This window comes from Sphingobium chungbukense (assembly GCF_001005725.1).
Lineage (GTDB): Bacteria > Pseudomonadota > Alphaproteobacteria > Sphingomonadales > Sphingomonadaceae > Sphingobium > Sphingobium chungbukense.
Window position 1 is genome coordinate 1 of sequence record NZ_LBIC01000012.1, and the last position, 55987, is coordinate 55987.

Sequence of the window (55987 nt, forward strand, 5' to 3'; positions counted from 1 at the left end):
AGACCTGGCCTCATGGCGCGGTGCGCGACCTCATTGAAGCCGGATTGAGCGCACTTGCTGACTGGGCAGATGCTATGGGATTAGTGGCTCCCGCCCTGGTTCTTGGGGAGGACTAGGCGGTCGCGAGATGATGTCCGTGCGGCTGCCCGCTGACGGAGGCCTGCTCGTGACGGCATGAAAGCGAATGCGGACAGCCGTTGCGTACGGGCCAAAGTTGAGCGGCAAGCAGCTTGATGTCGGTCCAGGCGGCGGATAACTGCGGGCCCCCTTGCGCCAGTCGGCTGCGTTGCCGTGGTGCGGTCATGATCAAGGTCAAGGAAATAGCGCTGGGTCATGGCCAGGCCGGCGGCCCGCGCGCTCGCCAAGTCGTATCGCGCGGCATTGTCGAGACGATCCGTAATGTCCCGCCGCAGCATGGACAGACGGTGGGGTCGAAATCGCGGCACCTGGGATGCGGCAAGGCGATGTCGTGGTCGGCCGCCGGCTGTGTTGCCACCAGCAGGGACCGGATCGTCGCAAGTCGGACGCGACGGCAGCCATTGGCGAGAAAACCGTAATGACGGATGCGATGGAAGCGGTCGGGCAGAGTGTGGAGCAGGAAGCGGCGCATAAATTCGTTGGCGGTCAGGGCCATAAGCTTTTGGGCATTGCCATGCCGATAGTCACGCCACCGGAAGGTGACGGTGGCATCGGCCATGCTGACGAGGCGGCTGTTGGTTATGGCGACGCGGTGGGTGTAGCGGCCCAAATAGGCAAGGACGTGCGCAGGAGATCCGAAGGGTGGCTTGGCGTAGACCACCCAGGACATCTTGCGCAGATGCCTGAGCGTGGCGGCGAAGGCGCGGCTGTCACTGAGATTGCCAAGCGCGCCGAAAAACTGCAGGCGCCCGGCCTCATGCGCTGCCTGTAGCCGCTCAATAAACAGTCGACGGAACAGACGCGAGAGCACGGGGATCGGCAGGAAGAAGCGCGGTCGACAGGCGATCCAATGGGAGCCGTCGGCCGACAGTGCGCCGCCCGGAACGAGGCAGTGGATATGCGGATGATGCGTGAGCGTCTGCCCCCAGGTGTGAAGAATGGCGATAAAACCGAGCTCACCGCCGAGATGCCTGGCGTCAGCGCCGATGGTCTTGAGTGTCTCGGCCACGGCGTCGAACAGGATGGCGTAGACCAGAGCCTTGTTCTGATAGGCGATCGCCGCAACCTCGGTCGGCACGGTGAATACGACGTGGAAATAGGGAACGGGCAGAAGGTCGGCTTCGCGCGCGGTCAGCCATCGCTCGCGCGCGATCCCCTGGCATTTTGGGCAGTGGCGATTGCGGCAGCTATTGTACGAGACCTGGCTATAGCCGCAGTTGTCGCAGGCCTCGACATGGCCACCCAGCGCCGGCGTGCGGCACAACTCGATCGCCGCCATGACGCGATGTTCGACGCGGCCAAGATGCCCGTCATGGGCAAGGCGGTAAGCAGGGCCATGGCGGCGGAATATATCCGCCACCTCCAACGCCGGTCGCATGGCGGCGCCCTCAGCTGGGTGGCACCACGTCCAGGTTGAGACGGTCGAGCGGGCTTTGCGTCGTGGCGATCGTGGTCGTCGCGACATGGGTGTAGCGCGCCGTCGTCGACAGCTGGTTGTGCCCGAGCAAGACCTGGATGATCCGGATATCCACCCCGCTCTCCAGCAGGTGCGTCGCGAAACTGTGCCTCAGCGTGTGGACGCTGACCCGCTTGGTCAATCCGGCCGCTTTGGTGGCTGACCGGCAGGCGGCGTGGAGACAGGTCGTGGTGATCGGCGTATCGGGGCTGCGTCCGGGGAACAGGAAATCCTGCGGGTGGGCAAGCCGCCAGTAAGTCCGCAGGATCGTGAGTAGCTGCGTTGAAAGCATGACCGTCCGATCTTTGGCGCCCTTGCCATGGCGAACCTGGATCACCATGCGGTCGCTGTCGATGTCCGCGACCTTCAGGCTCGCCGCTTCGGAGGCCCGCAATCCCGCAGCATAGGCGGTGGTCAGTGCGGCGCGCGCCTTCAGCGACGGCACCGCCTCCAGGAAGCGTACGACCTCGTCGGCACTGAGGATCGTCGGCAGCTTGCGAGGCGTGCGCGCGTAGACGATCCGTTCCGGTATCTCCGCCCGATCCAACGTGACGCCGTAAAAGAAACGCAGCGCACATACGATCTGGTTCAAGGAGCCCCAGGAGATACCCTGCGACACCAGATAGACCTGGAAGGCGCGGACATCCTCCAGCCCCAGGCGATCCGGCGACCGCCCGAAGTAGCGACTGAACTTGGTCACCGCGTGCAAATAGGACCGCTGAGTGGCGGGGGACAGGTTGCGCAAGCTCATGTCGTCGATCATACGACGGCGCAGCGGGCTGACCGTTACTGTGACGTCTGTCATGGGATGAACTCCTGGTGAGGGGTTGGTCTTCAGCAACCAAATCCTCCCACCAGGGGGTCATTCCCGCCAGCCTCCACGCGCCAGTCGAGCGTCAGCGAGTTCGTTCAATCCCTAAATGTCACTACAGCCCAGAGCGATTTCCAAGCGATCGGGATCGATTGCTGGTTGGGAATCGCGGCAAATAAAAGGCGGCGATCTGATTCAATCAGGTCGAAAACCGCTCTAGCTCCATTCGGTCTTGGTGTCGGCGCCCGGGGAGCGGGTGCGGAAACCCGGCCTCTTCGTCTCCACCGAAGGACGAAAGACGGCAGGCACCTGATAGCCTGGCTCAACGGGCCGCTCTGTGGGAGCTGGGTTCTTCACCGTTTCCGGATTGATCGGCGCATCGAGTTGAACACCGAACGCATGCCCCTTGCGCCAGGCAATGCGTCCTTCGGCGGGTGCGCAGTCCGGCAGGATGATGATGACATTGTCCCCCACCGTCAGGTCCAGTTCGCACCGTCCACCCACGCCGCGTTCGGAAACATCGCGGATCAATATGTCTATCTCGCCATAATGCGGGTGACGCATCCGCGCCTTCAACAGCCGACGCTGACGATCATGGAGCCGCTTCGACAGGAAATCGGGGTCGTTATCGGACATGAATGTCCTGCAAACTCTTCATCTGACGGCGCGGTAAGGCACCTATGGCGACCATGGTTCACAACAACTTACCTTTTTTGCCGGGACAGGGGAAGCCGGATGCGCTTAACCTCGTTTTATCAGGCAATTTATTGAGGAGGAAAGGCCGGCGATCCTCATCGGACCACCGGCCTTTCGGGTCAGGCGGTTGGGGCTGGCTGAAAGCCGGCTGCGGGGGGTTAGTCGGCCGCCTGATCCGAAGAGGAAGAACTGCTTGTCCCGGAAGCATGACCGTTGCCCGAAAGCTGGCCATTGAGACCCAGCGAAGCGGCACCCCCGGCCGAATTGGCAAGGCCGCTGGCGGTTCCCCCCGCGCTGCCCGATGCATTGCCCGCTGCAGAGCGCGCCCGGCCTGCGGCATCGGCAGCGCGTTCATGAGTGGCCCTGGTCGCTGCACCGGCCCGATCGCGGACATTGCCGGCGGCCGTCGTCGCACGATCCCGCACGGCGCCGGTAGTATCGGTCAGCTGTTCGCGCGCGCCGCCCACGGCATTCCGGACGTCGCCGGTGCCCAGCGTATCGGCGGTGAGACTACCACCGGCGGAGCCGCTCGCGGAGCCGGAGGCGTTGCCGCCATGGCTCTTGCCGTGCCGACTGACCGAACCGGCCGCCGATCCACTGGCATTGCCATGGCCCGAACCGCCAGCGCCGACATGACCGTTTTCAAGGTCGATGCTGCGATCGAGGCCGACGCCACCAGAACCGCCGAGCGTGCCGCCCAGCGAACCGCCGACCCCACCCAGCGTGCCGCCGAGGCCGCCGCCAAGCATGCCGCCGCCACCGCCCAGCAGTTGTGCGGAGGCAGGAGCCGCTGTCAGAGTGGCGAGAGCGGCAGTGGCAAGAAGGAATTGCATTTTCATCGATCGTCTCCTTGTTCGTTGTCGATCCGATGCTGGGACAACGGGAGAGCCGATCGATTTAATCCCGAGAGACCGGAAAAATATTATAAACTTCTGAAAATCAATCTATATTTCTGCACAAGCCGCAAATGATGCCCTTGCCCAACGCCTTGCCGCCAGGCTTCGCTTCGGCTGCCAGGGCGCCAAGGTCGCCCCTCGCAAAGAGACGGCCGGCGACCAGCGGTGCGGCAAAGCTGGTTCCCCGCACAGGCCCCTTGCCCCCGTCAGCTCGCGCTGCATTCATGTCCGCCCCCGGCGCCGCGAAATCGACGTGCCGTGCCCGCCCGGCTTCCGGCAACAGCCGTCCACGCCCGTCTATGCCCGTCACGGCAATGACGTCCGGATAGGAGGCGGGATAGGAAGGGGGGGCCGCGGGTCCGTCATTGCCGACCGCCGCCACCACCCTCACGCCCTTGTCACGCGCCAAGCGGATCGCGCCTGCCAGCAAGGGATTGTCCGGCCCCACCAGGCTCACCGTCACCACGCTCGCGCCGCGCGCGGCCATCCAACCCAGGGCCCGGACAATGGCAAAGGCCCCGCCGCCGGCCGGGTCGTCGCCATAGACATCGGCCGCCAGCAAAGGCACGCCGGGGGCTGCGCCACGCACGATTCCGGTGCCGCTGATGAGGGATGCGACCGCCGTTCCATGCGCGCTGGCACGCGGGGCGCCGCGGGCGAAGCCTTGCTGCTCGACGGGACCGCTCAGTGCCGGGTGCCTGGCCACCCCGCCGTCGATCAGGCCCGCGCTTCTGCCGTGCACCGGGCCATTTTCGGCGAGTGCCGCCGTTGATGTCGCGATCGACTGGGCCCATGCCGGGCCGCTTGGAACATAAATATTGTCCGCGCTCGCTTCGGCTTCGGGGGCGATGGATCGCACTTGCTTCAAGGCGCATGACAGGCTTTGTCCCTTCGGTATCGTGAGCCGCGCGACGTTCAGATCCAGTCCTTCGACGGTCGCATTGTCCACGCCATATCCGGCGGCCCGCAATGCCTCCATGCTCCGCGCCTTGGCGCCGGTCAGCAGGATAAGGCCGCGCCGCGCCGGTTCATGGCGGTCGTCCAATTCGATCGAATCCCCATGTTGCCGCAGCAGGTTTCCGATCCGCGCGGCCCGAGCCGCAACCAGCCGGTCGGTCAGCCTTACCGGAGACAGCCGGTCCAGTCCCCCTTGGTCCAGCGTGCCTTCCACCCTGTCCAATATGCCGGGCACGACGCCGCCAACCTGTCCCAGGGAGGTGCCGGGTGACGGCAATAACTGTGCCTGCGCGCCTGGCGCGCTCAGCAGCAGACCGGCAACGATCCAGGGGCGTGCGAATCTCATCTCGATCTCTTTACCATCGGCGTCTTTTCCGGTCCTTTCGCGTTCAAAATGATTCATCGTGAGAAAATTTCCGATACAAATGTCCATCAGGGATGAAACGGTCGACCGCCGTCGTTTCATCCCTGGGACAAGACATGGAGACCGGATGTCGTTCGAAAGCGATCTGTTGGCGATTCTGCCCCGGCTGCGACGCTTTGCCGCCAGCCTGTCGCGGGACCGTGCCGATGGCGACGACCTGTGCCAGGCGGCGTTGGAAAAGGCGCTGCGGGCACGCGATCAATGGCAGCCGGGAACGAGACTGGATAGCTGGATGTATCGGATCATGCGCAATCTCTGGATCGACGAGGGCCGTTCGCGGCAACGCGCCGCCCGGACCTTTGCGCCGGAGGAAGCCGGCGAGCATGTAGGCCATGCCGGCGACCGCGATATGGAGGCGCATGTCATGCTCTCCGATGTCGATCGCGCGATGCATGCCCTGCCGGATGAGCAGCGCGAAGCCATCGCGCTCGTGCTGGTAGAGGGGCTGTCGTACAAGGAAGCGGCCGAAGTGCTGGGCGTTCCGATGGGGACGCTGACCTCGCGGCTGGTACGCGGGCGCGGCGCCCTGATCGAATTGCTGGGGGAAGCGGCATGACGGATATCGATGAAGCCTTGCTGATCGCCTTGGTTGATGGCGAACTGGACGAAGTGACGCGTCGGCGCGTCGAGCGCGCTGTGGCGGACGATCCGGCACTGGCCGAGCGGGTGGAGATGCATCGCCGTCTGCGCGAGCGATTGTCTGATCATTACGCGCCGATCGAGATGGAACCGGTGCCTGCCGGAATGCGGGCGTTGCTGAACGAAAGTGGGAAGATCGTCCCGCTTGCCCGGCCGGCGGCGTCGCGCTGGCGTTCTTGGAGCATGGGCGGAGCGATCGCGGCAAGCCTGGTGTTCGGGCTGGTGTCGGGGCTGGGCATCGGTCATTTGTCGAACCGTCCTGACGGACCGGTCGCGATCGAAAACGGGGCGATGATGGCCCAGGGCGCGCTCGCTTCTGCGCTCGATACCCAATTGGCTTCCGCGCAAGCGGACGCGCCGATCCGTATCGGTCTTAGCTTCCGGCGCAAGGGCGGTGGCTGGTGCCGCAGCTTCCAGGGGCAGGCGGTTTCCGGCGTGGCCTGCCGGGAAGGAGAAGGCTGGCAGGTGCAGCAGCTGGTGCCGGGGGCGGGGCAGGGAACCGCCTATCGTCAGGCTTCGTCCGGCGATGCACAGGTCATGGCGACGATCGATGCCCTGATTATGGGCGATCCCGCCGACGCAGCGCAGGAAAGTGCGGCCAAGAGCGGAGGGTGGCGCTAAATAAGGAAAGGGCGGCCCCATCGGGCCGCCCTCTTTTCGTCCGGCGATCGTCGAGCCCGATCTTGAGGCCCGATCTTCAGGCCGCTGCGCTCTCCGGCTCGATCGCAAAGAGGGTCACGCCCTTATATTTGGTGTCGCTCTGATCGTAGAGGCCATGCATCGCCTCGAACGTTTCATCGATCAGGCTGATATCGTTGAGGCCCGCCAGCTTGAAGGTGCCGAGTTTCAATTCGCGCGGCGGCCGTCCGTCGCGCTCGATCGTCACGGCGTCGATGAACATCTCGTCATGCCGGGTGTAGAGGATATGCGGAGCCAGCTTCACGACCATCTTGTTATAGGTCGCCATCAGGCATTTCTGGAGCGCGATCGCTTCGAAAAAGGTGGTCGGATTGCTCATAACCTGATTTTCATTACTCATTCGGAGCGTGGGTTCAATTGCTTTGTGCGTCGCACCATGAATGTGTGGTGCAACTTGGCCTGTTTTCGGGACGAAGGGCATCAGATGCCTCGCGGTCGCGATAGCAGATGCAGCCTTTCCCGCCAGGTCCAGCGGATGACCAGAGACAACGCCACGGCTCCCAGCCCGCTCGCCAGTCCCAGCCAGATACCAAGGCCCTGTAATTTCAGTGGAAAGGCCAGGATGACGCCAACGCCGATGCCGATCACCCAATAGCCGACCAGCGCGAAGATCATCGGCACGCGGGTATCCTGAATGCCGCGCAGGACGCCAGCGCCGACCGCCTGCGCGGCATCGACCAGCTGGAACAACGCCGCCACACCCAGGAATCCCACCGCCAGCGATGCGGTGCGCCCATTGGCCGGATCATCAAGGTCGAGGAAGGCGGAAATCAGCGTCCTTGGCATGGCGATCAAAATCGATGCCGCCATCAGGGCAAAGCCCGTGCCGATCGCCAGCGCCAACCACCCCGCGCGGCCGATGGCTTCGCGATCCTTCTTCCCATAGGCCAGGCCGACGCGGACTGTGGCTGCCTGGCCTATTCCCATGGGGACCATGAACACCAGCGCCGCGATCTGGATCGCCACCGCATGGGCCGCCAGCGAATCGCGGTCGATCAGCCCCATCAGAAAGGCCGAGGCATTGAACACCGTCGTTTCCAACCCCAGCGTGATCGCGATCGGCAGGCCCAGCGCCCAGACCGCCCGATACCGTTCGCGATCCCGCGTCCAGAAGCGTCCCAGCAGCCGGTAGCGGCGAAAATGCCGGTCGATCAGGATGACGCCCAGCAATCCCAGGAACAGGAAGGAGGAGGAGAGGGTGCTGGCGATGCCCGCGCCCAGCAGGCCGAGCGCCGGAAAGCCCAGATGGCCGAATATCAGTGTCCAGCCCGCCAGCACGTTGAACGGAATGGCACAGACCATGACGATCAGTCCCCAGACGGGCCGTTCCAGCGCCGAGATGAAGTTTCGCAGCGTCGTGAAGCCCAGAAAGGGCAGCAGAGCCCATTGCAGCCCGCGCATCAGTTCGCCGGCCTGCCGTGCGAGGTCCGCCTCCTGGCCCATCGCCAGCAATATCGCCTCGCTCTCCCACAGCAGGGCCCAGGCCGGCAGCACGAACAGCGCCGCCGCACGCAGCGTCTGGTGTACGGTCCGCCGGACGTCGCGCACCGAATGGCGACGGCGCCCGCGCTCCGTGGCGATCAGTGGCGCCGCCGCCGTGACCAATCCCATGCCGAAGATCAGGAGCGCGTTGAACAGGTTGATCGCCAGCGCGCCTGAGGCGACCGCATTGGCTCCCAGCCGCCCGAGCAGCAGCAGGTCGGTCGCCGCGATCCCGGCCCAGGCGATATTGCCCGCGATCATCGGCAGGGCAAGCGCGGTCAGCGCTCCCGCTTCAAGGCGCCAGGGCGATGCCATCAATGTTTCTTGAAAAGGTGCAGCACCGCCACGACGATGCCACCGACGACCAGCCCGACCAGCGCTCCGCCAATGGCATTCACCAGCCAGTCGGCAAAGGGACCGACAGCCGGAGCCGCATGGGCCGCACCTTCCGCGACATGATGGATCGTGCCGGGGATCGCATCCCAATGGAACTCGTGCAGGCCATGGACGATCAGCCCGCCGCCGACCCACAGCATCGCCGCGGTGCCGACCGCGCCCAATATCGTCATCAGCACGGGCATCGCCTTCACCATCGCGCGGCCCAGCGCTTTCACGCCTGCCGAATGGCGCTTGGCGAGATGCAGGCCGATATCGTCCATCTTCACGATGAAGCCCACCACGCCATAGACGCCCGCCGTGATCAGGATGGCGACGACCACCAGGATGATCGCCTGTTCCCAGATCGGTTCGCTGGCCACCGTGCCCAGTGCGATCGCCATGATCTCGCCCGACAGGATGAAGTCGGTGCGGATCGCGCCCGATACCTTCTGATCTTCCAGGTCCCGCGAGCTGTGCGTGGTCAGCGCATCTTCCGCCACGTCATGGCCGCCCTGCACCGCCTCCAGCAGTTTCTCGACCGCTTCGAAGCAGAGGAAGGCACCGCCCAGCATCAGCAGCGGCGGCAGCAGCCATGGCGCGAAGGCGCTGAGCACCAGCGCCGCGGGCAACAGGAACAGCAGCTTGTTGCGCAGAGATCCCTTGGCGATCTTCCAGATGATCGGCAGTTCGCGGTCGGGCGTCAGGCCCATGACATAGCGCGGCGTGACGGCCGTATCGTCGATCACCACGCCCGCAGCCTTCGTCCCCGCCTTACCTGCGGCGGCGGCGACATCGTCCAGTGAACTGGCGGCAAGCTTTGCAATTCCCGCTACGTCATCCAGTAGCGCGATCAGACCCGAAGGCATTGAATCCGTTCCCCTGTTGGCACCGAAATGGTGCCGGAAGCCGTCTCATAGAGAGGGGGGCGGGGAGGGGCAATGCTCCAGCCCCGATCCATCGGAAGCGCAAAGCCCGGATATGGCTCAATGCAATCCGCGGTAATTGCCCGGCGGATCGCTGGCGGGGAAGCTCTCATCGACTTGCTCGTCGACAAGGTCCCAATCCTTGGCGCTGATATGCTGCTCGGCCGGTCCCGCATCCCGCACCGGACCCGAGGAAAGAACGGGTGCCCAATCCTCTTCCCCGCGCTTGGCCTGCCATTCCTTCCAGCCTTTCCACGCAGCCGCGCCCAATCCCGTCAGGAAGGCGAGTTTCAGTAGCCCCTTCATTTCGGTTTCTCCTCTGATCGATGTAGATGAACCCAATCCGCGCGATTGCCGCCGACGCTGTCGGGCGGCAGGGCGATTTCTCCTTCTTCGTCGGTTCCCGCGGGCGGTTCGCCCGCCTGCGATCCGGGGGCGACCGCCCATCGCTCGCGCAGGGCGGCGTCGATCATCGCGTCCCATATGCGCGCGTCGCCGACCTCCCGCATGGTGTCGTCCGGGCTTTTCAGCAGGGCAAGCAGGCTGGCGGCATCTTCGACATGATCCTGCCAGCTATCTGAATCGCCGGGGGCCAGGTGACGGGCCAGCCGTTCGATGAGGGGACGCTGTTCCATGCGCCATTGAACGCTGCTCGGGTCGCTCTGTTCCGCAATTCATAACGCCTGCGCAGCGGTATGAACGCCGCGGCATTCTGGTCGTTGGAGATGGAAGAAAGGAGAAGCCATCATGCCCCAAGGCGACAAGAGCGGCTATTCCACCAAGCAGAAGCGCAAGGCCGAACATGTAGAGGAAGGCTATGAGGATCGCGGCGTTTCGCACGAGGAAGCAGAACGGCGGGCCTGGGCGACCGTCAACAAGGAATCGGGCGGCGGCAACAAATCCGGTTCCGGACGCGGCAAGCCCGACACCCATGTCTCCTCGCACAAGGGCGGGCGAAAGGGCGGCGCGGCTTCAGCCCGCCGACCGGCGGCGGATCGGTCGGCTGCGGCGAAGAAGGGATGGGAAACCCGCCGGAAAAAGGCGCATGGCTGACGGGATCAGTGCACGACCCTGATCTCGAACAGCTTTGCCCAGTTCTTGCCGGTCACGAACAGGCGGTCGGCCTTGGCATCATAGGCGATGCCATTGGCCACCGCCTCGCTGTCGCTCGCGCCGCTGGTCTTGATGAGCGGTGCGATATCAAGCCAGTCGATGACGGCGCCCGTGCGCGGATCGATCCGGGCGATATGGCTGTCGTACCAGATATTGGCCCATATCTCGCCCTTCACATATTCCAGTTCGTTGAGCCGCTCGACCGGACGGCCATTCCAGGTCACGGTGATGCGCCTCTGCTCGGTGAGCTTTTCGGGATCGAGGAAACGCAATTGCGCGGAACCGTCGCTCATGATGAGGCTGCGGCCATCCTGCGTCAGGCCCCAGCCTTCCCCCTCATAGCGGAAGTCGGAAACGGGTGAGAAATCGTCGAGTTTCCAGACGAAGCCCTGCCGATGCCGCCATGTGAGGCTGATCAACCGGTCCTTCCAGTTGACGATGCCCTCGCCGAAATAGGGACGGGGGATGATGCGTCGCGCGATCGTCCGGCCGGTCTTGAGATCGACCTTGCGGATGTCCGATTGCCCCTCCAGCCCTGTACTCTCATAGAGCGCGCCGTCGTGGAAGAAGAGGCCCTCGGTAAAGGCGCCCGGATCGTGGGGGTAGCTCTTGACCAGCTTCCACCGCGTCTCGGCTTGCGCGGGACCGGCCAGCAGCAACGCGCCCAGAAGCGCGACGGCGAGGCGCTTCATTCGGCGGCCTGCTCCGCGATCGCGCCGGCAAGCCAGCCGGGGAGGGTGGCGGGGGCCATATCCTCGACCCGGCGCAACTCGATGGACAGGCCGAGATCCGGCAATGCGGCCTTCTGGCGCTTTTCATCGGCCTCGGCCAAGGGCACCGCGACCAGTCGCCGGTTCACCTTGTTGCGATAATGCATGCGGGCGGTGTTTTCCTGCCCGATATAGCAGCCCTTGTCATAATCGACGCCGCACAATTCCGCGGCATTGGTTTCCAGCCACAAAATCTGGTCCTGCCCCAATTCGCCCATGCCCTCGAATACGCCCAGCGCCAGCCGGTGTGCACGGAAACCCGTCGACGCATCGCCATCGTCGGCTGGCGCGATCCACCGATGGCCGAGGGCGTCGAGGCGCGGATCGAGGGGCTTGTCCTCCGCGTCTAGGGCCCAATGCACGGCCAGACCTTCCTCCTTCACTATGGCGACCTTCCGCCGCAACCGGTAGATCGTCAGCCTTTTGGCCAGGGCCTCGGCCTGCGCGCCCTCGCAATCGATCAATATATCTTCGCCATCGGCCCAGAGGATGAAATCGAACAGCGCCTTGCCCTGCGGCGTCAGCAAGGCCGTCCAGCGGGGTTCATCCGCTTTCAACCCCAACACGTCGCGGGTCAGCAAGCCCTGGAGGAAGGGTTTTGCATCGTCGCCGGAAATTCTGAGGATCGCGCGGTCGCTGAGGGTGGTGCCAGTCATCGGCTTTAGGTAGGACACTCCCCAACCATATCCAAGCGGTGAACTGACATGACCTTCGACCTCATCCTCAAGAACGGCACGGTCCACACTCCCGGCGGCGCGGAAAGCGTCGATGTCGGCGTGCGCGGCGGCAGGATCGCCGCCATCGGCACGGTTCTGGGCGATGCGGGGACCGTGATCGACTGCACGGGACTCGACGTCCTGCCGGGCTGTATCGACAGCCAGGTCCATTTCCGCGAACCGGGACTGGAGCATAAGGAAGACCTCGAATCGGGCAGCCGTGCGGCAGTGCTGGGCGGGGTGACGGCGGTGTTCGAAATGCCCAACACCAACCCCAATACCGACACGGCCGAACGCGTTCACGACAAGCTTGCCCGCGCCCATCATCGCATGTGGTGCGACCATGCCTTCTATGTCGGCGCCACCGCCGACAATGCCGAGCAACTCAGGGAGCTGGAACGCATCCCCGGCACCTCGGGCGTCAAGATCTTCATGGGTGCCTCGACCGGAAGCCTGCTGGTGGACGATGACGGAGCGCTGTCCCGCGTCCTTGCAAGCGGCACCCGCCGCGTCGCCATCCATGCGGAGGACGAGGCGCGCATGAACGCCCGCAAGGATCTGCGGGTGGAGGGTGATCCATCCTCCCATCCCGTCTGGCGCGACGATGAAAGCGCCATGATCGCGACGAAGCGCATCATCGACCTTGCCCGCAAGGCTCGCCGCCGTATCCACATCCTGCACGTCACCACGCCCGCCGAACTGCAATATATCGGCCAGCACAAGGACATCGCGACCTGCGAGGTGACGCCGCAGCATTTGACCCTCGCAGCCGAGGACGCCTATCCGCGCCTTGGCACCTATGCGCAGATGAACCCGCCGATCCGCTCTCAGGCGCATCGCGACGGCCTGTGGCATTGGCTGAATCAGGGCGTGCCCGATGTGCTGGGCAGCGATCATGCACCGCATACGATCGAGGAAAAGGCGAAGGCCTATCCCGCATCGCCCAGCGGCATGCCCGGCGTCCAGACGCTGGTGCCGCTGTTGCTCAACCATGTGGCGGAAGGGCGCCTGTCGTTGCGCCGTTTCATCGAACTGACCTCTTCCGGGCCGCAGCGCGTGTTCGGGCTGACGGGCAAGGGCCGCATCGCGCTCGGTTATGACGCCGATTTCACCGTGGTCGACCTCAAGAAGCGCTGGACGGTCGGGCGCGACTGGCTCGCCTCCCGCTGCGACTGGTCGCCCTTCGAGGGGATGGACCTCACCGGCAAGGCGGTCGGCACCATCATTCGCGGCCATCGCGTGATGTGGGAAGACACGCTCGCCAATGAAGCGATCGGCGAACCTGTCCGCTTCGAGGCCACCGAGTTCGTTTAAGCCGTCGCCAGCCGATTGCGGCGGGCGGCGTTCAGGCTGTCCGCCGCGAACAGGATCAGGCCCAGCCAGATCAGCCCGAAGCTCATCAACTGTCCCTGCGACAGCTTTTCCCCAAACAGCAGGATGCCCGACAGGAATTGGAGCGTCGGCGCGACATATTGGATCAGCCCCAGCGTCGTCATCGGCAACCGCTGGGCCGCCGTCGCGAAGAGGATCAGCGGCACGGTCGTGACGGCGCCGCTGAGGATCAGCAGGATCGTCGTTCCATCGTCGCTACCTAATGCCGACCCGCCATGGCCCGACAGCCAGAGGAAATAGGCGAGGGCGAACGGCGCCAGCAGCAGCGTTTCCGCGCCCAGGCCCGTCATCGGCGGCACCGGGGTCAGCTTCCGGATCAGACCATATATCGCGAAGGTCAACGCCAATGCCGCGCTGATCCACAAGGTCGTAAGCGCCGATGCCGCCATGATCGTGACCCCTGCGGCGGCGATCGCGATGGCCGCGACCTGTCCGCGCCGCAGCCTTTCCTTGAGGACGATCACGCCCAGCCCGACATTGACCAGCGGGTTGAGGAAATAGCCCAGGCTCGCCGCGATGACATGGCCGTTGTTCACCGCCCAGATATAGGTCAGCCAGTTCGCGCCGATCAGCATGGCCGAAGCGCTGAGCGGCAGCATCAGACGGGGATTGCGCAACAGGGCGAACAGCGCGGGCAACCCGCTCCTCATGCCGAGCAGGCTCAGGATCAGGATCAGCGACCAAAGCACCCGCTGTGCGACGATTTCGACTGGCGCGACATGGTGCAGCATCCGGAAGAAGATCGGCAACAGTCCCCAAAGGCTATAGGCGCCCAGTGCGGTCAGCAGGCCGGTGCGCATCCAGGCAGCATCCTTGGTCAGAATATCCCTCCTCCCAGGAACAGCCGTAGCGCGCCGAAACCCGCAACGATCAGGCAGAAATTGCGTCCGCCGGTCTTGGCGGAGAAGAGGCCGACAAAGGCCCCAAACAGCGCCACCGGCACCAGCAGCCAGTTCAGCGCGCCCAGCAAGGGGAACACCGCCGGGATCATGCAGATCAGCGTGGCAAGTCCGATCAGGGCCGACAAAATGTTGAACATGCCGCACAAATGGCGTTTTCATGTCGTTGCGGCAAGCGGAGGGGTGATGCCAGTTGACGGAGAATGGCCCCGCCCCAAAAAAGGCGGGGATTCACCAAAATACCTAACGGAAAATTAACCTCTGTTCTTCATCCCTTGTTTACGAAGGAGTGAAGCCATGGCGTCCGTTCGATCTTTCTGCATGCTCGCGTTCGTTCTCGCCCTGCCGCTCGGTGGTTGTGGCAAGGGGGAAAAGGACGCCGACCTGAATGCGCTGGACAATGCGCTGACCGGCAATGTGGCGGAAGGGACAGTGATCGGGGAGCCGGAAGCCAGGCTGCCCCTGTTGAAGGGCGATGCGGCAAAGGCGCTGGCGCAATCGGTGAAGCTCGCCGGCGGCAAGCTGCTCGCCACGCCGGCCGCGAAGCAAAGCGAAGCGCCCGAGCCGGCGGACGGCCTGGCCGCCGTCGCCCGTGAGCAGCACAAGCCGGGCGGCAACGCGTTTTGCCGTGAACAATTGGTCTATGGCGCACAATGGGCCAGCCGTCTGCCCGAACCCTTCACCCTCTATCCGGGCGCGCAGCTCACCGAAGCGGCGGGCGCGGAGAAAAACGGCTGCACCCTGCGCGCCGCGACCTTCGTGACGCCGGTGCCGCGCCAGAGCGTGATGGACTTCTACTATACCCAGGCCCGCCGTGCCGGCTTCGATGCCGAGCATAAGGTCATGGGCGCCGACCATGTGCTGGGCGGCACGCGCAAGGATGACGGGAGTGCCTATCTGCTGCTCTTCTCGGACGCACCGGGTGGCAAGACCAGCGTGGATGTGATCGCCGATAACGGGCGCTGAATTCCCTTTTGTCGCCGAACCGGCGGCATTGGCTGAATTACCACGTTCCTCCTTAGAGCGCGCTGCGCCAAATCGTACGCGAGCCGCACGCTCTAAGCTTTTGTTATCGCATCGCTTTAAGCGCAAAACCGGTTCCCACTTTTGCGCACGATGCTCTAGACATGCGCCACGGCATGTCCCGCGCAACAGGCTGCACGGCTGGATTCCACATATTCCGCCGCATGCCACCAGAAATGCTGATGCGCATGGGCGAGGGGAGGCAGTATCGGCGTCATATCCGCTTGAGGCTTTGCGCTCACGAAGGGCGCCATCAGTTGCTCCGGCGTATGGACGACGCCGTTGGCGATGACCTTCCTCACGTTCGCGACCGCGTTCACATCCTTCAGCGGGTCGCCGTCGACCAGGATCATGTCGGCCAGCATGCCGCGTTCGATCCGCCCGACCGGCTCGCCCAGAAACTCGCCCGACCGGCGCGTCGTCATCATCAGCGCCTCATACGGTGAAATCCCATACCGCACCATGCCCCGCAGGTTGAGATGCAGGCTGATCGCGGTCAGGTCGATCGGCGCGTCAGTGCCCGAAATCGGATGCCAGCCGGCCGCCAGCATCAGTTTGATCTGTTGCACCTGCCGTTCCAGTGAGGCAAGCATCGGCTTGCCACCGTCGCCCGTCATGGCCTTTATCCGCGCCAGCAGCTTTTCATATTCCCAGGCGGGATACAGCGTCCTGATCCGCTCATCCTGCGCGAAACCGCTATCTTCGCCCAGCAAGGCGGTCGCCGCGAACAGCGTCGGTGTCCGTCCGGCCCGGGCCGCCGCGAATAGATCGGCGACGTCATGATAGCCGCCACCCAGCGAGGTGATGGTGCGCGAATAGCCATAGCGGTTGGTGGCGCCGGTATGTTCCATGCAGTCCATGCCGCTATGCAGGGCGGGATAGTGATAATGGGACGAAAGATGCATCCCCATGCGATGGGCCTCGTCCACGACCTGCTTCTGCACGTCATGGCGAAGGCGCACATAGGTCTTCACCATGTCGTAATCGAGCGCGCGTGCCCGTTCCAGTTCCAGCGCCATCTGCCCCGGTTCGGTGACGGGCCGCATGAAATTGTAGAAGATGCGCCCGCCGTCGATCGCCTCTCCAGTGGCATAGTGCCGCGCCGCAATCCGCTTGCCGCTCTGGATCGCTTCCCTGTCCTCGACCATATGATAGGCCGGGCAGCCCGGCGAACGGGTCGCCGTCACGCCCATCGCCAGCCACAGTCGGCCCATGCGGTCGCCATAGCCATAGCCCGCCATCTGGCGGTGTGTGTGCATGTCGATCAGGCCGGGCATGAGCGTCAGGGCGCCATCGTCCACCAGTTTCGCATTGGCGTCCGACGGCGCCCGGCCGTCATGGGGCGTGATCGCGGCAATCTGGTTGCCGTCGATCACCACGTCCACGCCCGTCCGGTAATCGGCGGACATGGCGTCCCAGACTTTGCCAGCCCTGATGATGGTGCGACCCGAAGGCTTGGCATTGGACCAGTTGAGACGGCACGGCACAGTCTGCGCCACACCTCCCGAAATCGATACCAGCCGCAATTTTCCGTTGCTGAGGTAGAGCAGTTTTCGCGAATCCCCGCTCCAACTGGGGGCGTCGGTGACTTCGGTCGTGATCTGGCGCGGCGCTCCGGCAAAGCTGCCGTCTTCCTTCACCGGCACGACCCAGAGCGTGCTGGCGAAGACATAGGCCATCCACTGGCCGTCGGGCGACCAGACCGGCCCGTCATGCCCGCGCACGCCCATCGACTTGCCTTCCGCTACCGCCTGGTAACGTCCCTTGCCCGTTGTCAGATCGACGGTCAGGATCTGGCTCGCGCCCTCGCGGTAGCGGCCCGTCACCGGTTTGAAGGCCGCGTAGGCGATGGTCTTGCCGTCCGGTCCGAAGCTCGGCCGTCCCGGCTCCCACAGAGCATCGAAGACCTTGCGCACCGTCCCGCTCGCCACGTCGACGCTGTGGAGCGCTCCCTCCTGATCGAGAAAGGCGATCAGCTTTGCGTCCTGCGACCAACTGCCCCAGGCGACCGCCTTGCCTGGGATGTTGGTGAGTTGCCGTTCCCTGCCCGTCGCCAGATCGTGCAGCCACAGGTCCAGCGTCCCGCCCCGGTCGGAAGAATAGGCGATGGTCCTGCCATCGGGCGACCAGGCCGGATCGCATTTATGATAGGGATCGCCGATCAGCTTCTTCGGCGATCCGCCGATGGGCATGACGTAGATATCATTGAGCGCGGCGAAGACGATGCTCTTCCCATCGGGCGACAGCATCGGCGCGGCGATGCCCACGACCGGCCGAGACGCTGTCGAGGTGAAATCGCGCGTCTTCTTCCGGTAATCGGGCGTCGTCACCGGTACGCTGGTCTTGAAGGGCAGGACGGTCGCCTGGCCATCCTTCAGCTTGCGGATCTTGCCGTTCGATCCGTAGAGGATCGCGCCATCGCTGGTGAAAGCGGGACGGAAGGGATAGAGGTCCTCGCCCGTGACGATATCCTGGCCGCCCCGGACCAGCGTCAGCGAACCGGGCAACTGCCGGGTATAGAGGATCGTCCCGTTGGGTGCGAAAGCGGGTGCCATAATCGCGGCGGCGTTGAAACGGTCGGTGGAGAGCGGAACGGAAGCGATTTCCGTTGTCGCCCCGCTTGCCACATCGGCCTTGATCAGCTTCGTGCCGCCAGCGACATAGGCGATCGCCTTGCCGTCAGGCGACCATGTAGGTTCACTGTCGTTGGTGGTGCCTTTCGAAAAAGGCGTTACCTCACCGCTCGCCACATCCAGCAGATAGATGGCGTATCGGCCCCCGGCCCGGTCGCTGGAGAAGGCGATGGTCCTGCCGTCGGGCGACCAGCGCGGCTCCCGGTCGTCGAGCAATCCGTCCGTATGCTGGCGCAGGTCGCCCCCTTCGGCTGCCACCGACCAGATATGGAAATTGCCCGACCGATAGGATTGGAAGGCGATCCGCTTGCCGTCGGGCGACCAGTCGGGCTGGGCGAGGTCGTCGAAGTCGCCGGTCAACCGGGTGAGCGTGCCGCCCTCGACCGGCAGCGTCCACAATATGCCGAGCAGGTCGAAGGCGATGCGGCTGCCGTCGGGCGAGAGGGCCAGGGCGACATTGGTGCAATCCTCGACGGTCACCACCGTCTCCTTGCCCGCCGCCGGAGCGCCATTCGCCTTGCCTTGCGCCAGCGATCCGGCACTGCCGGCCGCAAGCAGTCCGATCCCGCCCGCCGCGAGAGCTTCGCGGCGGTTCACCTTCAATCGACCCGTCATGCGCTTGCGTTCCTTGTCAGAATTCCAGATTGAGCCGGCCGTAATAATAGCCGCCGCTGATGCCGTAGGGCGCATAGGCGTTGTAGAGGCTGCCCACGACACGGTTCACGGGATTGAGCTTGGTCGGATAGATGTTGAACAGATTATTGGCGCCGACCGACAGCTTGACGCCCTGGGTCAGCTTATATCCCATCTCCAGGTCGAAGATGACCTTGGGCTTCACCTCCTCGTCGACATAGCCCAGCGTGCAGCCCGTGCTTCCGGCGGTGCAGGCGGTGTTGGTGGCGTCATGAAGCACCATGCCCGATGCGACCTGCGTGATCTTGCCGTATCGGGTGGCGCGCAGATTGGCGGAGAAGGCGCCCCAGTCCCACAGCAGATTGCCGATGAACTTGTTGCGCGGCGTTCCCTTGGTGAAGTCGCCCTGCTTGGCGCGGCCCACCAGCACTAGCCCGGATCCCGCCAGCACATTGGGAATGGGGTCGATATGGGTGAAGATGGTCTTGTTGAAATTGGCGGACAGGCTGGCGGTCAGCGACCCCATGTCACCAAGCCCGGTGCGATAGGTGCTGACGATATCCAACCCGCGCGTCCGCGTATCCGCCGCGTTCACGAAGTAGAAGCCGCCCGCTACCCCCGGGATGCCCGCCGCCGCGAGCACGTTGCGCACCATGGTCCCGCTCAGCGTCTCGCTCAGCATGATGCGGTCGCGAATCTTGATCTGGTAGGCGTCGACCGTGATGTTGAGATTATGCACGGGGGTCAGCACGACGCCCGCCGAGAAGTTGGTCGATTTTTCCGGCTTCAGCGGCACCGCGCCCAGCGCCACCGCTGCCGGGGAACCCACCGGCAGGGCCTGTACCGGCAGCAGCACGTTCACCCCGTTCACCGGCACGCCGATGGTGGAGGAGGAGGCATAATGCTGTTGCTGGAGCGTCGGCGCGCGGAAACCGGTGCTTGCCGTGCCGCGCAGGGCAAAGCCCTTCACCGGCTCTATGCGGGCGGAAACCTTGCCGGTATCGGTAGTGCCGAAGTCGGAATAATCCTCATGTCGCCCGGCGAGGCCGATCTCGAAGCCCTCGATGATCTTCTGCTCCAGGTTGATATAGGCGCTCCAGTTGTTGCGGCTCCACTTGCCCGATCCGGAGGGGAGGAAGCCGGTTACGCCCTGCGACCCTGCAGTGCGCAATTCTCCCGCCCGCCAGGAGCCAGCGGGCGAACGATAGCCGCCGTCGATATAGGAGACCGGATCGCCGGGGCCGATCAGGAAGCTGTTGCGCCGATATTCGCCGCCGACCGCCAGGAACAGCGGCTCTGCCAGCCCGACTTCGAATTCCTTCTGGAGATCGAGATTGGTCGTCCATTCGTTCGACCGCACCTTGCCCAGGTAGAAATGGGTGGGGCTGGCCGGCCCCAGGGAGGCGTTCAGCGAGGTCGTATGGCTATATTTGACCTCATCCTCCGCATAGGTGGTGGAAAGGTCGTAATGAATGCCCGCCGGCCCGTCGCCGCGAATGCCCGCCGCGACCTGGAAATCCTCGTCATAGACGTGAATGCGAGGGATATAGCCGTCGGGATAGACCTCCAATATGTTGTTGACCGCGCTCGGCAGGCGATAGGTCAGCCAGCCCGCCGCATGGCGTTTCGAATAAGTGCCGAAGCTGTACAGTTCGGTGCTTTCCCCGATGGGCAGCATCGCGTCATAGCTGACATTGCCGCCGATCACCTGGGGCTGGCCATATTTGGCGCGGATGCGGTTCGGACTGGCGTTGCGCGGGTCGCCCGTGGGATAGAAGGTCCCGGCGATCGGGCTGCTCTCTACCATAGTGTTGTCCTGCAACACGCCATCGGCGGAGAGGTGGATATAGCCGCCGTCTCCCAGGGCGAAGCCCTTGTCGACCTGCCAGCGGCCCTGCCAGCCGCCATTGTCGGCCGTGCTGCCCATGGTCAGCGCCGCGCCGCCGGACGTGTCGTTCTTCAGGATGATGTTGACGACGCCCGCGATCGCGTCCGACCCATATTGCGCCGATGCGCCGTCACGCAGCACCTCGATCCGCTGAATGGAGTTGCCGGGGATCAGGTCCAGGTCCGGCGGCGACTGGCCGTTCTGCACTGACCCGTTGATGAAGAGGGTCGCCGTATTGTGCCGACGCTTGCCGTTGACCAGCACCAGCAACTGATCGCCGCCCAGGCCGCGCAGAGACAGGGTACGCACCGCCCAGCTCGCCCCAGCGCCGTTGTTCGACACGTTGATCGAGGGGACCAGCGTGCCCAGCAGGTCGCGCACCGACTGCTTGCCGCTCGCCTCCAGGTCCTTGACGCTCAGAACGTCGATCGGCGCAAGGCTTTCGGCGACCGTGCGCGTGGTCTGGCGCGTACCGGTGACGATGATGGGGGCGGACGCATCCTCGGCCTCGGCGGCGGGCGCCATGGCGACGGGCTGCGTGCCAGCCAGACTGGCCTGCGCGAACTGGACCGCCATCGGGCTGCGGCGCGCGGCGCTGCGGTTGCTGGGCACGGCCAGAGCGATTACGCCGACGCCTGCCTCGCTATGCTTGAGCGCGGTTCCGGCCAGCAGCCGTTCCAGCGCATCCTGGGTCGACAGCCAGCCTTGGATCCCGCGGCTGCGGATGGCCGCGACCTCGTCATAGGGGAAGAGGATGCGCACGCCGGACTGGGTCGATAGCTGGCGAAGTGCGCTGCTCAGCGGCTGTGGTGCGATGTCGAATTTGTGCCGCTGTGACAGCGTCGCGTCCATTTGCGTGGCGGCGAGGATTTGCGTGGGCGAAACAAGACAGGTGGCGAGGGCGAACCCCGCCAGTGCACGGCGAATACGCATCGATTGTTCCCCTGTTGAAAGACGGCCTTTATTGCCGTTCTGCCTTTCTGAACGAAGAATAGGTCCCAATCCGCCATCTGTTTGTCACAGGCCGACAGAGAATGACCTTGGTCACTCTATGAGTGATCGGGAATGCCGCGCAAAATTCGATATTCTTGTAATATTATTACAAGCGCTAATGAATTTACACTTTGCCAATGCCGGTGTGCAGGAACCAGCGCCGGTCCTTTTCCAGGCCAATGGCGGTCAACCTTCCGCTGGCAAAGGCTCCTGTATCGATGCCGATCCGGTTGGGCTGGATATCGACCTCTTCGGTGATGCTATGGCCATGAACGATCATCTTGCCGAAGGAGCGTCGGTGGTTCAGGAAATCGCCCCTGATCCAGCGAAGGTCGGCCGGCTTCTGCGCTTCCAGAGCAATGCGCGGCCGCACGCCGGCATGCACGAACAAATAGCCGCCGACCGGCAGCATGTCGGTAAAATCGTCCAGAAAATCGACGGCGTCGCGCGGGATATGGTTCAGCATCCACTGCGCCAGCGCCGTATCGCTCATGGCGCTGCTGTTGTGGGGGGGGAGGCCATAGCTGGCCAGCGTCTGAATGCCGCCCAACCGCCGGAAGAAGCGGACCGCCTGCGCGCTCCCTCGTGCCGCGGCGATGAAAACTTCCTCATGGTTGCCCTTGAGGAAGCGGACATTCTCCTTCGATCGCGCCATGGCCATCGCCCGCTCGACCACCTGCGCCGATTGCGGTCCGCGATCCACCAGATCGCCCAGCAGGATGAGGAGCCGCGGCAAGGGAGGGCGATCCGCCTCGTCCTGCGCGATCCGGTCCAGTAGTTCGGCGAACAGGTCGTCACGCCCATGAATGTCGCCGATCGCGTAGATGCGGACATCCTCGCCCACGTCGGGCAACGGCCCCCGATCAGGCGCGTTCCGGCGACGGAAGGGTATCAGCATGGCGGACTCCGCCTGGCGGACAGGGGGTCACCCATCATGCCTGCCAGTGTCGCACGACCTCAAAGGCGGGGCAATGTGACGCCCTGCTGCCCCATATATTTGCCTGCCCGGTCGGCATAGCTGGTCTCGCAGGGCTCATTGCCCTTGAGGAACAGGAACTGGCACGCGCCTTCGTTGGCGTATATTTTGGCGGGAAGCGGGGTGGTGTTGGAAAATTCCAGCGTCACATGACCTTCCCAGCCCGGTTCCAGCGGGGTGACGTTCACGATGATGCCACACCGCGCATAGGTCGATTTGCCAAGGCAGATCACCAGCACGTCGCGCGGCACCCGGAAATATTCGACTGTCCGGGCCAGGGCGAAGCTGTTGGGCGGAATGATGCAGCAGTCGGTCTTGCGGTCGACGAAGCTGTTGGCCGCGAAATCCTTCGGGTCCACCACGGCGCTGTCGACATTGGTGAAGATCTTGAATTCGTCAGCGACCCGCGCGTCATAGCCATAGGAGGAAAGGCCGTAGCTGATGCACCCGTCGCGCCGCTGGCTTTCCACGAACGGCTCGATCATGCCGCTGGTCTGGGCCTGTTCGCGAATCCACTTATCCGATAGTATCGACATGGCTGGTTCAGCTCTTTCCTGGCAATATGCCGAGATCTCTGGGACCAAAGGCATGAGGCAATAATTCAGCGACGCTATGTTGGACCAGGGCGTGCCCTTCTGGCGCCGCGCAGTAGATGGCGAGCGCCCGCCCGGCCATCTGCTCGGCTTCATTCATGATCTGGCGGCACCGGCCGCAGGGCGTGACGATGGCATCGCCGGTTACCGCACCATCCGCGCCCATCGCGCCGCCGACGACCGCGATCGCTTCCACATCGACGAAGCGCCCCTGGGCGTTCACCGTCGCCAGCGCCACCGTCTCGGCACAGAGCGACAGGCCATAGCTTGCATTCTCGAAATTGCAGCCGGTCACGATCTGCCCATCGGTCAGCCGTACCGCGGCACCGACGGCAAAGCGGCTATAGGGCGCATGGGCATGGATCATTGCCTTGCGCGCCGCCCCGATCAATTCTTCCGTCGCGTTCATCGCGGCATCACATCCCATTTCACCGGACCGTCGATGCCGTCGATATGCCGCATATCGCTGGCTGTCCACATCACCCATTTGCGCTTTTCGCGGTCGGGGGGAAAGAAATTGCGGTCCAGCCACAGCGTCCGGTTGATTCCGGAGGCTATGTCATATCGCGCATCGAAATCGTCGCTGGGGTTCAGCACGACCGGCGTGCCCGAATGACTTTCGATCAGGTTGATCAGCGTGTTCAATTCCGACAGGACCGCATCCTGACCCGGCCGCGCCCGGCAGCCCGGTTCGAAAGCCAGCCGTATCACCGGAGGCAGGGCGGCGTTGTCGCGCGGCACCATGGTCATGAATGCGGTCGCCTGATCGCTGGCCTTGGCGCACAGGCTGAAATCGAGCGAAGCGCCATAGCGCATTCCTGCTGCCCTCGCGGCCGCCCAATTGGCTTCGAACGCCTGGTCGCGAAGCTGTCCGCCGCTGGCCGCGCGGATATAGGCGAAATCCGTTCCCTGCGCTGCCAGCGTGCCCCATTCGACGGTTCCGTTGTCGGATGATATGGAGACGCCCTGGGTCGGAAATTCCTCGCGGCTCGGCGCCCAATCACGCGCATAAAGCCATCCGCCCAGGGCCAACAGGCCCAGGACAGCGGAAACCACGCCAAAACGGGTCAGCAACTGGCCGAAACTCGTAATATGGATGCCCCTTACCCCTTGATGTGCAGGACGCAGATCAGCGTGAAGAGGCGACGGGCCGTATCGAAGTCGACCTTGATCTTGCCCTCCAGCCGCTCGATCAGCGTCTCGGCGGCGGCATTGTGGATGCCGCGGCGCGCCATGTCCACCGTTTCGATCTGCTGCGGCGAGGCGTTGCTGATCGCTTGGTAATAGCTGTCGCAGATCGCGAAATAATCGCGGATCGGACGACGGAACCGGCCCAGGCTCAGGATGATCGCCTCCAGCGGATCGCCATTCTCCCGCCTGATCTCGATGACCAGCCGTCCTTCCTCGACCCGCAGCAGAACCTTGTAGGGGCCGGCATAGCCGTCCTCATGCACCCGCTGCGGCTCGAAATAATTGTCTTCCAGCAGGTCGAAAATGGCGATGCGCCGTTCCTGCTCGACATCGGCGTTGCGCCAGAGGATCGTCCGCTCGTCGAGCGTGATATCGATGATGCGCGGGTCGGCCATGGACGCTATGGTCAGTGCGGCGGCGCACAAGGAAATGCAACCGGGAAAAGTGAAGAGGACTGTTGTCCACAGTTTTTCCGAATGCTTTCAACCTTCCACCTTGCAAGGGTCGGTGCGCGGCGCGATGAGGGGGGCAATGGTCGAACTCGTGCAAATCAACGCCGCCACAGAATCTGGCATCACCGAACTTCCCCGCAATGTCGAGGCGGAGGCTGCACTGCTGGGCGCGCTGATGATCGACAACCGCATCGCCGAAGACGTCCAGTTGAAGCTGAAGCCGGAACATTTCTTCGAACCGATGCATGGCCGTATCTACGAGGCCGTCATGAAACTGGTGGAACGCGACATGGTCGCGAACCCGGTGACGCTGAAGCCGATGCTGGAACAGGATCCGGCGCTCAAGGAACTGGGCGGTGTCGGTTATCTCGCGCAGCTGACCGGCAATGGCGCGGCGCTGCTGGGCGCGCGCGACTTCGCCACGCAAATCTATGATCTCGCCCTCCTGAGACAACTCGTCCATGTCGGACGGGAACTAGTTGAAAATGCTTTGGATACGAGCGAGGATGTCAACCCGCGCGAGCAGATCGAGCAGGCCGAGGTCGCGCTTTATAAAGTGTCGGAAGGAGAGGGCGAAACCGGGTCGGTGAAAAGCTTCGCCACCGCCACCACCATGGCGGTGCAGGTCGCCGAACGCGCGCTCAACAGCGGCGGCCATGTTTCGGGTATCACCACCGGCATCAACAGCCTCAACGAGAAAATCGGCGGCATGCACAATTCGGACCTGATGATCCTTGCGGGTCGTCCGGGTATGGGCAAGACCTCGCTCGCCACTAACATCGCTTATAATGCGGCGTCGCGTTGGTTACGGGACCATGGAGATGGCATTCCGCCCGAAAAGAATATGGGTGCCAAGACCGCCTTCTTCAGTCTGGAAATGTCCGCCGACCAGCTCGCCACCCGCGTTCTGGCCGAACAGTCGGGCATCAGCGGCGAAGCGCTCCGCATGGGCAAGATCAGCCGTACCGACTTCCAGAATCTGTCCCGCGCGGCGCGGGATTTGCAGGAGCTGCCGCTGTTCATCGACGACACGCCCGGGCTTACCATCGCGGCGCTGCGCACCCGCGCGCGCCGCCTGAAGCGGCGCCATGATATCGGCTTCGTCGTGGTCGACTATCTTCAACTCCTCCAGGGCACGGGAAAGGGCGACAATCGCGTCAATGAGATTTCCGAAATTTCCCGTGGTTTGAAGACCTTGGCGAAGGAACTTAATTGTCCGGTTCTGGCATTGTCGCAGCTCAGCCGCGCGGTTGAGCAGCGCGAGGACAAGCGCCCGCAGCTCTCCGACCTTCGTGAATCAGGCTCGATCGAGCAGGACGCGGACATGGTCTGGTTCGTGTTCCGCGAGGATTATTATGTCGCCGCCAAGGAACCGGGGAACAAGGAAAGCTCCGAGCATCTGGAATGGGCGCAGGAAATGGAGCGCATCTACGGGCTTGCCGAAGTGATCGTGGCAAAACAGCGTCATGGCTCCACCGGCCGCATCCGCATGAAGTTCGACGCCCGGATCACCCGCTTCTCGGACCTGGCGGAAGGCAGCTATCTGGAAGATATCGAGTAAGGAACAATCCCTCTCCCGCCGGGAGAGGGAAGGAGCCACGCGTAGCGTGGCGAAAGGGTGGGAGCGACGTGCTCACCTCACCCTGAAACAAAGGCCTGAAACACCAACGCCAACCCCACCATGCTGACCAGATAGGCCATAGTCCGAACCACCGGCACGCCCATGCCATAGAGCGGCAGATACACCACCCGCGCGCCCAGCCACATCCATCCGCCGATCGCGGTCAACCCACTGGTCTTCCCCGCAATCACCACGCCCAACAGCGCGATGATGGCGATCGGATAGGTTTCCAGAAAATTCGCCTGCGCGCGAACCAGCCGCCCGCCGACAGGGGCGAGCGGCGGCAATTCCTCATCGCGCGCGCCCATATTCCATTTGGTGCCATATTGCCGGGTCTTGATATGCGCCGCCGCGAAAATGTGGACCAGCAGCAATACGCAACTCCACGCCAATATCTTCAGCTCGACGGCCATATCGTCCTCCCCCTCAATCCGGCATCACCGGCAACCATATCGCGCTTGCCTTGCCGGCGCCATAATGCACGCTCTGCGTCGCAATCCTGTAATCGCTCTTCTTCGCGTTGAAGATCGACGGCACGAAGCTTTGCGGATTGCGGTCGTAAAGCGGGAAGAGGCTCGATTGCACCGTCACCATGATCCGGTGCCCCGATTGGAACACATGGTTCACATTGGGCAGGCCGAATTTGTAATTCTCAACCCTGCCCGGCACCAGCGCCTCCGACTTGTCGAAACCATGGACGTAACGGCCGCGATAGATTTCGATTCCGATCGGCAGTTGATAGCCCGCCATTTTCGGCACGTTGCTATATTGTTCGGGATAGACGTCGATCAGCTTGACCACCCAGTCGCTGTCCGTTCCGGATGTCGCCGCGAACAGGTCGACCATCGGCTGCCCGGCGATATGCACCGGTTTGTCCAGCACAGGCGTCATATAGCTCAGCACATCAGGCCGCCCGGCGACGAAGCGCTGGTCCTTCACCAGCCAGGTCTTCCACGCATCATCCTTGTTCGGGAGGATGGGGCGGGGAAGATAGGGCACGGGCTTGGCCGGGTCGGAGGCATAGCTGTCGCTGCCCTCGGTCGCCGGCCTTACCCAGTTCAAACCATTGCCTGCGGATAGATATAGCGGCGTCGCCTTGCCGCCCGGCCACTTCGCCATCACCTGCCATTTGTCGGCTCCGGTCTCATAGCTAAGCGCGCCAGGCACCTTATAACCTTTGGGAGGATCATCCTTCAAATAATGGTCAAGAAAGGGTTTCATGGTGTCACGCCGGAACTGAAGCCCGGTATCGCCCGCAAAATCCAGATCGCCTAACCGCGAACCGTCATAATTGACGCCGCTGTGTCGCCATGGCCCGATGATCAGGCTCACCATGTCGTTATTCTTGTCCTGCGGCTCCAGCGCCTTGTAGACCGCCGGGGCGCCATAGCTGTCCTCCTGGTCCCACTGGCCCACGACCAGCATGGTCGGCACGGTCAGCTTGCGCTTGGCCAGCAGCTTGTCGACGGCTTGCTCCTGCCAATAGCTGTCATAGGCCGGATGCTCCATCAGCTTTCGCGAGAAAGGGAAGATATCCAGCCCATAGGCTCGCGCGAAATCGCCCGCCGACCCCTCGGCCAGATAGGCCTCATATTCATCGCCCGTCCCATAGGGCACGCCGCCGCCGCCCTTCTTCGCGGTCTGACCCAGCACATAGTTGAAATTGGGCTGGCGGAAGGCGCCGTTATGGAACCAGTCGTCCCCGATCCAGCCGTCCACCATGGGGCTTTGCGGCACGGCCGCTTTCAGCGCCGGATGCGGATCGATCAGGGCCATCAGTGACGTGAAGCCCAGATAGGATGATCCGGTTATCCCAACCTTTCCATTGCTTTCCGGGACATTCTTCACAAGCCAGTCGATCGTGTCATAGGCGTCCGTGCTATGGTCGACCTGGGTGTGATTGAGCGGCCCTCGCAAAGGCCGGGTCATCACATAATCGCCCTCGGAGCCGTCCAGCCCGCGCACATCCTGATAGACGCGGATATAGCCGTCATTGACGAACTCGGCGTCGGAGACGGGCAGGATTTCCTCGATCTTCTGGCTGCGGTTGCGGGACGTCGCCTTGCCCGCATTATAGGGCGTGCGGCTGAGCAGGATTGGACCGTGGTTCGTGCCCTTGTGCATGACGATGACGGTGAACAGCTTCACCCCGTCGCGCATCGGGATCATGACCTCGCGCCGGATATAATCGGCCTGCTCGCGGGCGGGATCGTAGACCTTGACCGTGTCGGGGGTCATCGGATCGATCTGCGCGCCCAACGGCGGCCCAAACGCCGCGATCGCCACGGCCAGGACGGAAATCCGCGCGATGATTTTCATGGTCGTTGCTCCCTTGCAGGCGGCAAGGGGTAATCATCGAACGATTGTATAGCAATGGGTTGGAAACAGGCGGGCAATAACAAAAATCCTCCCCAATGCCTGGCGAGGGGAGGATTTGAAAGGTTCAGAACACCGGCTGGTTCGCCGGGTCGTCCGGATCGGCGACGGGTGAGGGGATCGGCGCCACCGGTGAGTGGATGCCACATTCCACCTTGTCCCACCCACGCCAGCGCCCGGCGCGCGGATCTTCGCCCGGCAGCACCTTGGACGTGCATGGTTCGCAACCGATCGACAGATAACCCTGTGCCTCCAGCGGATGCCGCGGCAGATTTTCCGCCTCGAACCAGGCTTCCAGATCGTCCTTGGTCCAATCGCCCAGCGGATTGATCTTCAGGCGGCCATCCTCAACCTCGAAGCGGGGGAGGTTCTGCCGCGTTACCGACTGGAACGCCTTGCGCCCGGAAATCCAGGCGTCGAGGCCTTCTTTGGCGCGGGCCATCGGTTCTACCTTGCGGATTTCGCAGCAGCCGTCGGGATCATAGGACCAGCGCAGGCCGGTTTCGTCCTTTTTCGCCAGCACTTCCGCATTGGGCACCACGGCGCGGCTGTCGGTGAAGCCCAGCGTGCTGATCAGCGTCTCGCGATAGTCCAGCGTCTCGCCAAACATCTTGAGCGTATCGACAAAGATCACCGGCACGGTCCTGTCCGCCTTGGCGACCAGCGACAGCAGCACGGCGCTTTCCGTGCCGAAGGAGGAGACGACCGCGACATTCCCCGCCAGCCCTTCGGCAAAGACGGTCTTGAGCATCGACAGCGTGTCGACGCCTTCGAAACGCGCGTTGAGCGCGTCCGCGTCGGCCTGGGTAAAGGCGGGGCGGGCGTCGATGACGTCAAGCTTGCGGGCAGGTTCAGCCATTCACAGTCTCCGGGTGCCGTTTCGCCCACACCGGGCTGCGGCCGTCGACGGTCTTCTGATAGACGTCGGCATAACGATGGAGCGCACGCTCCACGGCGGCATCGTCCAGCGCCTTGTCGGGCCGGAAGCTGTCGAAACCGCAGCGACGCATGGCATTGAGCTGGTCCACCAGCACATCGCCCACGGCGCGAAGCTCACCCTCATATCCGGCCTCGCGCAAAATCCGCGCCGCCGAATAGCCGCGCCCATCGCCATAGGCCGGGAAGTTCACCTCCACCAGCGACAGCCGGTCGAGATAGGGCAGCAATTCACGCGCATCCTCGCCCGCTTCGATCCGCACGGCGGTCGAGTTGGACTGGCCGGTGAAGGATTCGACCGTCACGGCCGGCTCCTGCGCGGCTTCGCCTTCGCGGAAGGACAGGAACTCAACCATAGATCGCCTCCTTGAAGGGCTTCATGCCAAGACGGCGATAGGTATCGAGGAAGCGTTCGCCTTCCTCTCGCTCAGCGAGATAGAGGTCCGTGACCTTCTCGATGGCATCCACGACGCCATCTTCCGAGAAGCCGGGGCCGGTGATCTGACCGACGGCGGCGTCCTCCGCGCCCGATCCGCCGAGCGAGAGCTGGAAATTCTCCACGCCCTTCCGGTCCACGCCCAGCACGCCGATATGACCGGCATGGTGGTGGCCGCAGGCGTTGATGCAGCCCGAAATCTTGACCTTCAGCTCGCCCAGATCCTTCTGCCGCCCAGCGTCGGCAAAGCGCTCCGACAGCTTCTGCGCCAGCGGGATCGACCGCGCATTGGCAAGGCTGCAATAGTCCAGGCCAGGGCAGGCGATGATGTCGGTGATGAGGTCCAGATTGGCCTCCGCCAGCCCGGCTTCGTCGAGCTTCTGCCAGATGGCGTAGAGGTCCGCCTTCTTCACATGCGGCAGGACGAGATTCTGTGCATGGGTCACGCGCAGTTCATCGAACGAATAGGTTTCGGCCAGATCAGCCACCAGCCCGATCTGCTCCGCCGAAGCATCGCCCGGAATCCCGCCCTTGGGCTTCAGGCTGATATTGACGATGGCATAGCCCGGCTGCTTGTGCGCCGCGACCTGACGGTCCACCCACAACGCGAAGGCCGGATCGGCGCGGTCGATTTCGTCGGCCAGACCCTGCTCATAAGCGGGGTTGGCGAAGAAGGGCCGGATGCGATCCAGTTCCTCGGTCGGCGGGTTGAGGCCGAGCTGCTTCATATGCGCATACTCTTCCTCGACCTGACGCTTATATTCCTCGACGCCCAGTTCGTGGACCAGGATCTTGATCCGCGCCTTATATTTGTTGTCGCGGCGGCCGTAGCGGTTGTAGACGCGCAGGCAAGCCTCCAGATAAGAGACGATCTCATCTTCGGGCACGAAGTCCTTGATTTGCGGCGCAACCATCGGCGTACGGCCCATGCCGCCACCGGCATAGACTTCCGCGCCGATCTGGCCGTCCCGCGACACCAGCTTAAGGCCGATGTCATGCAGGCGCATGGCCGCCCGGTCTTCCTTCGACGCGATCACGCAAATCTTGAACTTACGCGGCAGATAGGTGAATTCCGGATGGAAGGTCGACCACTGGCGCAGCAATTCCGCCCAGGGACGCGGATCGGTCGCTTCATCGGCGGACACGCCCGCATATTGATCGGACGAGATATTGCGGATGCAGTTGCCGCTGGTCTGGATGGCATGCATCTCGACCGTCGCCAGCTCGGCCAGGATATCCGGCGCATCGGCCAGCTTGATCCAGTTGTACTGAAGGTTCGTCCGCGTGGTGAAATGACCATAGCCCTTGTCATATTTCGCCGCGATTTCGCCCAACTTGCGCATCTGCTTGGCGCTCAGCGTGCCATAGGGAATGGCGACGCGCAGCATATAGGCGTGGAGCTGGAGATACAGGCCGTTCATCAGGCGCAACGGCTTGAACTGATCCTCTGTCAACTGGCCGGCCAGACGGCGCTGGGTCTGGTCGCGAAACTCCTCGACGCGGGCGTCGACGATGGACTGGTCGTAGCTGTCGTAACGATACATGGTTCAGATCACCCAGTTGCCGGCATCGGCGTCATTCGGTTTCAACGTCAGGTCGGGGCGCACGGTCGGCCCCAGGGCACGGATGCGGTCCTTGATATGGGCCGGGCGCACGCCGCCCTCGTCTCGGCTAGCGTCGATCACATAGGCGCCCACGACGCGCAGCGCGGCTTCCTCGGCCCGTGCGAGGTCATTGCCCTTGTCGCCCACGTCGACGGATTCGCCGACCTGCCGCGACCAGCCGTCGCCCGCCCACCAGATCACGTCCCCGGTGCTGAGGTCATTGCCGGTCAAAATCTTCACTTGTCTGTCTCCGCCCCAATATTCGTCCTTGCGGTCCAATTCGCCAGCACATCGCGTGCCAGCGCATAGCTCGCCACTTCCCCGACCACGATCAGCGCGGGGCTCTTTACCTGTTCCCGTGCCACCATGTCGCCCAGGTCGGCGAGCAGGGTACGCAAGGTCCGCATATCGGCGCGCGTGCCATTTTCAAGCACCGCCACCGGAATTGCCGGCGAAACGCCGTCGGCCATCAACTTGTCGGCAATGTCCGCCGCCGTCGCCACGCCCATGTAGATAACGAGTGTCCGCCCGGCGCCCGCCAGCCCGGACCAGTCCTGATCGGTCAGCCCCTTGCACTGGCCGGCGACGAAAGTGACTGCGCTCGCCGCGTCGCGATGGGTAAGGGGCAGTTGCGCCTGCGCCGCCGAACCGATCGCCGCACTGATCCCGGGCACGACCTCGACAGGCACGCCTGCCGCGCGGCAGGCCTCCATTTCCTCGCCGCCGCGCCCGAAGATAAAGGGATCGCCCCCCTTCAGCCGCACGACCGATTGTCCTGCCAGCGCCATTGCCACCAGCAGGGCATTGATGTCTTCCTGCGGCATCGAATGGCGGCTGCGTTGCTTGGCGACGGAAATCAGTTCGGCTTGCGGAGAGGCGAGCGCCAATATCTCCTGCGAGACCAGCCCGTCATGCACGATCACGGCGGCGTCGCGGATCAACCGGACGGCCTTGATCGTCAGCAGTTCCGGATCACCCGGACCGGCGCCGACAAGATGGACAGTGGCAGGTGCAGTTTCAGCCATGCTCGGCAAATGGCGAAAGCAGCCGATTGTTTCAATTCAGAATGCTTTGCCCGGCGCGTAGGAAAATTTGGGAAGGGGCCTTCAGTCCCCCATCGTGCTGATGTCTATATCCCTGAGGCCTACGCCGATGGAGGCGCGGGGTTGCTCGATCTCGACCGAAGCGACCGGATAGGCGCAATAGTCCGCAGCATAATAGGCGCTTGGCCGATGATTGCCCGAAATACCCACGCCGCCGAAGGGGGCGGAGGAGGACGCGCCGTTGGTCGGCCGGTTCCAGTTGACGATTCCCGCCCGGATATTGGCCCAGAACTGGTTATATTGCTCGGGCGATCCGCCGATCAGTGCCGCCGACAATCCAAAACGGGTGTTGTTCGCTTCCCTGATCGCGGATTCGAAATCCGGCACGCGGATCACTTGCAACAAAGGACCGAACAGCTCGACATCCGGCCGTTCCGCCATGGCGGTGACGTCGATGATCGCGGGGGACAGGAATGGCAATCCCTTGGTCGGCCGGACCATATGCTTGATCGGCTTGCCGCCGTTGCTCATTAGGAACAGGAAGCTTTCGGTCAGATGATCTGCCGCCTGATTGTCGATCACCGGCCCCATATAGGGCGCCGGGTCCGCATGGGGATGGTCGATGATCAGCCGGTCGGCCAGCTTCTTGACCTCGGCGATCAGCGTGTCGGCCAGGCTTTCCTTGACGATCATCCGGCTCGCCGCCGTGCAGCGTTGCCCGCTCGACAGGAAGGCCGATTGCACGATCAGCGTCGCAGCGCTGGCGATATCCGCCGTGTCCCAGGCGACGATCGGATTGTTCCCGCCCATTTCGAGGGCCAGCATCTTGCCCGGATTGCCCGCGAACTGCCGGTTGATGGCGATCCCCGTCTGCGCCGAGCCGGTGAAGAGAATCCCGCCCACATCGGGATGCGCGGCCAGTGCCTTGCCCTCATCCGGACCGCCCAGCACCAGGCGCACGACATCCTCCGGTACGCCCGCCTCATGATAGAAACGCACCAGCATCTCGCCCACCGCCGGCGTCTTTTCCGATGGCTTGAACAGCAGGGCATTGCCCGCGAGCAGGGCGGGGATGATGTGCCCGTTGGGCAGATGCGCCGGAAAATTGTAGGGGCCCAGTACCGCCATCACACCATGGGGCTTGTGCCGCACCGACTGGCGCGCACCCATGGCCGCCTCCAGCCGTCGCTGTCCGGTCCGCTCCGAAAAGGCGGCGACGGAAATGTCGACCTTGTTCATGACCGCCGTCACTTCGGTCCGCGCGTCCCAGAGAGGCTTGCCGGTTTCGCGCGCGATCAGGTCGGCCAGCGCTTCCTCATTGGCGCGCACGACATTGACGAAGCGGCGCAGCGTTTCGATGCGATAGGCGATGGGCTGCGCAGCCCATTTCGGCCAGGCGGCACGGGCGCGGGCGACTTCCGCCTCCACATCGCTGGCAGTCCCCTGCCACAAGAGGGCACCAGTGGCGGGTTCTATCGAAGTCAGCGTCGCAGACATGGCCCCGATATGGAGGATAATAGGGCGTTAGGGAAGAGGCGGCGCATCGCCCAGCGCATCGCCCATGTCCCGGATCGACGCGACCTTGGCATGGAGCGGCGCCCAATCGTCCCGCTCGGCAATGGCGTTCCAGATCGCCTCCACCTCGTCGATATGCATGGAGCAGGGCGCCACATCCGCCCAATAGGGATGATCGTTCCGTCCGCTCGCCTCAAATCCGGCAATGGCCTCCCGGAACCCGGCCCATTCCTCCCCGGCATAAGGCGCGCCGTCCCGTACGTCCCCGCCACGCCAGTCCTGAAAGAAGCGGTCGATCGGCGTTTGGCTGCCGGTCATCCCGCGCACCGCCGCCTCGACCATCGTGGATGCCTCGTCCTTCTCCACGACGCCCAGCCGCCAGCAAAACCGCCGGATCATCGCCTCGCCATAAAGCTGGGGAAAGCGCTCCAGCTGCGCGATCAGCGGTTCCGCCTCCACCAAAGGCCGCAGCGACACGGCCAGTTGCGCCACGTCCCAATGGATCGACTCCGCCTGCCGCCCATAGGCATAAAGGCCGAAATGGTCGAAATAGGCGGCGGTGAAGCCCGGCTCCCACAACGGCGTGAACCGCCACGGCCCATAGTCGAAGCTCTCGCCCGTCACATTGATATTGTCGCTGTTGAGCACGCCATGCACGAAGCCCGCGACCATATAGCTCGCCGCCAGATCGGCCGTCCGCTCGACGACCCGCCCCAGCAGTTGCGCGGGCGGATTATCCCCCGGCACCTCGCCGTAAAGCCGCGTCAGTGCATAATCGGTCAATCGCTCCAGCAAAGCCTTGTCGTCATGATAGGCCGCTCGCTGGAACGATCCGATGCGGATATGCGAGTGACTGAGCCGCACCATGACGGCGCCACGTGTGGGGGAGGGTTCGTCGTTCCGCTCCAGCGCCTCGCCCGTTTCGATGATGGAGAAGGTTTTGGACGTGTTTACCCCCAAAGCCTCCAGCATCTCGGTAGCCAGGATTTCCCGCACCCCACCCTTCAGCGTCAGCCGTCCGTCCCCGAAACGGCTGTAGGGCGTCTGCCCAGACCCCTTGGTGCCCAGGTCCAGCAACCGCCCGGCACCGTCCCGCACCTGCGCGAACAGAAAGCCGCGCCCGTCGCCTATGTCGGGATTATATTGCCGGAACTGATGCCCATGATAACGCAGCGCCAGCGGTCCCGGCAGCGATCCCTCCATCGGCGCGAACCGTCCGAAATGCGCCACCCATTCCCTATCATTCAGATCGCCAAGCCCCACGGCCGGCGCCCAGCGGTCGTTGCGGAAGCGCAGGATCGTCTGTGGAAAGTCGGCGGCCGCGACCGGATCGGCGAAATCGGGTTGCAGCGCGGCGATTTCGTTCGCGGGGCTGTATTTGGCGGGTTGCAGGGCAGAGCGCATGCGGCGATATGGGGGATGCAGGGCGGAAGGATCAAGCAGCTTGAGCAGCTATAGCGACGGATATTGGTGGTCCCCCGACGGGTTGAGGCTCCATTATCGTGATTACGCCGGGGGCGAGGATGATCGCCCGCCCTTGCTCTGCCTGCCGGGCCTGACCCGCAATGCTCGCGATTTCGAGCCGCTGGCCGCGCGACTGGCGGGCGACTGGCGCCTGATCTGCCCGGACATGCGCGGGCGCGCCGAAAGCGCGCAGGCGAAAGACCCGATGACCTATGTCCCGCTGACCTATTTGCAGGACATCACCCGCCTGTTGGCCGATCTTGCCATCACCCGCTTCGTCGCCGTCGGCACGTCGCTGGGCGGCATCATCACCATGTTGATCGCCGCCACTCATCGCGAATGGCTGGCGGGCGCGCTGCTCAACGATGTCGGCCCGACGCTGGAGGAGGCAGGCCTCGCCCGCATCCGCACCTATGTCGGCATCGGCCAGTCGCACCCAAGCTGGGTCCACGCCGCCCGCGCGCTGGAGGAATCCAATCGCGACGTCTACCCCGCCTATGGCCTCGATCAATGGCTCGCCATGGCCAAGCGCCTTTACCGCCTCAACAGCGCGGGCCGTATCGTCCTCGACTATGATATGCGCATTGCCGAGCCGCTGCGCGTCGCCAGCGACGAGGCAGGTGTCGACATGTGGCCGGTGATGCAGGCCTTTCGCGGCATCCCGACGCTGCTGCTGCGCGGCGAGCGCTCCGACCTGCTGTCCGCCGTCACTGCCGCTCGCATGGTGGAGGAAATCGGCCCGGACGCGGAACTGGCGATCATTCCCCATGTCGGCCATACCCCGCTTCTCGACGAACCGGCATCGGTCGTCGCGATCGATCGGCTGCTGGCGCGCGTCCTGAATGGCTGACGCGATTTCGGGTGAGATGGACGATTTCGCATCCCGGCGGTCACCGCGAGCAGATCAGCCCCGGTTTTTGCATGTCCACGGCAGCTTCTCGCTGGGTGGCAAGGAAGCGCGCGCGGTGCGCCTGATGAATCTATGGGGTGATCGCGCCCATCACAGCATCGTCAGCGCCGCACCGCACCTGATGAGCGCCCGCGACGCCCTCGATCCTGCCACGCCTGTCGATTTTCCCGACCCGCCGCCGCTTGCCGGCAAGCCGAGCCTCGGTCGCTTCAAGGCGATTGCGGAGTTTCTGGCGCAATATGACCTCATCCTCAGCTATAATTGGGGAGCCATGGATGCGGTGATGGCGCACCGCATCCATGCCCGATCGCTCGCCCTTCCGCCGCTCATCCACCATGAGGATGGTTTCAACGCCGATGAGGCGGGCGGCCTCAAGCCCCAGCGCAACCTCTACCGCCGGCTGGCGCTTCGGCGCGCCCATGCGCTGGTCGTTCCCTCGATCCGCCTGGAGGGGATCGCCCGCACGGTCTGGCGCCAACCTCCGGCCAAGGTTCACCTTATCCGAAACGGCATTGATACTGCCCGTTATGCGCAGCCGCCCGTGCCCGGCGCCATTCCCGCACTCAACCGCACGCCTGGCAAGCTGCTGGTCGGTACGTTGGCAGGCTTGCGTTCGGTCAAGAACATCCCCGTCTCGTCCGCGCCGTCGCCCAGCATCGCGACCGCCTGCAACTGGTGGTGGTGGGGGAGGGGCCGGAGCGCGACGCCATATTGGCGGAAGCCAGCGCTCATGGAATCGACGACCTTTGCATGGCGGGCTTCATGCACGAACCATGGCGTTTCATCGGCTTGTTCGATATTTTCGCCCTTTCCTCCGACAGCGAGCAATTTCCGATCTCTCTGATCGAGGCGATGGCGGCGGGCCTTCCCATAGCCTCGATGGACGTGGGCGATGTCGCCAACATGGTGGCGCCTGAAAACCGGGCATTCGTCGTGCCGGACGACGCCGCATTGGCATCCGCCCTCGGCGCCCTTTCCACCGATGAGGTGCTTCGTCGACGCCTTGGGGAAGCCAATCGCTTTCGGGCGCGTCGTGATTTCACGGAAGACGCGATGGTCGATGCCTATGCACGGCTTTATGGCGAGGCACTATCCAGCCCCCGCATTTTGCGATAGGGCGCCCCCAAATATTCGTCATTCCACTGTAAAGCTGCTATAGAGCGGCGTTTAAGTGGTCGGGGCCACGGGATTTTTGCGCGGGAGATTGCGTTGTTCAAGGGGTTGAAGCCCATCATTTACGGCGGCCGTGAAGTATGGCCGCTGGTCGAGGGCGGCAAGGGGGTAGCCGTTTCCAACCATGCCAGCTCCGGTGCATGGGCCGCTGCCGGCGGTATCGGCACTGTCTCGGCGGTCAATGCCGACAGTTACGACAGTTTCGGCAACGTCATCCCGCAAATCTACCATGGCCGCACCCGTCGCGACCGCCATGAGGAACTGATCGCCTATGCCATCGACGGCGCCGTCGAGCAGGTGAAGCGCGCGTTCGAGATCGCGGGCGGCAAGGGCGCCATCAATATCAATGTGCTGTGGGAAATGGGCGGCGCCCAGCGCGTCCTGCACGGCGTTCTCGAAAAGACAAGGGGCATGGTGGCCGGCGTCACCTGCGGCGCGGGCATGCCCTACAAGCTGAGCGAAATCGCCGCTTCCTACGGTGTCAGCTATCTCCCCATCGTGTCGTCTGGCCGCGCCTTCCGCGCGCTGTGGAAGCGCGCTTATTCCAAGGCGTCGGAATGGCTGGCGGCAGTGGTCTATGAGGACCCATGGCTGGCGGGTGGTCACAACGGCCTGTCGAACGCCGAAGACCCCAAAGTGCCGCAGGACCCCTATCCGCGCGTCAGGGATTTGCGTGCGACCATGCGCGAAGGCGGCATTTCCGACGATGTGCCCATCGTGATGGCGGGCGGCGTCTGGCATCTCAAGGACTGGAACGACTGGATCGACAATCCGGAACTGGGCGCCATCGCCTTCCAGTTCGGAACCCGTCCGCTGCTGACGCAGGAAAGCCCGATCCCCGACGAGTGGAAACAGCGCCTGACCCAGCTTGAGCCGGGCGACGTACTGCTGCATCGTTTCTCTCCGACCGGTTTCTACAGTTCGGCGGTTCGCAACCCCTTCCTGCGCTCTCTTGAGGCCCGCTCCGAACGGCAGATCCCGTTCAGCACCGAACAGGCCGGCGACCACACGCATCAGCTTGACGCAGGCGTGAAGGGCAAGAATTTCTGGGTGACCCGCGGCGATCTGCTGCGCGCCCGCGAATGGGTGGGACAGGGCTTCACCTCTGCGCTCAAGACGCCGGACAATACGCTGGTCTTCGTGACCGAGGAGGAAAAGGCCGAAATCCGCAAGGACCAGACCGACTGCATGGGCTGCCTCAGCCAGTGCGCCTTTTCAAGCTGGATGGACAGCGAGACCAATTCGACCGGCCGTCTGGCCGATCCGCGCAGCTTCTGCATCCAGAAATCGTTGCAGGAAGCTGTCCATGGCGGCGACCTCGACAAGAATCTGCTCTTCGCGGGCCATGGTGCCTACAAGTTCAAGCAGGACCCCTTCTACTCGAACGGGTTCGTGCCGACGGTCAAGCAACTCGTCGATCGCATCCTGACCGGCGACTGATGGCGGATATTCAGGGACTGGCGGTACTGCGTTATGCGACACCGCATTTCGACATCGTGCGCCCGGGGCAGTTCGTGCTCTGCGCTGTTTCGGGTGCGCGGATCGATCTGGATGATCTCAAATATTGGAGCGCCGAGTTCCAGGAAGCCTATCGCGGGCCGGAGGAGGCGACCCGTTCATTCCTGAAGCATCGCGGTCTAGGGTGAATCTAAGCTTCTGATTTCGTGGGAAGTCCGCGAATTTTCGGCCCGGCTTGTGATTTTTCGGGCGGTGCAAGGTCCCATTTCAAGGCATCGCGCACTCGATATGGCGCGTTCGCAAGGCTTTTCACCGCACTTCTCCTATTCCTTTACCATCTCTAATGGTTTATTCTTTCCAAACGAAGCGACGGAGATCGCTCGATCAAGGAAGGATGTGAGTGATGTCGCGTATCGACATTTTTGGTGATCGGATATGTGTGGTGACGAGCCTGCTGATCGTAGGCTGGTTTATCTACAACGTAGCCTTCTGATACACAGGCCGTATCCACATCCTAAAAGGCATTCCGTTTTCCAAGGCCTCTTCGCTGCACCTGACGGCGTGAAACCTGTCTTCAGGACCGCTGAAGTAAAGATATCTTCCCATCTCTCTATCGAATGAATAGATATATGCCCGAGCACAACGCTCCGCGGCTTTTGAAGGATGTCAGCTTGCTCCGCGTCATCAACGGCTAAAGCGCACGGTACTGAAGCGACCACGCAAGGTTTCGTGTTCCTCCTCATCAGGAGAAGACGATGACCCAATATTCCCCTCGCACTCGCAAGCGCCGCCGTCTCGCCGGCGGCCAGCAAATCCATATCCCCCATTCATCCTGGAGCCGCGTGGAACGCGCCCCCGAACGAACGGCGCCGGTCGAACCGGAAGATTTCTGGAGCCGTTTGGGCCTGTAGGATTTGCAGGCGCCAAAAGCGCGGTTCACCGGAAGACCACGGTCTTCCCGCCATTGAGCAGAACCCGCCGGTCGGCGAGCCAGCCGACCGCGCGGGCCAGCACCTGCGCCTCGATATCCCGGCCGATGCGGATCATGTCTTCGGCTGTCGCGCGATGGTCGACCCGTTCCACGGCCTGCTCGATGATCGGCCCTTCGTCCAGATCGGCGGTTACGAAATGCGCCGTCGCACCGATCAGCTTGACGCCGCGTTCATGCGCCCGGTGATAGGGGCGCGCACCCTTGAAACCGGGCAAGAAGCTGTGATGGATATTAACGCAGCGACCGGCAAGTCCGGCGACCAGACCCTCCGACAGAACCTGCATATAGCGCGCGAGGATCAGATATTCCGACTGCGTCCGATCGAAGATGCCGAGCAGCGCGGTTTCCTGCGAGGCCTTGTCGCCGTTGGGAGGCAGTTCATGATAGGGGATGCCGTGCCACTCGGTGATCCGGCGCATGTCTGGATGGTTGGATACCACGCCCATGATGTCGACTGCCAGCGTCCCCGTCTGCCAGCGATGCAGCAGGTCGGCCAGGCAATGCGACCCCTTCGACACCGCGATCAGCATGCGCGGTTTTTCGTCGGCTGCTGTCAGGCGCCAGTCCATGGCGAAACGCGTGCCGATATTGGTGAATTCGCTTCGCAGCCGATCCGTGTCGTTCATATGATCGTCGGTGGCCTCGAATGCGACGCGCATGAAAAAGCGCCCGGCTTCCCTGTCGGCATATTGCTGGCTGTCGGTGATGAAGCCACCGCGCTCGGCCAGAAACTGGCTCACCGCTGCGACGATACCGACCCGGTCGGCACAAGCCAGAGTCAGCACCCAGGATGGAACGACCGGATCACTCACGCGCATCTCCCCGCAAAAACGGGGGAACCGTTGCCTCAAGCCGACGCGTCGATCAACCCGTTATGCGCTTCCGGTTGTCCCAGCTACCGCCAGAGTGAAAAGTCGCTCGACTTTCTCGGCACCCAGCACTGTCTATGACACTTGCCCCATGAGAGAGAATTCCAACCTCTTCTCGGCAAGGTTCCTCACATCTTCTTGGGCATGCATTCGGCGCCAGCCGCCTTGATCGCGCCGCACAGCTTGGCGGCATCGGCGCCGCTCGCCAGCGGCCCGGCCTGCAAGCGGGTCACGCCGCCAGCCGTCAAGATGTAGGGTTGATAGCCCGAAAGGCCTTTGACCTTGCCGCTGAGCTGGCTCCACAATGTCCGCGCCCGCGCTTCGGCGCTGAATGCGCCGATCTGTACCCGCCAACCGCCGCCATTGGCTGCGCTCGGCGTCTCGACCTTGGGAGCAGACGGTTTTGCCGTCGCCACCCTGGGTGCGGGTGCGGGTGCGGGCGCGGCTTTGGGCGTGGGAGCCGCCACGGGCGCAGAGGGCGTTTCGGCTGGCCTGGAAGGCGGCAATGCAGCGGTCCGCAACGGCTTGGGAGTTTCGCGCGACACAGGCATCTCCTGCCTCGGCTCGTCGCTGCCCTGCATGGCCTTTTGTGCCATGGACCGCGCCAGGGCGATGCCGTCATTCCGCTGATCCTGTGGAATGAACTTGTCCATCTGGCGAAGGCTGGTCGTCGCCTGCGCCAGCCCGGAATCCGACGCCCGGGTCATCAACGCATAGGCGCGCACCCAGTTCTTTGCCGTCAGGTCGCCGTTGAACATCGCCGTGCCGACGATATATTGCGCCCGCGGTTCCCCCCGGTCGGCGGCATGCTGCAAATAGGGCAGGGCACCCGCCCGGTCGCCTTGCTGGAACATCAGCAGGCCAAGATTATCCTCGGCGCGCGAATGGCCCTGCGCAGCGGCCTTGCGATACCAGTTGATCGCGGTGGCAGGATCGGCTTTCACGCCGCGGCCCAGCTTATAGGCCTGTCCCATGTTGAACTGCGCATCGGGATCGCCGGCCTGTGCCAGCGGCTGCCATTCCGTTACTGCCTTGCCGTAATCGCCCTGCTGCCAGGCGTCGACGCCTTTTTTTACATCGGCCAGCAGCGGAGATGCCAGACCCAAAATCGTTCCAGCGGCCATCACGCCCCAGATACGCTTCATGCTCATGCTCCCATGGATTCTGTCCATCCTATGCGGGAACAAGGTTAATAGCGACTTAGCGTCAAGAATATCGCTTTTTTCCGCGCTCATCACGCTTCCGCCTGGATTAACCAATTCTTAGGCGCGGCTGTGGCACTCCTTCCACGCAATAGGATTTTCTGGGGGAAGCTGCGTGCGCATATTGGCATTGGCATCGCAAAAAGGGGGGTCGGGCAAGACGACCCTGTCGGGTCATCTGGCCGTTCAGGCTCAAATGGCGGGCGCCGGTCCGGTCGTGTTGATCGACATCGATCCGCAGGGCTCGCTGGCCGACTGGTGGAACGAGCGCGAGGCCGAATATCCCGCCTTTGCCCAGACCACCGTGGCACGCCTTGCCGCCGACCTTGAAATCCTCCGCCAGCAGGGCTTCAAGCTCGCGGTCATCGACACGCCACCGGCGATCACCATGGCCATCCAGAGCGTCATTTCGGTCGCCGAGCTGATCGTCGTCCCGACCCGCCCCAGCCCGCACGACCTGCGCGCCGTGGGTGCCACGGTCGATCTTTGCGAACGTGCGGGCAAGCCGCTGATCTTCGTGGTCAACGCCGCCACCCCCAAGGCGCGCATCACTTCCGAAGCCGCCGTCGCCCTCTCTCAGCACGGCACGGTTGCCCCGGTCACGCTGCACCATCGCACGGATTTCGCCGCCTCGATGATCGATGGCCGCACGGTGATGGAGGTCGATCCCAATGGTCGCTCCGCCGCCGAAGTGACGCAGCTCTGGACCTATATATCCGACCGGCTGGAAAAGAATTTCCGCCGTACCGTCTTCTCGGTTCCGCACAATGCCGTGGGTACGGCAGGGACGGTCCGTCCGGCAAGCGGTGGCTTCGGCCGCCGGATCGCACAGTAAGGGGAGCGGAAAGACATGGCCGAACCGAAACCTCTCGCCTCGCTGACCTCGGGCCTGCTGGCGCGCAAGGGCGCGGCCCAGCCCGCCATGCGCCGTCCGGTGCTGGGCTTTGGCCTCACCTCCGGAGCGAACGCGCTTCAGGAGGATCTGGGCTGGAACGACATGGGCTTCGACGTCACTCAGCCCGAACCGGCTCCGGTCGAACCGCGTTCCGTCGCTGGCCTGACGCCGATGACGGCGGTCCCGACCGCTGCGCCGGTTCCCCCGGTCGTGGCCGAACGCGAGGAACTGGCCGAACGTATCGCGGAAGCCAGTATCCCAGCCAAGGCCCCTACCAAGGTGGCGAAGCCCAAAAAGGCCTCCCAGGTCCGCACCTCTGCCGTTGCGAAGGGACGCAAAGCCGCGTTCACCCTGCGGCTCGACGCCGACCGCCATCTGAAGCTGCGCCTCGCCAGCGCCATTGTCGGCCGTTCGGCGCAGCAGATGGTGACCGAAGCCCTCGACTCTTTCCTGAGCGGTTTACCGGAAATCGACCGGCTGGCCCAACAGCTTCCGCGCGCCCGCGGCGACAATTAAGGAACGGCACATCCATGAAGCGCAAGGCTTTCGCAAAGGCAGCGGTCGCATCGATGCTGATCGGCACGACCATGGTGGGATGTACGGGAGCGGCCTTCCATCCTACGGCCGCCGCGCCGCGGCAGAGCCCGGATCGTCTGGCGGCAAATGTCGAGAAGGCACTGGCCGACCGTGATGGCGCCCGCGCGGTCCAGGCTGCGGAAGCCGCCGTTGAGGCGGCTCCCCATGACGCCCGCTACCGCCAGTTGCTAGGCCGTGCCTATGTCGCGAGTGGCCGTTTCGTTTCGGCGGAAGCCGCTTTGGCGGATGCCATGACGCTCGGCAATCGCGATGCTCGCACGATCATCACCCTGGCACTGGTTCAGGCCGCGCTGGGCAAGGATCGTGCTGCGCGCGACCTGCTTGCCAATCATGCCGATACGGTTCCCGCTGCCGACTATGGTCTGGCCATGGCGATGGCCGGGAATGCGGAGGAAGGCGTTCGCATCCTTTCCCAGGTCATCCATGATCCTTCCGCCACCGCGCAGACCCGTCAGAATCTGGCCTATGCCTACGCGCTGGCTGGCCGGTGGAAGGATGCACGGATGCTGGCGGGTTTCGACCTCGATCCGCTCGCCGCCAATGAACGCATCACCCAATGGGCACAGACCGCGATCCCCGGTCAGCCTGCCCAGCGCGTCGCTGCGCTGATGGGCGTGACGATCGATGGCGCCGATATGGGACAGCCGGTGGCGCTTGCGCTGGCACCCGATCCGGCGCCGGTCCAGATGGCCGCATCGGCGCCTGCCGAACAGACACAGGAAGCCGCGCCTGTCGAGGTGGCTGCTGCCGCTCCCGCACCTGCTGCTGCCCCGCAGCAGGCTGTTGCAGAAGTGCCGGCTCCGATGATCCAGGCCATTGCGACTCCGGTACGCGTCGCCGCAGCCGGCACCGCCAGGCCGCGCCAGGCGGCAGCTCCGGCGCCCATGGCCGCGCCCGCCCGTGCCCGGCAGTTGGCCTTCCGCACCGATGGCAAGGGCAACAGCAATTGGGTGGTGCAGCTTGGAGCCTATGACAATGCCGCCATCGCCAAGGAAAAATGGGTCGCCATGGCCCGTCGAAACGGCGCGCTGGCAAGCCTGCCGGTGCTGACCAGCCAGATCACGGTGAACGGCGCGACGTTCGCGCGTCTGGCCGTCAGCGGCTTTGACGACCGTGCCGAAGCGGTTGCGCTGTGCCGGGCCATCCAGGCCCGCCGCGGTCAGTGCTTCGTGCGTGAGAATGCGGCCGACGCCACGCCGCAGCGCTGGGCGATCGCGACCCGCGGTCGTCAATACGCCTCCCGTTAGGGACTGCTCCCAGGAGGCGCAGTCAGGGCCGCAAGGCGGAGTGCGCGCTTTACGGCGCGCAATCCGGCGATGATCGGGCCGACGCGTCCATCTCCAATGTCATGAAATCCAGCTATTTCCTGCCCGCCGGACGGGCGGAAGTGGCTCCCCGAGTAGGATTCGAACCTACGGCCATTCGATTAACAGTCGAATGCTCTACCGCTGAGCTATCGGGGAGCAACCCGGCTTCCGCCGGGCAGGTCGCGCATATGCCGCCGCCCTGCTGAAATGGCAAGGGCTTCGATCGGCTTGGGCCAGAAAAAATGCAAAAAGAGCACGCGCTTCAAAAGCGACGACAGCTAGGCTCGCTGGAGCCTGGCTGTCCTCAACGATCAGGCTTGGGCGGCCCGGTAACGTGGCGCTACGTCGCTTTTCGAAAGATTGGGACCCATGGTGAGCCTCGCCTCCTGCAAGGCCGTCCATTGGCCCTCGTCCGGCAGCGGGGGGATGGTCACCGTCTCGCCGCGATCGAAGCCGGTCAGTGCCGCATCGACGAGGTCGTCGACCTCCATCACGAAGCCTTCCGGCAAAGCATCGACGTCCTTCCCCGATCTCTCCCATATCTCCGTGCGGGTTGCGCCCGGAAGGACCGCCTGTACGCGGATATTCCGGCCTTCGAGTTGCGCGGCCATGGACTGGCTGAGGTTGAGCAGGAACGCCTTGGTGCCGCTATAGACGCCGTCGAAACTCTCCGGCGCCAGCGCCAGCACGGAGGAGAGGTTGATGATCGCGCCGCCGCCCGCCGCGAGGAACGCCTTGCCTGCGGCCGATGCGAGACGCGTGGTGGCCATCACATTTAGGGCGATGATCCGGGAAAGCGTGGCCGCGTCGTTGTCCAGCAGCCCGCCATTGAGCGACATGCCCGCATTGTTGACCAGCAGCGTGATGTCGCCCGTGGCGAGGCGGCTCTCGACAGTCTTCAGATCGGCCTCGGCGGTCAGGTCCGCCGCGATGACCTCCACCGATACGCCGCTTTGGTCGCGCAAACGCCCGGCAAGGGCGTCGAGCCGCGGTTGGTCCCGTGCGACGAGGACGAGATCGAAGCCGCGCTTCGCCAGCCGGTCCGCATAGACCGCGCCGATACCGGTGGACGCGCCCGTGATGAGAGCGGTCCCTTTTTCCGATTGTGCCATATTCATAACTCCTTGCATGATGATCATTGGGAAAGGCGGACGCGCGCCGTGACCGACAGGCCGGGGCGCAGGGAGGCGAGGCCGGCCTGGTCCGGGTCGAGGCGGATACGCACCGGCACACGCTGGACGATCTTGGTGAAGTTGCCGGTGCCCGGTTCGAAGGGCAGCAGCGCGAAAGAAGAGCCGGAGCCGGGCGCGAAGCTTTCTACATGGCCCTTGAGCGCATTGCCGCGCAGCGCATCCACGTCGATCGAAACGGGCTGGCCGATGCGCATGTCGCGCGTCTGAGTCTCCTTGAAGTTGGCGATCACATAAAGATCGTGGAGCGGCACCAGCGAGAGCAGGCGTGATCCTGCCTGCACATAGTCGCCGACCCGAGCCTGCCGGTTGCCGACCACACCGTTGATGGGCGCGCGGACCAGCGTGTGCCGCTGGTCCTGCCGGGCGAGGTCGAAGGCTGCGGCGGCGCGGCGGCGCTGGGCGACCGCTTTGGCGAGCGCCGCGTCGAGCGTTCCCCGGCGGGCCGAGGTGACGCCCGCCTGCCGCTCGGCGACGATCAGGTCGGCGCGTGCCCGAGCCGCACCCTGCCGCGCGCCGATCGCAGCGGTACGATAGCGGTCGGCCTCCGCACGGGCGACGGCGCCGGTCGCGACCAGCGCCTCATAACGGCGGCGGTCGACATCGCTGCGTCCCGCTTCGGCATCGGTCGCCCGGATCGCCGTGCGCGTGGCGGCGATGTTGGCGGTGGCAAGCCGTTCCTCCGCATGGAGGCTGATGAGGGCGGCGCGGGCATCCGCCACGGCGGCGTCGGCGCCGGCCAGATCCGCTTGAGCCGAGACGACGCGCGCATCGAATTCCTCCGGATCGATGCGCACCAGCGGGTCCCCGCGATGGACGGTCTGGTTGTCGCGCACCAGCACCGCCTCGACCAGCCCGCGTATCTTGGGCGCGACGCTGGTGGTGTCGGCGGCGATATAGGCGTCGTCGGTCGATTCGGCCGAGGGGCGGGATGTGAGCCATGCCGTGCCGCCCAGCGCCACCGCTACGGCCGCGGCGGACATGAGCACGACCCGCGGCACTCTGGGCTCCGCCGGTGCCGGGGGCCCGGCCTGATGCGACGCCTCTGGGCGATCTGGTCTCTCTTCCAGTTCGATGACCCTGTTTTCGATCGTGTCTGTCCGCATGGTCCGGTTCCTGACCCCATTGCATAAATATTATGACTGTCATATATATGATGAATATCATTTGTCTAGGGCGGAACATAAATTCTCATGACCAGCTTCGCTTCACGGCTGCGCGCATTGGGTCGGGACTGGTCGGACAATCCGTCGGCCATGCCCGACGCACGCAAGTTCCTGATCTTCGGGGTGATGGCCTTCGGGCAGTTCATGGCCCTGTTCGACATCCAGATTGTCTCCGCCTCGCTGAATGAGGTGCAGGCGGGCCTTGCGGCCGGTCCCGACGAGGTGAGCTGGGTGCAGACCGCCTATCTGATGGCGGAACTCGTCATGATCCCGCTCTCCGCCTATCTGGCGCGGGCGATGTCGACGCGCTGGCTGTTCGCCCTGTCGGCGGGACTGTTCACTGTCTCCAGCCTGCTGTGTGGTCTTGCCTGGAACATCGAATCGATGATCGCCTTTCGCGCGATGCAGGGGTTTACGGGCGGGGCGATGGTGCCGCTGGTGTTCGCGGTGGGCTTCAGCATCTTTTCGGGGAAGCAGCGGGCGATGATTCCCGCGATCCTGGGTACGGTCGCGGTGATCGCGCCTACCGCCGGCCCCACGGCGGGCGGCCTCATCACCAACGCGTTCGACTGGCGCTGGCTGTTCTTCATCAACATCCTGCCCGGCATCGTCGTGACCAGCTTGTCGATCGTGGTGATCCGTGTGGACAAGGCCAGGCCGTCGCTGTTCCGCAGCATCGACTGGAGCCATTTCACGGCCATGGCGATATTCCTCGCGGGCCTGGAATATGTGCTGGAGGAAGGGCCGCGCAAGGACTGGTTCGGCGAACCCGCGATCGCCATTGCCGCCTGGCTGTCCTTCGTGGGCTTTGTCCTGTTCCTCGAGCGGGCCTTTTTCTCGACCAATCCGGTCGTGACGTTGCGCCCGTTCCGCAAGCCGATCTTCGCCTTCGCCTGCCTGTTCAATCTCGTCATCGGCTTCGGCATGTATGCGTCGGTCTATCTCGTGCCGGTCTATCTGGCGCGGGTGCGCGGTTACGATTCGCTCCAGATCGGCACGACGGTGTTCGTGGTCGGTCTTGCCCAACTCATGAGCACTTTCATCGCCGCGACGCTCAGCCAGCGGATCGACATGCGCTGGATGATCACCGCGGGATTGAGCCTGTTCGCCGGCAGTCTCTGGCTGACCTCATCCATGACCAGCAACTGGGGTTTCTGGGAACTGGCGCTGCCCCAGGCCGTGCGCGGTCTTGCCCTCATGCTGTGCATCGTACCGAGCGTGAACATGGCGCTTTCCGCCTTTCCGCCCGCCGAACTGGGCGCGGCCTCGGGCCTGTTCAACCTGATGCGCAATCTGGGCGGCGCGGTCGGCATCGCGGTGGTCAACACCTGGTTGCAGGACAATGCCCGAACCGCCGTCGCGCGCATCGGCGAAGCCCTCGGCCATAATGGGCATGAGGCGGGCGAGACGCTGGCGGCGCTGACCGCCAGGATCGGCGCCGTGGTCCCCGATCCTGCACAGGCCGCCCTTACGGCACAGGGCCTGATGGCGCGGGTCGTCGGCCGAGAGGCACTGACTCTCGCGTTCGACGATGTCTTCCGCATCATGGCCTGGATGTTCCTCGCCGCCCTGATCCTCGTCCCCTTCTGCCGCCAGGCGCCCGGCACCCAGCCACCGCCGTCCGAAGCGGCCGCCCATTGATGGAGAAAATGATGCGCCTTGCCTCCCTGTTGTTGCTCACCACGGCCCTGTCGGCCTGCACAGTGGGACCGGATTATCAGCGCCCCGCTACGGTTCTGACTCCGACCTATGCCACGCCCGTCGCCACGCAGGCGGCGGACGCGACATGGTGGCATCGTTTCGACGATCCGCTGCTCGACCGCATCGTCGACAAGGTGCTGGCGCAAAATCTCGACATCGCCGCCGCCAGCGCCCGCATCGCGCAATCGCGAGCGGCGGCGAAGGCGGCGGGCGCGGCGCTCTTGCCCGCGATCGGCGCGGCCGGATCAGCGAGCAGCGCTAGCCAGTCGCTGCATTCGCCCTTCGGCGCGGCGGCGAACCAGCTCGGTTTCCCGCGCGGCTATGAGCTTTATGAGCTGGGCGCGCAGGCAAGTTGGGAAATAGACCTGTTCGGCGGCCTCGCTCGGCAGCGTCAGGCGGCGGTTGCGGGCTTGCAGGCCAGCACCGCCGATGAAGCCGCCGTGCGGCTCAGCGTGGTGGCGGAAACGGTCGACGCCTATCTGCAACTGCGCGGGCTGCAGGCGCGGCTCGATGTTGCGGAAAGGCAGCTTGCGGTGCAACGCGCGCTCACGGATCTCATCCGGCAACGGGTGGTCCAGGGCCTATCCGCCGACCGCGACCTCAACCGCGCCATGGGCGATGCCGAGGGGGTAGAGGCCTCGCTCGTGCCCTTGCGCATGGCGATAGCGGGACAGGTCAACCGGCTCGACGTGCTGATGGGGCAACAGGCCGGCAGTGGCCGTGCCGATCTGTTTTCCGCCACGCCGATCCCGGCGGCTATCATCCCCACCGGCAGTGCCAATCCGGCTGATTTGATGCGCCGCCGCCCGGACGTGGTCGCTGCGGAACGCCGAGTCGCTGCCGCCAATGCGCGCATCGGCGCGGCCTTGGCGGACTATTACCCCAAATTGTCGCTCGGCGGTCTGCTTGGCTTCGCCAGCGTGGGTACGGCAGCTTTGTTCGCGGGCGACGCAGTGCAGGCATCGGGCGGCCTTGGCCTGCGCTGGCGGTTGTTCGATTTTGGTCGTGTCGATGCCGAGGTTGCCGGAGCGCGGGGCGGGGAGGCGGAGGCGCTGGCGCTCTATCGCTCCACTGTCCTCCATGCGACGGAGGATGTGGAAAACGCCTTCGTCCGTCTTGCCGAGGGCCGCAATGAGGTCACGACCTTGGAACGGCAGGTCGCCGTGCTCCGTCAGGCGCGCGCCCAGGCGCAATCGGCCTATGAAAGCGGAGCGGTTGCGCTGATCGAGCTGTTGGATGCAGATAGGATGCTGCTTGCGGCGTCGGATCGTCTTGTAGAGGCACGCGCCGGGGAAGCGCGCGCCTCGGTGGCGGCGATCCGGGCATTGGGCGGTGGTTATCAGGAGGTTTGAACGGCGATGGCCGACAAGAGCGCGCATAAGGCAAAGACACGGGCCCGTATTCTGGAAGAAGCGGCTGGAGCGATCCGCACCGGCGGAACCCAGGGGATCAGCGTCGCCGACCTGATGAAGCGGGCTGGCCTGACCCATGGCGGCTTCTATGCTCATTTCGCATCACGCGACGATCTGGTCGCGCACGCCGTCGGTCGCACGTTCGAGGATAGCTCGATGATGCTCGCCCATTTCCTGGACGGAGAACCCGACCTTGCCGGATTGATCGACTTCTATCTGTCGGAAGGTGCCTATCGACGTGTCGAGAAGGGGTGCCCGCTGCCGGGTCTGGCGGGCGAGGCGGGGCGGATGCCCACACCCGCACGGGAACGTTTCGAGGCGGGCGTGAAGCGTTTCCGCGACCGGATGTCGGCGGCACTGGCGACCATGGGCAAGACCGACAGCGAAGAACTGGCCAGTTCCGTGCTGGCGGAGATGGTCGGGGCGATGACGCTGGCGCGATCCATGCTGGACGATCAAGCGGCCTTCGCCTTCCTCGACGCTTCGCGCAGCCGCATTAAGGCGCGGCTCGGCCTGGAGTGATTCCCAGCGCGAAACCGGTTGTCGGAATGTGGAGGAAGTGGCTCCCCGAGTAGGATTCGAACCTACGGCCATTCGATTAACAGTCGAATGCTCTACCGCTGAGCTATCGGGGAGCAACCCGGCTTCCGTCGGGCAGGCCGCGCCTATAGCAGCGGCTTTCCGATCATGGCAAGCGCCAAATGTCGGAAAAATTACGCGATGAACTGTTCCGCCGCAATCCGGTCGTCCAGCGTATGTTCGGGGTCGAACAGTAGCGTCAGTGGCGTCGCGCGGTCGATCTTCACCTCGACCTGCGCGATGTCGCGAACTTCGCGCTGGTCAGCCACGGCGCTGACCGGGCGCTTCACCGGATCGAGGATGGTGAACTGGATCGCGGTATTCTCCGGCAGGATCGCGCCGCGCCAGCGTCGGGGACGGAAGGGGCTGATCGGCGTCAGCGCCACCAGCGCCGACCCCAGCGGCAGGATCGGCCCATGCGCTGACAGATTATAGGCCGTCGATCCGGCCGGCGTCGCCACCAGCACGCCGTCGCACACCAGTTCGGGCAACACGGTCCGGTCGTTGACCTTCACCTCCAGCTTGGCGGTCTGGCGGGTCTCGCGCAGCAGCGACACCTCGTTGATCGCCGGAATGGAGAAGCGCTCGCCATCCACCGTATCGACGGTCATGCGCAGCGGATTGACCTTGAACGGCTTGGCGGCCTCGATCCGCTGCTCCAGCCGTTCCAGCCGCCATTCGTTCATCAAAAATCCGACCGTGCCCAGGTTCATGCCGAACACCGGCAGGATCTTGCGCCCTTCCAGCATGGAGTGCAGCGTCTGGAGCATGAAGCCGTCGCCGCCCAGCGCAATGATCATGTCGGCCTGTTCCACCGGCACGAAATCATAGGCAGCGCGCAGCCTTTCCTCCGCCGCCTTGGCGGCCGGAGTGGGGGAGGCGACCAGAGCGCGCCGAACCTCGTGCGTCATCCGCCAGTCACGCTCATGTGGCGCCGCACCGCCGCCGGCGGCGCGTCCGCCCCGATGCGGAAATCATGTCTTGCAGGTTTCAGCCGCAGGGCGCGGTCGATCAGCGGTTCCACCGCGTCCAGCCCGCCTTCACGGAAGGCGGTCTTCAGGTCGACATGGTCCTCATGGCCCAGGCACATGAAGATCTTGCCCTCGCAGGTCATGCGCATGCGGTTGCAGTCCGCGCAGAAATTGTTGGTAAGTGGCGTGATCAGCCCCAGCCGCGCCGTCATCCCCTCGACCGCATGGTAGCGCGCCGGTCCCCCTGTGCGATGCGAGAGCGGGGTCAGCATGTGATGTCGCCAGATGGAGTCGGCCACCTGCGTCAGCGGCAGATAATGGTCGGTTCGATCCTCCCCTGTCTCGCCCAGCGGCATCGTCTCGATCAGCGTCAGGTCGAAACCTTCGCCGTTGCACCAATGCAGCATCGGCAGGATCTCATCCTCGTTGATCCCTTTGAGCGCCACCATATTGATCTTGACGGACAGACCCGCATCCCGCGCCGCATTCAGCCCGTCAACGACGGTCCGGACATCGCCGCCCCGCGTTACATGGGCGAAGCGATCGGGATCGCGGCTGTCCAGGCTGACATTGATCCGCCGGACGCCCGCATCGGCCAATGCCTGCGCATGCTGTGCCAGCCGCGTGCCGTTGGTGGTCAGCGTCACCTCGTCCAGTCCGCCGCCCAGATGCCGGCCGATCCGTCGCACCAGATCGACGATATCCCGCCGCACCAGCGGTTCCCCACCCGTCAACCTGATCCGGCGCACGCCCCGCGCGATGAAGAGGTCGGCCAACAGCGCGATCTCCTCCAGTGTCAGCACCTGGTTCTTCGGCAGGAATTGCATCCGCTCCGCCATGCAATAGCGGCAGCGCAGGTCGCAGCGGTCCGTCACCGAAATCCGCAAATAGCTGATCCGGCGGCCGAGTGCGTCGGTCATCGCCCTGCGCCCCGGATCGACCTTGCCCTTATCGACCGTCTCCATTTTTCCTAGCTAGGCGATGGGCATGCACGGTGCAAGTGCCACCGGTTGCAGCAACGTGAACAGGTCGGTAACCGATAGAGGGTAGGAAGGGGCGATGGACCGTCCCAAGGAGCATCATGTGAGCGGTGAAACCGCATTGGACGGACAACGCAGCCTTTTCATCCTGTCGCCGGGCGATCGCGACGGCCTGTCGCAGGCGGTGCGGCAGGCCGGCTGGCGCGTCATCGCGGCCCGGCGCGCGACGGACGCCGCGCAACGTTTCCTGCACAGCGATGCCCAGATCGCGCTGGTCGACATGCGCGGCGTGCGGGATGGCGACACCGGGCTGATCGCATCGCTGATCGCGGCGGTCGATGCCGGGGGCGGGGCGCTCATCGCGCTGGTCGATGAGCGGGACCTGGCGAAAGTGCCGCTGCTGCTGGAGGCAGGGGCCACCCATTATTGCACCGCACCCTTTTCGCAGGAGGCGATGCGCGCCACCCTCATTTCCGCGCAGCGGCTCGTCGACCGGCTGGTCGGCGGGGTGACGCACAGCCGCCGTGCCCAGCGCATCCGGCGGGGCGATGCGCTGTTCTGGGAAAGGGAAGGGGCAGGCATCCGTCTCAGCGATAATCTCGCGCGCCATCTCGGTCTGGATAGTCTGCATATCAGCCCGGCGGGCTTCATCCGCCGCTTGCCCCGGGCGGAACGCCGCTCCGTCATCGCGGCGCTGCGCGGCATGATGCGCACCGGCCGTCCGGAAGCCTTTGCCCACGCAGCCCTGAGCCGTCCCGGCGACCGGCTGGTTCATCATCTGCGCCTGATCGACGGCGTGGTGGCGGCCGACGTGGAGTGGCTGTCCGATGCCCATGGCCATGACGCGACCGGCCGCGACGACCTGACCGGTCTGCGCTCGCGTCAGGCTGCGCTCGACTGGCTCGACCGGCGCAAGGGGCTGGCGACCACCGTCCTGCTGCTGTCGATCAGCCAGTTCGACCGGATGAATGCGGCCTATGGACAAGTGGTCGGTGACGCGTTGCTGGGTCGCATCGCCCGCCGGATCGAGCGCATGACCGTCGACATGGCGGTAGGCGGCATCGCCGCGCGCATCGCGGGCACGGAGTTCCTCATCGGCCTGACCGGTGAGGCTGCGACCGCTGATCGCGCCACCTTCCTGGCGCGGCAGTTGATCGGGGCCATCGGCCGCCCGTTCAGCGCGGGCGACCATCTGATCCGTCTCACCGCTCGCTGCGGCATCGCCCAGTCGCGCCCCGACGACGACGCTACCAATCTCATCCGCCGCGCGGGAACTGCCCTGGCCGATGCGCGGCGGGGTGGGGGAGAGGGTATCCGCATCTTCTCCGCCGAAAGGCGCAGCCGCCAGGTCGACGCGGACCAGCTCGAAACCGACCTGCGCCTGGCGCTTCACCGGGGCGAGATCGGCATATTGTTCCAGCCCCAATATCCGGTGGGCGGCGAACATATGACCGGGGTGGAGGCGCTCGCCCGCTGGAATCATCCGCAATATGGGGCGCTCGGGGCGGGCATCTTGTTCGCGACGGCGGAACGTTCCGATTACATGCTCCCGCTTTCGGCGCATATCCAGGCCGAAGCCTTGCGTCAGGCGGCGAACTGGCCGCGCGCGCTGTCGCATCTGCGCCTTTCGCTCAACGTCACGGCGGAGGACATCGCCCAGCCCGGCTTCATGCCGCAATTCCTGAACCTGGTGGACACCAGCGGCTTTCCGCGATCGCGCCTGACGGTCGAGATCACCGAAAGCGGCCTGATCGAGGATGTCGACAATGCCACGGCGCTTCTCACAGCGCTGCGCGCAGAGGGGCTGGCGGTGGCGGTGGACGATTTCGGCACCGGCTATTCCAGCCTTGCCTATCTGAAGAGCCTGCCGCTCGATTATCTCAAGATCGACAGCGGCCTGGCGCAGGACATCGCCGGAACCGCGCGCGACCGCATCATCGTGCGCGGCGTCATCCACATGGCGAAGTCGCTGGGCCTCAGCGTCATCGCGGAGGGGGTGGAGACCGAACAGCAGCTCGATCTCCTCGCCCGCGAGGGCTGCGACTATTATCAGGGCTTCCTGCGCTCCGCAGGCGTCTCTTCCGCCGACCTGGTGACCCTGGCGCTAAAGGCTTAGGCCCACCCGACCGATCAGGCTTGCCCCGGCATGGCGGCTGCCCGGCCCGTCAATGCTGCTATTGGCGTAGCGCAACCCGACGAACCAACGGTCCATCAGATAGTCGACATTGATCCCATGGTCCCAATAGGTCCCTTCCGGTCGCAGCCGTGCCGCTTGGACGGGATCGCGGACCTCGCCTGAAGACCGTCCGATCCGCGCCGAAAGGGTAAGAGGCGTCCCCGGCAGGCCCGTCGCCACCGTCGCCGAGAGATAGAGATTATCCCCTCCTAACGACGATTGCCGGGGCGCATAGCTTGCGTTCAGATCGACGCTGGCCGGCCCGATCAGGAATCCCGCCCCCGCGCCGATTTCGCCATAGCCCTGCCCCGAAGCCCCCGGAAACAGATGATAGCGTCCCTCGGCGGACAGCCGCCACCCGCCGATCTGCCGCACATGGGCTGCGCCCAGATCAAGCACGGCGTCAGCCCCGCCATGCCGCTCGTCGCCCCATAGCGATACGGCCGTGCCTTCCAGGCTCAGACCCTCCGCCACGGGCACGGACAGCGTGCCGCGCAGCACCGGATCGCCATCGCTCCAACTGAGCCCACGGCGCCGCTCTTCGCTTGCGATCTCGACCGTCGCCGAAACGCCGTCCGCATATTGCGCGAAGGCCGGACCGGCGCTGGCGCAACCCATCAGGGTGCACGCCAGCGCTATCCGCT

54 protein-coding genes, 2 tRNA genes and 1 pseudogene (1 of these 57 cut by a window edge) are annotated in these 55987 nt (G+C 64.2%); 18 read left to right on the forward strand and 39 right to left on the reverse strand.

Annotated features, from left to right (window positions below; all coding sequences use genetic code 11):
• Positions 1-331 precede the first annotated feature (331 nt).
• The 5 genes from YP76_RS21345 to YP76_RS21365 all read right to left on the reverse strand — a co-directional run bounded on the left by YP76_RS21345 (position 332) and on the right by YP76_RS21365 (position 5357).
• The gene (locus tag YP76_RS21345) at positions 332-1516 is read right to left on the reverse strand and encodes an IS91 family transposase (protein WP_046765621.1); all 1185 of its coding nucleotides are present in this window, start codon (positions 1514-1516) and stop codon (positions 332-334) included.
• Positions 1517-1526: 10 nt separating this feature from the next.
• A complete protein-coding gene (locus YP76_RS21350; RefSeq protein WP_046765622.1) occupies positions 1527-2399 on the reverse strand; it encodes a tyrosine-type recombinase/integrase in 873 nt (290 codons plus the stop codon).
• 222 nt (positions 2400-2621) lie between these two features.
• Complete coding sequence (locus tag YP76_RS21355) at positions 2622-3041, reverse strand: hypothetical protein (RefSeq protein ID WP_046765623.1); 420 nt, start codon at positions 3039-3041, stop codon at positions 2622-2624.
• Between the two features lie 218 nt (positions 3042-3259).
• Positions 3260-3940, reverse strand: a complete 681-nt coding sequence (locus YP76_RS21360; protein WP_046765624.1) for a hypothetical protein — start codon at positions 3938-3940, stop codon at positions 3260-3262.
• A 100-nt stretch (positions 3941-4040) separates the two neighbouring features.
• The gene (locus YP76_RS21365) at positions 4041-5357 is read right to left on the reverse strand and encodes a S8 family serine peptidase (protein ID WP_046765625.1); all 1317 of its coding nucleotides are present in this window, start codon (positions 5355-5357) and stop codon (positions 4041-4043) included.
• An 88-nt stretch (positions 5358-5445) separates the two neighbouring features.
• On the opposite strand from YP76_RS21365, the gene YP76_RS21370 reads away from it, so the two are divergent.
• Both YP76_RS21370 and YP76_RS21375 read left to right on the forward strand, forming a co-directional pair.
• Positions 5446-5934 carry an RNA polymerase sigma factor gene (locus YP76_RS21370; protein ID WP_046765626.1) on the forward strand — a complete coding sequence of 163 codons (489 nt, stop codon included), beginning with the start codon at positions 5446-5448 and terminating at the stop codon, positions 5932-5934.
• Positions 5931-6638, forward strand: coding sequence for an anti-sigma factor family protein (locus tag YP76_RS21375; protein ID WP_046765627.1), 708 nt, complete (start codon positions 5931-5933; stop codon positions 6636-6638). Before YP76_RS21370 ends, YP76_RS21375 begins: the two co-directional genes overlap by 4 nt.
• 76 nt (positions 6639-6714) lie before the next feature.
• Here YP76_RS21375 and YP76_RS21380 read toward each other — a convergent pair whose 3' ends face one another.
• The 5 genes from YP76_RS21380 to YP76_RS21400 form a co-directional block, all read right to left on the reverse strand.
• Complete coding sequence (locus YP76_RS21380; protein ID WP_046765628.1) at positions 6715-7035, reverse strand: hypothetical protein; 321 nt, start codon at positions 7033-7035, stop codon at positions 6715-6717.
• Positions 7036-7136: 101 nt separating this feature from the next.
• Positions 7137-8513 (reverse strand): MATE family efflux transporter, encoded by a 1377-nt coding sequence (locus YP76_RS21385; RefSeq protein ID WP_046765629.1) that lies wholly within the window; start codon positions 8511-8513, stop codon positions 7137-7139.
• On the reverse strand, positions 8513-9442 hold the full coding sequence (locus YP76_RS21390) for a DUF808 domain-containing protein (protein WP_046765630.1): 930 nt from the start codon (positions 9440-9442) through the stop codon (positions 8513-8515). Before YP76_RS21390 ends, YP76_RS21385 begins: the two co-directional genes overlap by 1 nt.
• 117 nt (positions 9443-9559) lie before the next feature.
• Positions 9560-9805, reverse strand: a complete 246-nt coding sequence (locus tag YP76_RS21395; RefSeq protein WP_046765631.1) for a hypothetical protein — start codon at positions 9803-9805, stop codon at positions 9560-9562.
• A complete protein-coding gene (locus tag YP76_RS21400; protein ID WP_046765632.1) occupies positions 9802-10134 on the reverse strand; it encodes a hypothetical protein in 333 nt (110 codons plus the stop codon). The genes YP76_RS21395 and YP76_RS21400 overlap by 4 nt, the downstream gene beginning before the upstream one ends.
• A gap of 112 nt (positions 10135-10246) precedes the next feature.
• On the opposite strand from YP76_RS21400, the gene YP76_RS21405 reads away from it, so the two are divergent.
• Positions 10247-10552, forward strand: a complete 306-nt coding sequence (locus YP76_RS21405) for a hypothetical protein (RefSeq protein ID WP_046765633.1) — start codon at positions 10247-10249, stop codon at positions 10550-10552.
• Between the two features lie 5 nt (positions 10553-10557).
• Here the strand turns inward: YP76_RS21405 and YP76_RS21410 are convergent, their stop codons facing one another.
• Entirely contained in the window at positions 10558-11304 is a 747-nt protein-coding gene (locus YP76_RS21410; RefSeq protein ID WP_046765634.1) for a glutaminyl-peptide cyclotransferase, read from the reverse strand.
• On the reverse strand, positions 11301-12038 hold the full coding sequence (gene ygfZ, locus YP76_RS21415) for a CAF17-like 4Fe-4S cluster assembly/insertion protein YgfZ (RefSeq protein WP_046765635.1): 738 nt from the start codon (positions 12036-12038) through the stop codon (positions 11301-11303). The genes YP76_RS21410 and ygfZ overlap by 4 nt, the downstream gene beginning before the upstream one ends.
• A gap of 48 nt (positions 12039-12086) precedes the next feature.
• Here ygfZ and YP76_RS21420 point away from each other — a divergent pair, with 48 nt between their 5' ends.
• On the forward strand, positions 12087-13412 hold the full coding sequence (locus YP76_RS21420; protein WP_046765636.1) for a dihydroorotase: 1326 nt from the start codon (positions 12087-12089) through the stop codon (positions 13410-13412).
• Here YP76_RS21420 and rarD read toward each other — a convergent pair.
• Together rarD and YP76_RS27955 are read right to left on the reverse strand one after the other, a co-directional pair.
• Positions 13409-14290 carry an EamA family transporter RarD gene (gene rarD, locus YP76_RS21425; RefSeq protein WP_157035855.1) on the reverse strand — a complete coding sequence of 294 codons (882 nt, stop codon included), beginning with the start codon at positions 14288-14290 and terminating at the stop codon, positions 13409-13411. The genes YP76_RS21420 and rarD overlap by 4 nt on opposite strands.
• A 17-nt stretch (positions 14291-14307) precedes the next feature.
• Positions 14308-14529: a hypothetical protein gene (locus tag YP76_RS27955; protein WP_046765637.1), complete on the reverse strand. Its 222-nt coding sequence runs from the start codon at positions 14527-14529 to the stop codon at positions 14308-14310.
• A 157-nt stretch (positions 14530-14686) separates the two neighbouring features.
• Here YP76_RS27955 and YP76_RS21435 point away from each other — a divergent pair, with 157 nt between their 5' ends.
• Positions 14687-15355, forward strand: coding sequence for a hypothetical protein (locus YP76_RS21435; RefSeq protein ID WP_046765638.1), 669 nt, complete (start codon positions 14687-14689; stop codon positions 15353-15355).
• A gap of 155 nt (positions 15356-15510) precedes the next feature.
• Here the strand turns inward: YP76_RS21435 and YP76_RS21440 are convergent, their stop codons facing one another.
• The 7 genes from YP76_RS21440 to YP76_RS21470 all read right to left on the reverse strand — a co-directional run bounded on the left by YP76_RS21440 (position 15511) and on the right by YP76_RS21470 (position 24714).
• A complete protein-coding gene (locus YP76_RS21440; protein ID WP_046765639.1) occupies positions 15511-18660 on the reverse strand; it encodes an amidohydrolase family protein in 3150 nt (1049 codons plus the stop codon).
• A gap of 16 nt (positions 18661-18676) precedes the next feature.
• A complete protein-coding gene (locus YP76_RS21445) occupies positions 18677-21499 on the reverse strand; it encodes a TonB-dependent receptor plug domain-containing protein (protein ID WP_046765640.1) in 2823 nt (940 codons plus the stop codon).
• Positions 21500-21683: 184 nt separating this feature from the next.
• Positions 21684-22457, reverse strand: a complete 774-nt coding sequence (locus YP76_RS21450) for a metallophosphoesterase (protein WP_046765641.1) — start codon at positions 22455-22457, stop codon at positions 21684-21686.
• Positions 22458-22516: 59 nt separating this feature from the next.
• Positions 22517-23071 carry a dCTP deaminase gene (gene dcd / locus YP76_RS21455; protein ID WP_046765642.1) on the reverse strand — a complete coding sequence of 185 codons (555 nt, stop codon included), beginning with the start codon at positions 23069-23071 and terminating at the stop codon, positions 22517-22519.
• A gap of 7 nt (positions 23072-23078) precedes the next feature.
• Positions 23079-23537 (reverse strand): cytidine deaminase, encoded by a 459-nt coding sequence (locus YP76_RS21460; RefSeq protein ID WP_046765643.1) that lies wholly within the window; start codon positions 23535-23537, stop codon positions 23079-23081.
• On the reverse strand, positions 23534-24184 hold the full coding sequence (locus tag YP76_RS21465; RefSeq protein WP_232307682.1) for a glycoside hydrolase family 25 protein: 651 nt from the start codon (positions 24182-24184) through the stop codon (positions 23534-23536). Before YP76_RS21465 ends, YP76_RS21460 begins: the two co-directional genes overlap by 4 nt.
• A gap of 47 nt (positions 24185-24231) precedes the next feature.
• On the reverse strand, positions 24232-24714 hold the full coding sequence (locus tag YP76_RS21470; RefSeq protein ID WP_046765645.1) for a UPF0262 family protein: 483 nt from the start codon (positions 24712-24714) through the stop codon (positions 24232-24234).
• Positions 24715-24850: 136 nt separating this feature from the next.
• Between YP76_RS21470 and YP76_RS21475 the strand changes: the two genes are divergently transcribed.
• Complete coding sequence (locus YP76_RS21475) at positions 24851-26332, forward strand: replicative DNA helicase (RefSeq protein WP_046765646.1); 1482 nt, start codon at positions 24851-24853, stop codon at positions 26330-26332.
• A 77-nt stretch (positions 26333-26409) separates the two neighbouring features.
• Here the strand turns inward: YP76_RS21475 and YP76_RS21480 are convergent, their stop codons facing one another.
• The 9 genes from YP76_RS21480 to YP76_RS21520 all read right to left on the reverse strand — a co-directional run bounded on the left by YP76_RS21480 (position 26410) and on the right by YP76_RS21520 (position 35706).
• Entirely contained in the window at positions 26410-26805 is a 396-nt protein-coding gene (locus YP76_RS21480; protein WP_046765647.1) for an MAPEG family protein, read from the reverse strand.
• A gap of 13 nt (positions 26806-26818) precedes the next feature.
• On the reverse strand, positions 26819-28711 hold the full coding sequence (locus YP76_RS21485) for a CocE/NonD family hydrolase (RefSeq protein WP_046765648.1): 1893 nt from the start codon (positions 28709-28711) through the stop codon (positions 26819-26821).
• 124 nt (positions 28712-28835) lie between these two features.
• Complete coding sequence (locus YP76_RS21490; RefSeq protein ID WP_046765649.1) at positions 28836-29627, reverse strand: phosphoadenylyl-sulfate reductase; 792 nt, start codon at positions 29625-29627, stop codon at positions 28836-28838.
• Complete coding sequence (locus tag YP76_RS21495; RefSeq protein ID WP_046765650.1) at positions 29620-30060, reverse strand: DUF934 domain-containing protein; 441 nt, start codon at positions 30058-30060, stop codon at positions 29620-29622. The genes YP76_RS21490 and YP76_RS21495 overlap by 8 nt, the downstream gene beginning before the upstream one ends.
• A complete protein-coding gene (locus YP76_RS21500) occupies positions 30053-31684 on the reverse strand; it encodes a nitrite/sulfite reductase (RefSeq protein ID WP_046765651.1) in 1632 nt (543 codons plus the stop codon). Before YP76_RS21500 ends, YP76_RS21495 begins: the two co-directional genes overlap by 8 nt.
• 3 nt (positions 31685-31687) lie before the next feature.
• Complete coding sequence (locus YP76_RS21505) at positions 31688-31984, reverse strand: DUF2849 domain-containing protein (protein ID WP_046765652.1); 297 nt, start codon at positions 31982-31984, stop codon at positions 31688-31690.
• Complete coding sequence (gene cobA, locus YP76_RS21510; RefSeq protein WP_046765653.1) at positions 31981-32769, reverse strand: uroporphyrinogen-III C-methyltransferase; 789 nt, start codon at positions 32767-32769, stop codon at positions 31981-31983. The genes YP76_RS21505 and cobA overlap by 4 nt, the downstream gene beginning before the upstream one ends.
• A gap of 81 nt (positions 32770-32850) precedes the next feature.
• Positions 32851-34284: a succinylglutamate-semialdehyde dehydrogenase gene (gene astD / locus YP76_RS21515; RefSeq protein ID WP_046765654.1), complete on the reverse strand. Its 1434-nt coding sequence runs from the start codon at positions 34282-34284 to the stop codon at positions 32851-32853.
• Positions 34285-34311: 27 nt separating this feature from the next.
• Complete coding sequence (locus YP76_RS21520; RefSeq protein ID WP_046765655.1) at positions 34312-35706, reverse strand: protein adenylyltransferase SelO; 1395 nt, start codon at positions 35704-35706, stop codon at positions 34312-34314.
• Positions 35707-35746: 40 nt separating this feature from the next.
• On the opposite strand from YP76_RS21520, the gene YP76_RS21525 reads away from it, so the two are divergent.
• The 5 genes and pseudogenes from YP76_RS21525 to YP76_RS28390 all read left to right on the forward strand — a co-directional run bounded on the left by YP76_RS21525 (position 35747) and on the right by YP76_RS28390 (position 40218).
• Positions 35747-36616: an alpha/beta fold hydrolase gene (locus YP76_RS21525; protein WP_046765656.1), complete on the forward strand. Its 870-nt coding sequence runs from the start codon at positions 35747-35749 to the stop codon at positions 36614-36616.
• Between the two features lie 16 nt (positions 36617-36632).
• Positions 36633-37792: pseudogene (locus YP76_RS21530) on the forward strand (glycosyltransferase family 4 protein).
• Positions 37793-37885: 93 nt separating this feature from the next.
• On the forward strand, positions 37886-39289 hold the full coding sequence (locus YP76_RS21535) for an NAD(P)H-dependent flavin oxidoreductase (protein WP_046765657.1): 1404 nt from the start codon (positions 37886-37888) through the stop codon (positions 39287-39289).
• On the forward strand, positions 39289-39495 hold the full coding sequence (locus YP76_RS21540) for a DUF2093 domain-containing protein (RefSeq protein ID WP_046765658.1): 207 nt from the start codon (positions 39289-39291) through the stop codon (positions 39493-39495). Before YP76_RS21535 ends, YP76_RS21540 begins: the two co-directional genes overlap by 1 nt.
• A gap of 567 nt (positions 39496-40062) precedes the next feature.
• Positions 40063-40218, forward strand: a complete 156-nt coding sequence (locus YP76_RS28390; RefSeq protein ID WP_197707420.1) for a hypothetical protein — start codon at positions 40063-40065, stop codon at positions 40216-40218.
• A gap of 25 nt (positions 40219-40243) precedes the next feature.
• Here YP76_RS28390 and purU read toward each other — a convergent pair whose 3' ends face one another.
• Both purU and YP76_RS21550 read right to left on the reverse strand, forming a co-directional pair.
• A complete protein-coding gene (purU, locus tag YP76_RS21545) occupies positions 40244-41116 on the reverse strand; it encodes a formyltetrahydrofolate deformylase (RefSeq protein ID WP_198147578.1) in 873 nt (290 codons plus the stop codon).
• Between the two features lie 179 nt (positions 41117-41295).
• Positions 41296-42312, reverse strand: coding sequence for an SPOR domain-containing protein (locus tag YP76_RS21550; RefSeq protein WP_456320445.1), 1017 nt, complete (start codon positions 42310-42312; stop codon positions 41296-41298).
• 172 nt (positions 42313-42484) lie between these two features.
• Here YP76_RS21550 and YP76_RS21555 point away from each other — a divergent pair, with 172 nt between their 5' ends.
• Genes YP76_RS21555 through YP76_RS21565 form a run of 3 tightly spaced genes read left to right on the forward strand, consistent with a single transcriptional unit; the run spans position 42485 to position 45108 of the window.
• Complete coding sequence (locus YP76_RS21555) at positions 42485-43204, forward strand: ParA family protein (RefSeq protein WP_046765661.1); 720 nt, start codon at positions 42485-42487, stop codon at positions 43202-43204.
• Between the two features lie 15 nt (positions 43205-43219).
• A complete protein-coding gene (locus tag YP76_RS21560) occupies positions 43220-43780 on the forward strand; it encodes a hypothetical protein (protein ID WP_046765662.1) in 561 nt (186 codons plus the stop codon).
• 14 nt (positions 43781-43794) lie between these two features.
• Positions 43795-45108 carry an SPOR domain-containing protein gene (locus YP76_RS21565; protein WP_046765663.1) on the forward strand — a complete coding sequence of 438 codons (1314 nt, stop codon included), beginning with the start codon at positions 43795-43797 and terminating at the stop codon, positions 45106-45108.
• A 141-nt stretch (positions 45109-45249) separates the two neighbouring features.
• On the opposite strand, the gene YP76_RS21570 is transcribed toward YP76_RS21565, so the two are convergent.
• The 3 genes from YP76_RS21570 to YP76_RS21580 all read right to left on the reverse strand — a co-directional run bounded on the left by YP76_RS21570 (position 45250) and on the right by YP76_RS21580 (position 47359).
• Positions 45250-45324: transfer RNA gene (locus YP76_RS21570), tRNA-Asn, on the reverse strand.
• Positions 45325-45479: 155 nt separating this feature from the next.
• Positions 45480-46280, reverse strand: a complete 801-nt coding sequence (locus YP76_RS21575; protein ID WP_046765802.1) for an SDR family NAD(P)-dependent oxidoreductase — start codon at positions 46278-46280, stop codon at positions 45480-45482.
• Positions 46281-46303: 23 nt separating this feature from the next.
• Positions 46304-47359 carry an HlyD family secretion protein gene (locus YP76_RS21580; RefSeq protein ID WP_232307683.1) on the reverse strand — a complete coding sequence of 352 codons (1056 nt, stop codon included), beginning with the start codon at positions 47357-47359 and terminating at the stop codon, positions 46304-46306.
• A 192-nt stretch (positions 47360-47551) separates the two neighbouring features.
• Between YP76_RS21580 and YP76_RS21585 the strand changes: the two genes are divergently transcribed.
• From YP76_RS21585 to YP76_RS21595, 3 genes are read left to right on the forward strand one after another with little or no spacing between them, the layout of a single operon-like run.
• Complete coding sequence (locus tag YP76_RS21585; protein WP_052757545.1) at positions 47552-49165, forward strand: DHA2 family efflux MFS transporter permease subunit; 1614 nt, start codon at positions 47552-47554, stop codon at positions 49163-49165.
• A gap of 8 nt (positions 49166-49173) precedes the next feature.
• A complete protein-coding gene (locus YP76_RS21590) occupies positions 49174-50577 on the forward strand; it encodes an efflux transporter outer membrane subunit (RefSeq protein ID WP_052757546.1) in 1404 nt (467 codons plus the stop codon).
• 6 nt (positions 50578-50583) lie between these two features.
• On the forward strand, positions 50584-51159 hold the full coding sequence (locus YP76_RS21595; RefSeq protein WP_046765666.1) for a TetR/AcrR family transcriptional regulator: 576 nt from the start codon (positions 50584-50586) through the stop codon (positions 51157-51159).
• 38 nt (positions 51160-51197) lie between these two features.
• On the opposite strand, the gene YP76_RS21600 is transcribed toward YP76_RS21595, so the two are convergent.
• The 3 genes from YP76_RS21600 to moaA form a co-directional block, all read right to left on the reverse strand.
• Positions 51198-51272, reverse strand: a tRNA-Asn gene (locus tag YP76_RS21600).
• Between the two features lie 78 nt (positions 51273-51350).
• Positions 51351-52127, reverse strand: a complete 777-nt coding sequence (locus YP76_RS21605; protein WP_046765667.1) for an NAD kinase — start codon at positions 52125-52127, stop codon at positions 51351-51353.
• Positions 52124-53152: a GTP 3',8-cyclase MoaA gene (moaA, locus tag YP76_RS21610; RefSeq protein WP_046765668.1), complete on the reverse strand. Its 1029-nt coding sequence runs from the start codon at positions 53150-53152 to the stop codon at positions 52124-52126. Before moaA ends, YP76_RS21605 begins: the two co-directional genes overlap by 4 nt.
• Before the next feature lie 94 nt (positions 53153-53246).
• Between moaA and YP76_RS21615 the strand changes: the two genes are divergently transcribed.
• Positions 53247-55283 (forward strand): putative bifunctional diguanylate cyclase/phosphodiesterase, encoded by a 2037-nt coding sequence (locus YP76_RS21615; protein ID WP_046765669.1) that lies wholly within the window; start codon positions 53247-53249, stop codon positions 55281-55283.
• Here the strand turns inward: YP76_RS21615 and YP76_RS21620 are convergent.
• On the reverse strand, positions 55272-55987 hold the 3' portion of the coding sequence (locus YP76_RS21620; protein WP_046765670.1) for a TorF family putative porin. The gene runs 16 nt beyond the window's last position; 716 of the gene's 732 nt are visible here — the last part of the coding sequence; its start codon lies beyond the right edge, outside the window — the gene reads right to left on this strand; it ends in the stop codon at positions 55272-55274. The two genes, YP76_RS21615 and YP76_RS21620, sit on opposite strands and share 12 nt — an antisense overlap.

Bases quoted from the DNA above. Each gene is read 5' to 3' on its own strand.
- cobA (WP_046765653.1), bottom strand. From the start codon at position 32,769: ATGGCTGAAACTGCACCTGCCACTGTCCATCTTGTCGGCGCCGGTCCG.
- YP76_RS21440 (WP_046765639.1), bottom strand. From the start codon at position 18,660: ATGACGGGTCGATTGAAGGTGAACCGCCGCGAAGCTCTCGCGGCGGGC.
- YP76_RS21485 (WP_046765648.1), bottom strand. From the start codon at position 28,711: ATGAAAATCATCGCGCGGATTTCCGTCCTGGCCGTGGCGATCGCGGCG.
- YP76_RS21360 (WP_046765624.1), bottom strand. From the start codon at position 3,940: ATGAAAATGCAATTCCTTCTTGCCACTGCCGCTCTCGCCACTCTGACA.
- YP76_RS21470 (WP_046765645.1), bottom strand. From the start codon at position 24,714: ATGGCCGACCCGCGCATCATCGATATCACGCTCGACGAGCGGACGATC.
- YP76_RS21490 (WP_046765649.1), bottom strand. From the start codon at position 29,627: ATGGCTGAACCTGCCCGCAAGCTTGACGTCATCGACGCCCGCCCCGCC.
- YP76_RS21450 (WP_046765641.1), bottom strand. From the start codon at position 22,457: ATGCTGATACCCTTCCGTCGCCGGAACGCGCCTGATCGGGGGCCGTTG.
- YP76_RS21390 (WP_046765630.1), bottom strand. From the start codon at position 9,442: ATGCCTTCGGGTCTGATCGCGCTACTGGATGACGTAGCGGGAATTGCA.
- YP76_RS21480 (WP_046765647.1), bottom strand. From the start codon at position 26,805: ATGGCCGTCGAGCTGAAGATATTGGCGTGGAGTTGCGTATTGCTGCTG.
- YP76_RS21385 (WP_046765629.1), bottom strand. From the start codon at position 8,513: ATGGCATCGCCCTGGCGCCTTGAAGCGGGAGCGCTGACCGCGCTTGCC.
- dcd (WP_046765642.1), bottom strand. From the start codon at position 23,071: ATGTCGATACTATCGGATAAGTGGATTCGCGAACAGGCCCAGACCAGC.
- YP76_RS21445 (WP_046765640.1), bottom strand. From the start codon at position 21,499: ATGCGTATTCGCCGTGCACTGGCGGGGTTCGCCCTCGCCACCTGTCTT.
- YP76_RS21585 (WP_052757545.1), top strand. From the start codon at position 47,552: ATGACCAGCTTCGCTTCACGGCTGCGCGCATTGGGTCGGGACTGGTCG.
- YP76_RS21615 (WP_046765669.1), top strand. From the start codon at position 53,247: ATGGACCGTCCCAAGGAGCATCATGTGAGCGGTGAAACCGCATTGGAC.
- rarD (WP_157035855.1), bottom strand. From the start codon at position 14,290: ATGCGCACCGGCCTGCTGACCGCACTGGGCGCCTATAGCCTTTGGGGA.
- YP76_RS21605 (WP_046765667.1), bottom strand. From the start codon at position 52,127: ATGACGCACGAGGTTCGGCGCGCTCTGGTCGCCTCCCCCACTCCGGCC.
- YP76_RS21405 (WP_046765633.1), top strand. From the start codon at position 10,247: ATGCCCCAAGGCGACAAGAGCGGCTATTCCACCAAGCAGAAGCGCAAG.
- astD (WP_046765654.1), bottom strand. From the start codon at position 34,284: ATGTCTGCGACGCTGACTTCGATAGAACCCGCCACTGGTGCCCTCTTG.
- YP76_RS21395 (WP_046765631.1), bottom strand. From the start codon at position 9,805: ATGAAGGGGCTACTGAAACTCGCCTTCCTGACGGGATTGGGCGCGGCT.
- YP76_RS21400 (WP_046765632.1), bottom strand. From the start codon at position 10,134: ATGGAACAGCGTCCCCTCATCGAACGGCTGGCCCGTCACCTGGCCCCC.
- YP76_RS21375 (WP_046765627.1), top strand. From the start codon at position 5,931: ATGACGGATATCGATGAAGCCTTGCTGATCGCCTTGGTTGATGGCGAA.
- YP76_RS21475 (WP_046765646.1), top strand. From the start codon at position 24,851: ATGGTCGAACTCGTGCAAATCAACGCCGCCACAGAATCTGGCATCACC.
- YP76_RS21410 (WP_046765634.1), bottom strand. From the start codon at position 11,304: ATGAAGCGCCTCGCCGTCGCGCTTCTGGGCGCGTTGCTGCTGGCCGGT.
- YP76_RS21500 (WP_046765651.1), bottom strand. From the start codon at position 31,684: ATGTATCGTTACGACAGCTACGACCAGTCCATCGTCGACGCCCGCGTC.
- YP76_RS21595 (WP_046765666.1), top strand. From the start codon at position 50,584: ATGGCCGACAAGAGCGCGCATAAGGCAAAGACACGGGCCCGTATTCTG.
- YP76_RS21380 (WP_046765628.1), bottom strand. From the start codon at position 7,035: ATGAGCAATCCGACCACCTTTTTCGAAGCGATCGCGCTCCAGAAATGC.
- purU (WP_198147578.1), bottom strand. From the start codon at position 41,116: ATGCGCGTGAGTGATCCGGTCGTTCCATCCTGGGTGCTGACTCTGGCT.
- YP76_RS21560 (WP_046765662.1), top strand. From the start codon at position 43,220: ATGGCCGAACCGAAACCTCTCGCCTCGCTGACCTCGGGCCTGCTGGCG.
- YP76_RS21345 (WP_046765621.1), bottom strand. From the start codon at position 1,516: ATGCGACCGGCGTTGGAGGTGGCGGATATATTCCGCCGCCATGGCCCT.
- YP76_RS21550 (WP_456320445.1), bottom strand. From the start codon at position 42,312: ATGAAGCGTATCTGGGGCGTGATGGCCGCTGGAACGATTTTGGGTCTG.
- YP76_RS21590 (WP_052757546.1), top strand. From the start codon at position 49,174: ATGATGCGCCTTGCCTCCCTGTTGTTGCTCACCACGGCCCTGTCGGCC.
- YP76_RS21495 (WP_046765650.1), bottom strand. From the start codon at position 30,060: ATGGTTGAGTTCCTGTCCTTCCGCGAAGGCGAAGCCGCGCAGGAGCCG.
- YP76_RS21435 (WP_046765638.1), top strand. From the start codon at position 14,687: ATGGCGTCCGTTCGATCTTTCTGCATGCTCGCGTTCGTTCTCGCCCTG.
- YP76_RS21565 (WP_046765663.1), top strand. From the start codon at position 43,795: ATGAAGCGCAAGGCTTTCGCAAAGGCAGCGGTCGCATCGATGCTGATC.
- YP76_RS21370 (WP_046765626.1), top strand. From the start codon at position 5,446: ATGTCGTTCGAAAGCGATCTGTTGGCGATTCTGCCCCGGCTGCGACGC.
- YP76_RS21460 (WP_046765643.1), bottom strand. From the start codon at position 23,537: ATGAACGCGACGGAAGAATTGATCGGGGCGGCGCGCAAGGCAATGATC.
- YP76_RS21520 (WP_046765655.1), bottom strand. From the start codon at position 35,706: ATGCGCTCTGCCCTGCAACCCGCCAAATACAGCCCCGCGAACGAAATC.
- YP76_RS21420 (WP_046765636.1), top strand. From the start codon at position 12,087: ATGACCTTCGACCTCATCCTCAAGAACGGCACGGTCCACACTCCCGGC.
- YP76_RS21575 (WP_046765802.1), bottom strand. From the start codon at position 46,280: ATGGCACAATCGGAAAAAGGGACCGCTCTCATCACGGGCGCGTCCACC.
- YP76_RS27955 (WP_046765637.1), bottom strand. From the start codon at position 14,529: ATGTTCAACATTTTGTCGGCCCTGATCGGACTTGCCACGCTGATCTGC.
- YP76_RS21365 (WP_046765625.1), bottom strand. From the start codon at position 5,357: ATGAATCATTTTGAACGCGAAAGGACCGGAAAAGACGCCGATGGTAAA.
- YP76_RS21350 (WP_046765622.1), bottom strand. From the start codon at position 2,399: ATGACAGACGTCACAGTAACGGTCAGCCCGCTGCGCCGTCGTATGATC.
- moaA (WP_046765668.1), bottom strand. From the start codon at position 53,152: ATGGAGACGGTCGATAAGGGCAAGGTCGATCCGGGGCGCAGGGCGATG.
- ygfZ (WP_046765635.1), bottom strand. From the start codon at position 12,038: ATGACTGGCACCACCCTCAGCGACCGCGCGATCCTCAGAATTTCCGGC.
- YP76_RS21355 (WP_046765623.1), bottom strand. From the start codon at position 3,041: ATGTCCGATAACGACCCCGATTTCCTGTCGAAGCGGCTCCATGATCGT.
- YP76_RS21540 (WP_046765658.1), top strand. From the start codon at position 39,289: ATGGCGGATATTCAGGGACTGGCGGTACTGCGTTATGCGACACCGCAT.
- YP76_RS28390 (WP_197707420.1), top strand. From the start codon at position 40,063: ATGACCCAATATTCCCCTCGCACTCGCAAGCGCCGCCGTCTCGCCGGC.